The organism is Bacillus sp. FSL L8-0099, assembly GCF_038006385.1.
GTDB lineage: Bacteria > Bacillota > Bacilli > Bacillales > Bacillaceae_G > Bacillus_A > Bacillus_A toyonensis.
The window spans coordinates 3,102,643-3,160,313 of sequence record NZ_JBBOVC010000001.1 but is presented as its reverse complement, the minus strand read 5'-3'; the positions used below and the strand labels follow the sequence as shown (position 1 = coordinate 3,160,313).

Sequence of the window (57,671 nt, the reverse complement as noted above, 5' to 3'; positions counted from 1 at the left end):
AGTGTAAAGAATAACCTTGTTCAAATACATAGACTTCTTTTTGTAAGTACTGCTGTTCATAAAGGTAGCAAGCTAATGCACCGTTTGAAGTTCCAGTCGCTGCTTCTTCATTGATATCGTATAGTGGAGCAAAGTTTCTGCATATAATTCGATTGTCATTAAAAGTATATAGATGCATCCCGACAACATTATAATACTTGCTGATTTCTTTAATTTTTTCAAAATTATGTTGCATTGTATGTAATTGTGTTTCGCTTTTTATAGGAATTAAAATATCTTTTAAGCCCGTGGAGACAATTTGAATTGGGTATTTATTGTCTATATCTTTAATGTCAAAGCAGTCGATAAACTCATTTGGAGATATAACATCATAGAATATCGGTTCGTTTTGTTCCATGAATATGATGTCCTCTTTTATGGTAATAGTAAGAACACCGCTGTTCGTTTCAATCGTATAGCGATTCTTGAAAAGTTTATTTAAATGCATCAGTATCGTGAAAGAGCCAATTGTGGCATGCCCACATAAATCAACTTCTTCTTTTGGTGTAAAATACTCAATTTTATAATCAGCAATTTCAGATTCTGATATAAATGCGGTTTCCGCATAGCCCAGTTGTTTGGCTATTGCCATTTTTTGAGTAGTGGTCAATGTATTCTCCATAAATACCACTCCTGCTTTATTTCCGCCTTTATGATCCTTGCTAAATGCACTTGCAACATAAACGGATATTTTCATAAGACACCTTCTTTCCTCACTTATAGTAAATTGTAGCATGGAAAGCACTACGTATAAATGTTGTTGGATAAATTTACCATAAAGCAAGAGACAAACTATTTTTTAGCATCTGAACTCTCTGGAAATAGTTTCACTAGTCAAACATTACTTATCGTATTTGTTTGACTGGACATTAAAAACTATGGGCTTTCCAAATACTACAATCTTAAGCTCATCAACTTCTTTGTTTTGGGTATTCGCTTTTCTTAGCTTGACGGATATGTAGTGCAACTGTAGCTGTAAAATAAAGTGTGATCAAAATATGTGGGGAGTTTTTAGATTATCTTTTAACACCAACATTATAATGCTCCAATTATAATAATTCGCTTCATTGTAAGTTAGTATTTTTTTCTGCAAGTTATAAATCTAATGTCAACAAACAACTTAGATTACCAACCTTATAAGCAATATCATAATCATGAATAGTTAGGGAAAAGATAAAATAAGGTAATCAATTACATATCTTTATCCCAGGCGATTACTTGCTATCTTCTCTTTATTGAATGGGATATTTTATCCCGCTATTTGCCGGGCAGTAAGACCCCCACCTCAAAATTCAGCGGAAGCAAAGAAGTTAGGTGGGGGTCGGGCTGCCCGTAAAAGCCCGATTGGTGAGGGCTGATTAAAGTTTCACTTTATTTCATGCTTTTTGAAAGGGTGTTTTTAATGGATAAAAAAGTATCTACCATTCCTCAGCCGAAAACATATGGACCGCTGGGGAATCTCCCATTAATCGATAAAGATAAACCGACTCTATCGTTTATTAAGCTGGCGGAAGAGTATGGTCCTATTTTTCGAATTCAAACTTTAAGTGATACCATCATTGTCGTTTCTGGACATGAACTGGTAGCAGAAGTCTGTGACGAAACACGGTTCGATAAAAGTATAGATGGTGCTTTAGCAAAAGTTCGCGCCTTTGCTGGGGACGGGTTATTTACAAGTGAGACTGACGAGCCTAACTGGAAAAAAGCTCATAATATTTTGATGCCTACATTCAGCCAACGGGCAATGAAAGATTATCATGGCATGATGGTTGATATTGCTGTACAACTCGTTCAAAAATGGGCAAGACTGAATCCGAATGAAAACGTAGATGTTCCGGAGGATATGACCCGCCTTACATTGGATACAATTGGTCTATGTGGTTTTAATTACCGATTTAATAGCTTTTATCGTGAGACCTCTCATCCTTTTATCACTAGCATGAGCCGTGCTCTAGATGAAGCGATGCACCAATTACAGCGACTGGATATAGAAGACAAACTCATGTGGAGAACGAAACGTCAATTTCAGCATGATATCCAATCCATGTTTTCTTTAGTAGATAATATTATTGCTGAACGTAAAAGTAATGGAAATCAAGAAGAAAATGATTTACTTGCCCGTATGTTAAATGTGCAGGATCCGGAAACTGGTGAAAAATTAGATGATGAAAATATTCGTTTTCAAATTATCACTTTTTTAATAGCTGGGCATGAGACAACAAGTGGATTGTTATCTTTTGCAATCTATTTTTTATTAAAGAATCCGGATAAGTTGAAAAAAGCCTATGAAGAAGTAGATCGGGTATTGACAGATCCTACTCCAACATATCAACAAGTTATGAAACTTAAGTACATACGGATGATTTTAAATGAATCGCTACGTCTATGGCCTACTGCTCCAGCATTCAGTCTCTATGCAAAAGAAGATACAGTAATTGGTGGGAAATATCCAATTAAGAAAGGAGAAGATCGTATTTCTGTTCTTATTCCACAGCTACATAGGGATAAAGACGCATGGGGAGACAATGTGGAAGAATTCCAACCTGAACGATTTGAAGAGCCGGATAAGGTTCCTCATCATGCTTATAAGCCATTTGGAAATGGTCAACGAGCATGTATCGGTATGCAGTTTGCACTTCATGAAGCCACTCTCGTAATGGGAATGCTTCTTCAACATTTTGAATTAATCGATTATCAAAACTATCAGCTGGACGTAAAACAAACATTAACGCTAAAGCCCGGTGATTTTAAGATTAGGATCCTTGCCCGAAATCAAACGATCAGCCATCCTACTGTCCTTGCACCTATAGAAGAGAAGCAGAAAGACCATGAAATCAAGCAGCAAGTTCAGAAGACTCCTTCTATTATTGGAGCTGATAATCTTTCGCTGCTTGTTCTGTATGGCTCGGATACAGGGGTAGCAGAAGGTATTGCAAGAGAACTAGCAGATACAGCTAGTTTAGAAGGTGTTCAAACGGAAGTGGTAGCTCTTAACGAGCGAATTGGAAGTCTGCCAAAAGAAGGAGCAGTTCTTATTGTGACTTCTTCTTATAATGGAAAGCCGCCAAGTAATGCAGGGCAGTTTGTGCAGTGGTTGGAGGAATTAAAACCGGATGAGCTAAAAGGTGTTCAATACGCAGTTTTTGGTTGTGGAGATCACAATTGGGCTAGTACTTATCAGCGGATTCCAAGATACATTGATGAGCAAATGGCTCAAAAAGGAGCAACAAGATTTTCTAAACGCGGAGAAGCAGATGCAAGTGGTGATTTTGAGGAACAACTCGAGCAATGGAAACAAAGCATGTGGTCTGATGCGATGAGGGCATTTGGACTAGAACTTAACAAAAATATGGAAAAAGAGCGCAGTACTTTGAGTCTGCAATTTGTTAGTCGTCTTGGAGGATCTCCTCTTGCCCGAACATATGAAGCAGTTTATGCATCTATACTAGAAAATCGTGAACTCCAATCATCCAGCAGTGATAGAAGTACGCGGCATATCGAGGTATCCTTGCCAGAAGGGGCTACGTATCAAGAAGGAGACCACCTTGGAGTGCTGCCAATTAATAGCGAGAAAAATGTTAACCGAATTTTAAAACGCTTTGGATTAAATGGGAAGGATCAAGTCATACTGAGCGCAAGTGGGCGCAGTGTAAATCACATACCTTTAGACAGTCCTGTTAGTTTGTTTGACCTTATTAGTTATAGTGTCGAAGTGCAAGAAGCAGCCACTCGAGCACAAATACGAGAAATGGTGACATTCACAGCATGCCCTCCTCATAAAAAGGAATTGGAATCATTATTGGAAGAAGGAGTTTATCATGAAAGAATATTAAAGAAACGTATTTCAATGTTGGATCTGCTTGAAAAGTATGAGGCTTGTGAAATCCGATTTGAACGATTTTTAGAACTTCTTCCTGCGCTCAAACCGCGTTACTATTCTATTTCAAGCTCGCCACTCGTTGCACAGGATCGTCTGAGCATTACGATTGGTGTTGTTAATGCACCTGCATGGAGTGGGGAAGGGACATATGAAGGCGTCGCTTCTAATTATTTAGCTCAGCGTCATAATAAAGATGAAATTATCTGTTTCATTCGAACGCCACAATCAAACTTTCAATTGCCTGAAAATCCAGAAACACCAATTATCATGGTGGGGCCAGGTACTGGAATTGCACCATTCCGTGGATTCTTACAAGCGCGTCGTGTTCAAAAGCAAAAAGGTATTAACTTAGGACAAGCGCATCTATATTTTGGTTGTCGTCATCCTGAAAAAGATTATCTTTATCGTACAGAACTAGAAAATGATGAAAGAGATGGATTAATCTCTTTACACACAGCTTTTTCTCGTCTAGAGGGACATCCAAAAACATATGTACAGCATTTAATAAAACAAGATAGAATCAATTTAATTTCGTTATTAGATAATGGAGCTCATCTTTATATATGTGGTGATGGAAGTAAAATGGCTCCGGATGTAGAAGATACCCTTTGTCAAGCATATGAAGAAATTCATGAAGTTAGTGAACAAGAAGCAAGGAATTGGTTGGATCATTTGCAACATGAAGGACGATACGGGAAAGATGTTTGGACTGGAATATAAATTATCCTTAATTAGATAAGTAATATGTAACGAATGAACTTCTTTCGACTAAGTGTTACTTTACAAAATAAACGTATGGATAAAAATCCCGTATTTTTTATGGAATACGGGATTTTTCTATTTTTTAATAAGCTGGACTGATATTGTAGAAAAAAGAAAACATCTCATATGAAACTAAATTAGAGTGTTACACATAGAGTAGGGCCGTTCTATTAAAAAACTAAGTTTGATTAAATAAATGCGATAAAATCTTGTCAAAAATAATGAAATTTCAGGAAAAATAAGGTACACTAGTCAATGGTTTTGGTTTAAAATCGATTGACGTTAATGTCTATGGGGGAAAAATTGATGAACAACAATACAGTAAATGAATCAGTTGAAGAAATTCATAAAAAACGAGTAAGATCAAGAAAACGTTCTCCGAATTGGAAATTTATCGCAGCGGGTGTTGGTATAATTGCGCTTCTCGTTGGGGGAGTGAGTTATTATCAGGCAACTCACTTCAATTCGAATGTTACGATTAATGACACCAAAGTTGGTGGTATGAGTGCTGATCAGGCAATACAGAAATTAAAAACATCTGGACTAGCAAATAAAGTCTATGTCGATCAACAACAAATTTTAGATGAAAAAGAGACAAAAACAGAACTTACGGAAAAAGATTTGCCTCAAGTTAAGAAACTATTAAAAAGCCAGTGGACATTTTTCCCTTCCTCAAAGGAAAAAAATTATTCAGTGCTACCGGAAAAGGCGGATCAGTATCGTAGTGAAACGATGAAAAAACTTGTAGAAGAAAAGCTCGTTTCTATGAATAAAGAATTAAAAGCACCTGAAGATGCTATGGCGAAGCTTGAACAAGGAAAAATTGTTATTTCGAAGAGCGTTGATGGAAAACAGTATGACGTTACTAGTCTATTGAAAGATTACGACAAACAGAAATATAAAAGCGAAATTCATCTGAAGTCTACATACATACAGCCTATTAAAGAAGACGATCCAATTATCAAAAAAGAGGAGCAAGCACTACAGAATCTTCTTGGGCAGTCCGTTGAATATAAAGTACAGAATGAAGTGTATCCTTTAAAAGCGAAAGATTTAATTCAAAATGCCTCTATGTCAAAGGATATGAAAGTGACAATCGATGCGAGTGACATTAAGAAAAAGATTACTGAAATTAATAATGCTAAATCAACATTAAATAAAAATTTCAGCTTTAAAACCCATTCCGGTTCGGTTATATCAGTAAAAGGACAAGGCTACGGCTGGGCACTAGATGTTGAAAAAGAAACAAAACAAGTTCAACAAGCTTTTGAAAAGGGTGAAAAATCGCTATCTGCTTCTAATATTCACGGAAATGGTTGGGAGAAGGAAGGTATCGGTTATGAAACAACAGCGAATAACGGTATTGGAGACACGTATGCGGAAGTTTCAATTGCAGATCAACAAATTTGGATTTATAAAGATGGCAAATTAGCAGTCACAACAAATGTAGTAACTGGTAAACATAGCACGAGTGAAGATACATCACCAGGTGTGTGGTACGTTCTGTATAAACGAACACCATACACGTTGAAAGGCAGCGCAGTAGGTAAAGCTGATTATGCAGTTAAAGTAGATTACTGGGTACCATTCACAAATAGTGGTCAAGGATTCCATGATGCTGGCTGGCGAACAAACTGGGCGAATAATGCCTATTTAACAGGGGGATCAGGTGGGTGTGTTAACCTTCTTCCTAATGTTGCAAAAACTGTGTATGATAATTTGAACACGTATGATCCAGTTATCGTGTACTAGAAAATAGCAATCTTGAGTGAAGCGATGTATGTATGAAGAACTTAAATTAAAAAAAGAAGCAGAAAATCGTGAGTGATTTTCTGCTTCTTTTTTATTATGTATACTATGTACTTCTCGTGTGCGGGGGGAACTGTTATCTAGGTACATTTAAACATAACATGTGGTTATCAATTCAGAGAAAGGCATCTGATGGTATCTTTTCTTTATTTCCAAAAGGACTTGCTCAATATCATCATGAATTTTTATTGATGGCATTTATATATTTTTTTACTCATAAGAATAGAACTAGCTTAGTATTTACTGGGGGGATTAAGAATGAATAGGGATGAAACCTCATTACATCCTGATACGGGTGTTACGTCTGTCATGTTTGTTGAACGATCATTAAATGAAATTCGTTTTTGGTCTAGAATCATGAAGGAGCATTCTTTTTTTCTTCGATTGGGGTTTAGATGTGAGGATACCCAACTAATCGAAGAAGCTAATCAATTTTATCGATTGTTTGAACATATCGAACAAATAGCGTATTCATATACAAATGAAACAGATCCTGAGCAAATAAAAAGATTTAATTCAGAAGTACAACAAGCTGCAACTAATATTTGGGGATTTAAAAGAAAAATTCTAGGATTAATTCTCACGTGTAAATTGCCAGGGCAAAATAATTTCCCACTGTTAGTTGACCATACAAGTAGGGAAGCTGATTATTTTAGAAAACGTTTAATTGAATTAAATGAAGGTAAATTAGATGCCCTTCCGGATGCTATTATTAAAGAAAATGTTTTCTTTTTAAGGATTATGGCAGACCATGCTAAATTTATTGGTCATCTTCTTGATCCATCGGAAAGAAAGCTTGTAGATACAGCACGGAATTTTAGCAATGATTTTGATGAATTAATGTATCAAGCAATTGACTTAGAATCTATGAAACCACAATCTCAAACAGTTCCTCTTTTAGATCAATTTTTAGATCAAAATCGTGTGTCAGTCACATCTCTTCGGGATTTTAAGAAAACGGCACGTGATTTAATTGAGCAATGTAAAGTAAAGAGTATCATTCATCCATTATTAGCGGATCATGTATTTCGTGAAGCGGATAGATTTCTTGAAATCATTGATATGTTTGATGCTCATCTTACCAATATTAAATCACAACCTAGATATTAAAAAATAAGGAAAGATACTATTTTTCCTTAAGCTGAGAAGTTAACAATTTATTGTTAGCTTCTTTTCCTTGTGATTTTTAATATTTCCAAGCAATGTAATGAAGTATAATTAGCATATAAGCTACAAGAACAAGGCAAACAGCTTGTGAAAATAGATAAGTGATTTCCTTCTGCAAAGATGTGTCGCGGTTGTAGAAACAAAAAAGAAATGTCACTATCTGAAAGAACAATGTAGACGATCGGAATTAAAAATGTTGAATAAAATTGACAATGAATATCATTTGCATTTATTATGGAATCGTCCCATGTAATTGGATATGATTTTTGTGAAAAAAAGTCTACTTTTTTATTAATGTAATAGATTTCAATTAAAATGTCACTTTCAAGAACTATCACTAATTTTTTTATGAATTTAAACGTAGGAAAGGGTAAGTAAAAATGAACTGGAAAAAAGGCGGATTATGGATTATTATTTTTTTCATTGTAAAAGGTACGATTTCTACACTTTTACTTGTTACAGGTGCTAAATATTTTAATTTATCATATATGCAACTTTTCGTACTAGTACTGATCTTATTACTGATTTCTCTCATAAGTCGAAAATTGCTTTATAGACATAAACAAAATAAAAAGCAAAAAGAGCTAAATATATAATGAAGCCCCAGAGACCTTTGGATTTCTGGGGTTTTACTTTTGGAAATTCATCCCGCTATTTGCGGGTAGTAAAACTCCCATCATTTACAATCTAGTAATAATTCATATAACCAAGAATACTTGGGCTAACAGATTTCGTTAGAGTGCCATTATCTTTTTGTAACCGAATAGATTCATTACCGTTTCAGACTTATGTATGAATTCATAACCTAACAGTAAAAGGGGGATGATTGAAAATATGGCGATTAATGAGGAATCAATTTGTCGACAGTTTGCCAGAATTATCGGTGGACAAGAAGGATTCGCCGGTGGAAAATGTGTAGCAACAATAAATCGGGAGGAAATACGAGCAACAATCTTAGGAAAACGTTTTAGAGTAACAACTTCCTTCTCATTTGAATCAAGAGATCATAAAACTGGACGGGCATTATGTCTAGGCCGAGTAGCACTCTTGCAAAAGGAAGTTACTGAATTTGTTGCTACAATTATTAAACAAGGTATAATTGTTTCGTCTATACACAATGAATGGTTATGTGATGATCCGAATTTGATTTACGTTAATATCGAAGACGTTGATGATCCACTAAATTTTGCAAAAAAAGTTAGAAGAGCGTTATGCAAGTAACAAATTTCTTTCGTTAAATGTTTGATTTTATTAATTGGAATTTTTTGGAATAGATTTAAGTGAATGATTTTATAAAAAAGAAGGCGTTCCATATTTGGAATGTCTTTTCTTAATAATTTTGCTGCTAATGTCGGCTGTTACATTATTTTAATTGATTATATGCTGCTTATTTTGCAACAATAAGAACTGGGTGAGGTATGTTAACTTGATGGCGATAAGCTTCGATTGTGGAAAACCTCCAGATTTTTATTAGCTGGTTAGTTGAAGAAGAATTTGTTCCACAACCATTAAGTTATTATAATACAAAAAATTCTTCTCCTGTAATCCCTTCAAATCGGTCAATCTCCGCGTCTTTTGAATTCCCTGAAAGTTGCTAAACTTAAGCTAAATAACTATACCCTCTCTAGAGAAGTAATTAACATATCCTATGCAAGAAAGTTTAGGTAGCTAATAGCATATGTTTTATTGAAAGGGTGTGTTTGAATTATGGAAAGGCCGAATTGGGGAATTGGAGGATTAGTATTCGTTGGCTGCATGTTTCTTGGTGGAGGAGTGGGATCTATGTTAGGAAGTACTCAAACTGGATGGCTAATAGGAATGGGTACTGGATTTCTTGGGATGGCTTTAACGAGACTGATTAGAAAGTAATATAACGGGGATTCTTCTTCCGGTAAATAATGAAATATGTATGTAAGTAATTAATGCCATAAGAACTTTATAAATTATAGTTAGAAGCTTCTCTTTTGTATTTGTCTTTTCTGATTTTTTCCATACATAGATATGATTCTCAAGTCAGAGGATGGCACCTTAGGGTGTTTTTTATGCCCTCTAAAAATATCTTAACATATAATAGCCGAGTTTTACCTTCAGTCGCCCAGCAAGCATAAAAGGAAAAACACCTCATAAAGTGAAAGTTTAATCAGTGGGGTGTTTATCCCTCACTGATTATTAGCCCTCACCAATCGGGCTGTTACGGGCAGCCCGACCCCCACCTAACTTCTTTGTTTTCACTAAATTTTGAGGTGGGAGCGTTACTGCCCGTTACTGCGGGATAAAATAAAAATTCTGCACCATTTAAACTCTGGTAACAATACAAATGATCAAGAATAATTGAGCTAATAGATTTCGTTAGATTCCCATCGTCTTTTTTATAATAGCATAGATTCATTACCGTTTCAGACCTATGTATTCATTCATAACCTAACAGTAAAAGGGGTGATGATGAAAGGTATGGCGATTAATGAGGAATCAATTTGTCAACAGTTTGCAAGAATTATCGGCGGACAAGAAGGATTCGTCGGTGGAAAATGTGTGGCTGCCTGTAGATATCAAATTTTATAAAATGTTATAAGAACATCATAAAAAGAAAGAGGATGAAGCGCTAAAAATTACTGTGGTCATATTAAGCGGGGAGATCTACGGAACTTCTGTAGAATGGAGAAGAAATAGTCAGCAGAAATCACACCGGAGGAATGTATGGAATAGATTTTGACTTTGAAAACAATAGGTAATTCATTTGACAATTAAAATGACCTAATTTAATATATATGTCATAGCATATAAATAGTGGAACAAATACATTCACTGTGAATAATTGACTGGTATGCTATATCCTTTTGTATCTTAATTTATAGAGGTGATCCATGAACTTACATGATTTAATAGGCTATCTTGTTCATCGTACTGATGTGAAAATGACTAATTATTTTACTAAGAAATTAAAGCCTTATGGAGTTACACCAGAGCAGTGGGGAATTATTAGTGTTCTTTGTAGCCAAAGGGGCACTACTCAAAAAGAGTTAGCAGAAGCTATTGATAAAGATCAAACTACTGTCGTAAGAATGATACAGTCAATGGAGAGAAAAGGGATTGTAAAGAAGGCTTTGAATGACCAAGATAGGCGTTCACATAACCTTTTTTTAACTGAAAAAGGTGACGAGTTAAAGAAAACCATCTTGCCTGTAGTGAAAGACGCTCACCATTTCGTTACGAGTAATTTGAGCGAGGAAGAGATTAAAGTATTACAATCATTATTAAACAAATTGTATGATACACGCTATTAATACTTGTTCCTTATTAATACTATGCTATTCATAAGGAACAAACTTTGTTTTATGTATTATATATGCTATAGCATGTAATTTTGTTTGTTTAGAGGAATGAGAAGGTAGCTTTATTTTCTATGATACCTCATTCAGGCTCACTTTTTTGCCTAGTACCAGTCAAATTTATGTATTATATATGCTATGGCATGTAAATTCCATCCCTTTAATATTGAAAAGGATAATGTAAATTGAAGCGACTTCCATAGGGTCAATCTCAGGAAATAGGGTATAGGTAGTGACTAATACCTGAACAATACTGAGTTTTGATCAAATAATAAGAAAGGTGTGATTACTATTTTAATTTTCATCAATATTGTAAAAGTTTTGTTGTTTGTGTTCTTTTTAATGACAGGTACGAAAATTATATCTGGGAAAATGGCAGAGGAGTTCAAACGATTTGGTTTACCTTCGTTTTTTAATTTCTTAACTGGAGCTTTTGAGATTGTAGGAGCAATTGGAATGTTGATAGGAATTTGGATTCCAATAGTAGCTTTATTAGCAGGATTATTGTTAGGCGGTACGATGCTTGCAGCTGCATTAACTCTTATTGTATTAGCGAGAGATTCCTTTAAGAAAGCGATACCTGCACTTGTTTTGTTTGTCCTTAGTATAGGAATAAGTTGTTATCATATTTTTTAAACATAACCTGAAGCCGTTAAACTGTATGCGTTCAAGTTGCTAACATTTTGTAGTTTTTTTACAAATAGGGGGATTCTCAAATTAATACTTGAATAATAATAGCAATACGAATTTAGACATTACTATCATTCGAATCATAATCAGTAAAAGAATGGGAAGGATTTTTATACAAAGGAATTCCTGATGAATTTTATATTAAAAATAGGAGTGAGTGAAAATGGCGTATTTATTACAAGTTGATTTTCCGTTTGAAGGTCCTTTTGGTGAAGAAATGGAAGAAGCATTTTGGGATTTAGCAAATAGTATTAACGAAGAAGAAGGGTTCCACTGGAAAATATGGACTGAGAATGAAGAAACAAAAGAAGCTGGAGGCATTTATGTATTTGAGGAAAAACAAGATGCTGAAAAATACGCTGAAATGCACAAGAACAGACTTGAAGCAGTTGGTGTTAAAGATATTAGAGTAAGAATTTTTAACATCAATGAAAAGTTAACGGAACTGAATCGTGGGTATATTAAATAATTTCGACAGTCGGAGCAAGCGTAAAAGGAGGGGGATAATCCCCTCTTTTTTAAATTCTTAAATTGATGGTGAGAGGATTTGTGTATCGGTATATTGTTCCTTGGAAAAGGATGTATGAAGTGTAATATATGAGAGTTCTTATATTTGTGAAAGTGACGTAAAAGTACTTTAAAGAAATTTTATTGAAATAATTTCTTCTCCTTTAATTCTTTCAGTCTGCTTTTCCTTAACGTCTCATGCCCATCAAGCTAAGAAAACAGATGAACCCAAAAACAAAAAAATCCTTCGCAAAATTTGTGAGAGAAAAGGAGAGATAAAGGTATTTTAACCTTATCTCTCTTTTTCTATATTAATTTATTTTCAGGTAAGGAGTTGATTAGTTATTACTAGTTATAAGAACGTGAAGAAGTGTTGATTGCCGGTTGGAACTGTTGTAAAGGTTGAGGGGGGGAATCCAAGGAAATATCAGAGATGTGCATGATCATTTGGCGCAGGGTTATTAATCCATCTTCTATGAAATCGTGGAATTATATAAGCATTTATTATCCTGGAGATTTTAAAATAAAACCTACCTAATTATAGAAGTGATTTGAACGTAAGGAAATTGTAAGAAATGCATAAGAAAAAAGAAATTTTTATTATGTAGGATACAAATATAGAGAAGCACAAAAGAGGGAGGATAAATAGGATTTATTTATACGAAAACCAAACTAGTAATAAGCACATTCTAAATAAAAAAATCATTTATGGTACTAACATACATGTGAAAAAGAGAGGTTTTACCGTTTATTACGACAGTATGGTGCTTGTAAAAATAAACAATATGAAGATGATTTCTGTGTAATTAGTAAGAAATAATATACAACCGCCGATACTATATGAATAGAGGGGAAGAGTGTCTTATGAAAATATATAATTAACTCCCATTTGCAGATTTAGCACTTTTCATTGCCGGAACTCTTTATTATACCTAACACCAACCGCAATGATAAAAACAGGCTCCACTCAAAATATACTTAGTTCATTACAAATAAGTACTCAACTAGATCGTACTTCCGTCGAACAAGTAATGCGAGATACATTGCAACTTGGATACCCCCGGGGTACTCGCTAAAACTTCCCAGGGTAGAAAAACGTAGGGGTATGCAGCTGGTATATAGGATATAAGAACTAAGAACCGATGAAAACAGATTTTTACTTTCGCATTGGAAGTGTAACGACTTAAACAAATTTTTTTCTTATTTGCTTGGTGGCAATTATTGAAAGAACAGCAACTAAAACAAATATTCACTACAGTTTCTACAGGAAAGGGAGGAATCAATGGATATGGTCTAGGAATCTATGAAATTAAACTTCCTAACGTTGTCTCGATAGGGGGACATACAGGTGTTATTCCAGGATTTAATACTTTTGCTGGAGGGACACATGGAGGGAGGCATATGTTGACGGCAATTTGAACAGTATGGGTAGAGCCGAGAATCCTGGTCTTTTTAAAAGTATTTTACTTGTTGAATTTAGACAGTAGGGATAAAGGCGGAATAGTAGTTTATGTGATGTTTGTAATTGTACAAATAAAAGATGAAATCGATCATTTATCTAAGGAGGTATTTTTCTTATGGAAAATAAATTATCTGGGGTGTTAGCCGCTACCTTGGCTCTAACGATGAGCCTACCAACAGGAGCGCTAGCGTCTTCTAGCAGTAAGACTCCAGTTGTATCTAGTCAAGAAGTTGCTAGCCAAGATTTGGAGAAGATTGCTGCAGAGAACGCTGAACTACTCACGAAGTCCTATGAGACGACTAGCGTGCAGTATGCGCTGATTGATAATGGTAAACTTATTTTGTCGGGGCAGACAGGCAAGAATGACATAGAAGGGAAAGAGCCACTAACCAAAGATACTCTATACGGAATTGGTTCAACCAGTAAAGTATATACAGCTGCGGCTGTTATGAAACTAGTAGACGAAGGAAAAGTTGATTTGGATGCCCCTGTTGCCCGCTATATTCCTGAGTTCAAAATGAAAGATAAACGATATAAGCACATCACACCGCGTATGCTGTTGAATCACTCCTCGGGTTTGCAAGGTTCCACGTACAATAATGTATTTTTATTTAAAGATAACGATGCTTATGCCCATGATATCTTGTTGCAGCAATTGTCCAACCAAAACTTGAAGGCAGACCCTGGTGCGTTCTCAGTATACTGTAATGATGGCTTTACGCTGGCTGAGATCTTGGTAGAGAGAGTCAGTGGTATGAGTTTTACTGAATTTCTACATCAAAAGTTTACAGAGCCATTAAAACTGAATCATACGATAACATCGCAAGACAAATGGGAAGACGAAAAGCGGGCTGGACAGTATTCTCCGAAATACCAGGGTCAGCTTCCAAGTGAAATGGTAAATGCGATTGGTACGGGAGGAATCTCTTCTACTGCAGAAGATGTGGTGCGATTCTCACAAATATTTATGGGACAGGGAAAAGAAATTCTCTCTAATAAAGCAGTCAAGGCGATGGAACAAGAAGAATATAAAAGAGGCATGTGGCCGGAAGATAGCGAAAACGTATTCAACTATGGTCTTGGCTGGGATAGTGTGAAACTATACCCATTCAGTGAATATGGGATAAAAGCGTTGACTAAGGGTGGGGATACGGTACTGCAACATGCCACATTGGTCGTGCTTCCAGAACAGAAGATGGCAGCAGTTGTATTGTCCTCCGGCGGCTCCAGCACGACAAATCAACTGTTGGCAAACAAATTACTGTTAGCTAGGCTTAAAGAGAAAGGGACAATTAAGGATATAAAACCAGATAAATCCTTCGGCAAGCCAGTCAAGGTTAAAGTACCTCAAGACGTGGTAAAAAAAGCGGGTTTTTATGGAAATATCCAAAGCCATTTCAAAATAGAAATTACGAAGAAGGGAGAACTGTTTTTACCAACTAAACCGAAAGAAAAATATGTATATACGGCGGATGGAAGCTTTATAAATGAGAAGGGTACCTCCAAGCTTAACTTCGTTACTGAGAAGAATGGAAAAGTTTATTTGAGAGAGAGCACATATGAATTATCGCCGGGATTGGGGCAAAATGTGTTGACTCAATATTTAGCCCAAAAATTAGAAAGCAATGTGTTACCGAAGAAAACAGCAGCTGCATGGGCGAAGCGTGAGGGGAGCAAGTTCTACCTCGTTAACGAAAAATTTAATTCAATGAACTATCTAGGACTACTAATGCCTCTAAACACACAAATTACGCTCAAGGATGGGTATTGGGACGGCAAAAAAATTACAGGTCCAAATTCGGCGACGCATCAAATTCAGATTCCCGTGATAAATGGGCGGGATACGACGGAAGCTCATTTCTATACAGAGAATGGTAATGAATATATGGAGATGGCCAGCTTTTTATACGTCAGTGAATCTAACGTAAAATCCCTTGATGCAGGTCAATTATCGAAAGTTACACTGCAAGAAAATGGGCATGCCAAATGGTTTACGATTCCGCAAACGGCAGCAGGGAAAACGATGACTGTGAAGTTGCCATCAGGAAGTTCATTCGCGGTGTATGATGAGAATGGAGTATGCGTCAATTTTACCGTCGTTAGTGACAATAACAAAGTGAAACTACCAGAGAACGGAACGGTTGTATTTGCTGGCGCACCGAACTCCGAATTTACAGTTGCATTGAACTAGCTACAACTCGGGATAGACTTCAATAAAACAGTGCGACATGGAAAAGATATTTTATTTGTATCTTAAGTATTACCTTAAATAATATTACACTTAAATTCTTAGCTTAATAGCAATGGGATAGCACCACACATCCATCAACTTAAGGTATGTTTTTACACAAAATGTGTTCTTTCCATAGAGTTTTTTATAATCTTTTCTGGATTTTATAAAAGTTGGCATATCAAATAAACCCTGACGGGCTTCAATTTTTTTACTATGCTACCTGATGAGTAGAAGTGGTATACTCATATACAACACCCAAAATATCAAAGACTGTCTTTTTCTCATATCGATGAGATTTTCGTCCGTTGTGCTGTAGGAGGTTAAACAGACGAAGGAGAACCTTTGATAATTCTTGGGTGTTTTTGTGTAATGCTTGGTAAAAAAGTAAAAAATAATCCTTAATTATGTACATCGCTTTATATTCACTTAGCTCTTTCTGTTTCTTACGTAACAGGAGTTCTCGCATTTTAAACATAGTAGAAGAACATAATAGAATACTAATGAGTTGCCCATAAAGGTGACATTCTAAGCGTTCTTGTTTAATAGATTTACAACGATGAATTTGAAACCAAGATTTCCATATTTTAAATAACAGTTCAATTTGCCAACGCAGTGAATATAGATCATAAATTTTCTCTTTTGGTACCCATTCCGTAGGAATGTTTGTCATATATACCGTAATGCCTTGTAAAAGTTTTGTACGCTCTGTATATGTAATTCCTTTTTTCTTTTCGCGAATAGCTCGATCACGTAGGCGTTTCTGTTTTTGCTCCTCGGTACATCTATAAACCACAATGCGAGTAGGCAGTTTGTCTTTACTCCCCACATATACATCATGTAATTCATACACTTGGCCAGGTTGTAATTGTTTCATGATGTCTTCCAAATGAATTTGTATATATACCGGTCTCAATTGAGCGGGTTTTGTTTTAAATACGACTGTTTCGAATTCTTTTCTATATATTTTAGTTGGTAACTTAAGACGTGATAAATAATATCCTTGCTTATCTTGAATAGACTTAAAATCTTGTAGACGAAAATATCCTAAGTCACGAATATATAGTTCATTCTTTTGTGCCATGCCTGTTCGAGTCGCACTATATGCCTGATCACTTCGTTTTCCTGGTTCAATTTCCACATCAGAAAATTTTCCACTCAACAAGTCATACTCTAGTTGAATTTTCACACCAGCTGTATGACTACATCCTCCGGCACCAGGATAAGTAGTTGCGAATCGATCTGGAACTTGGAAGGTTGTAGAATCAAGGACGAGAATCCGTTCAAAATAAGAAGAAAGAGAATGAGAAATCTTAGATACTCCTCCAATTTTAGCTTGTAGAAGTGTAGTAAATACAGTGCGAAAGAAGGCTACTGAAGCCGAATTAAATCGTCGATTAAGTCCCTCCGGACTTAATAAAATTCCTGTTGAAGTTTCTAATTGACTACAAAGTTGAGTAAGAGAGGTAGTAGCGATTTGTTGATTTAACCATACACACAAAGATAAGAAATGGTGCCCGTGGCACTTGCGTTTTCGTTTCATCCCGCCTGCTTCTATAGCTAGTTGATTAAGTGTAGCGGGAGACATATATCGATATAGCTCCTCGGCAAATAAAGATAACTCTTGTTTTTGGTGCATATTCATAAAAAGCACGTCACCCTTTCTCATTAACATAAGAAAATAGTAACGTGCTTTTAACTTCAAAAATAGTCTAAATCCTTAAGTTGATGGATGTGGGATAGCACCACATGTCTATCAACCTAAGAAAATAAATCAACCCCATGTCCATCAAGCTAGTAAAAATAAATACCCCAAAAATAGTAAAATTGACATCCCCAGAGTAAAAATGTAAAAAATTATTGTTTAGGGCAGCATAAAACCTTAGTTTGATAGCGATATGGCGCTACTCATAAAAAAAGAAATAGGAGAGAATATCCTATTTCTTTTTATTAATATAATAAAATGTAATGAATAGATCCAAAGTAATGATAATAATTAGAAGTAACAAGTGTATAAGTGCATCAGTTTTTCCGTTTAGTAAAGACTTTACAAAGAAATCCCATTCTGTTTCATAGGGAGGCTCTACCCAATTTCGTTGCAGTCCTAACACCATTCCATTTATGAAATAGACAATGCTTAATAGGATTCTTCCAAGAAATAAGGCAGTTGCTTTTATAGTCCACTTCTTTATCTTTATTATATAAAGGGTTGGAAATAGTATAAGCACCCAAAAAATAAGAATGTAAACAGCATTGATCATTCTCTATACTCCTAACAAAACGATTTTTTCTTAATCTTGGTGAATTTTCAGGGTGAAAGTTAATGGTGTTCAAACCGTTTCTGCACTTTGGAAAAAAGGAGACAGAATTCCGGCTCCTTTTCCTTTTCTATCTCTCCGTCTCAAAAAACTCAATCCACTCCCCATCAGGGCCAGCGAAGAATATGTAACGTGTTCCATCTGGTAATGTTTCGATTTCTTCTCCTAGTAAAAATGTTACGCCGTGTTTTTGAATTCTTTCAATTTCATCTTCTAATGAATCCACTTTAAAGCAAATATGATGTACTTTTCCTTCTGCTGGAAGAGAAGAGTTATAACCTTCGATGAGTTCCAGTATCGTTTCCTTCGATTCTTCCACACCTAAAAAGGCGAGTTTTAAATCTGGATTCGGGTGCCCCATACGTTTAATGAACTGTAAGCCGACTACTTTTTCATAAAAAGTAATAGATGTTTCTAAGTTTGCAACCATAAGTCCAACGTGTTCTATTCTTCTAACTGGCATGTAGATTCCTTCTTTCTGAAAATTTTATATGTAAAATGATATTGAAAATTAAGAAAATAAGCAAGATAAAAACCTTACAAATTTTAGCGTGTTATATGGTATAGTGAGAAAGTATGTTTGGGGAGAAGGAAGGAGATTATACGATGAATACACCTACTCAAACTCCTTCATTATCGGCAACGATGAAAGAGTGGCATTATGCATTAGCATATGAAATTAAACATTGGAAAACGATAGGTGGTAGTAAAATTTCTATCATGAACGGTCGTTTTTTATATACAGATTATGAAAATACAGTGTATGTATTTCAGCTTATTTCGGAAGTAAGCTTACCTGAAGGTTCACCAATTCGAATTGAGTTCGATGGTGAGGAAGCGACAGGGGAAGTATTATCTGTACATGGATTAGAAATAGAACTGAAATTAAATGATTATATACAAGGTGAAATAAGAGAAGCGGTTTTATATAGTGAACCGTGGCAATTGTTAGAGCAACTGCAAGAGAGATTGAAAGAAGCACATAAAGATAAGCTAAAACGTAATCGTATAAAGCGTCTTGTTGATGGGACGAGCAGTCCGAAACATATTGAGAAGATGAAAAATCCGAAAAATGAATTGGCGTATCGTTCATTTTACAATCCGACAACGTACGTATGGGGACCGCCTGGAACAGGGAAGTCGTACAATTTATCACGTATTATTTCGGCTCATTACCAAAAAGGAAAATCGGTACTTGTGTTAGCTCATAGTAATGCGGCAGTGGACGTATTAATGAGTGAAGTAACGAAGCAAATTGAAAAGAAAAAGAAATGGACGCCTGGCGAAATTGTTCGTTACGGTTATAGTCAACATGAACATATACGAAATCATGAAACGTTACTTGCGTCGAAGTTAGTTGAAACGACGAACGGATCATGGGGTGAGGAAAGACTCTACTTAGAAGAAACACGCCAAGAACTTCGTGAAAAAATTTTATCGTATAAAGCAACATCTGCTGATAAGAAGCGTATACAAGAGATTGAAAGTGATCTTCGAAAGCAAAAAGCGAAAATTAAAGAAGTAGAAAAAGAATATATTGAAAATGCGAAAGTAATTGGTGCGACTTTATCAAAATGTGCAATTGATTCACTTATTTATGAGCGTACATTTGATTTAGTTGTCGTAGATGAAGTGAGTATGGCGTTCGTTCCGCAAATCGCATTAGCTGCTTCACTTGGAAAACGTATCGTCGTTTGTGGGGACTTTTTACAGTTACCTCCGATTGCGATGGCGAACCATGAACTCGTTCGCAAATGGCTCGGCGAAGATATGTTTTATCATGCCGGCATTGTTGATTCTGTAAATAAATCAGAAGCACATCCCAACCTTTTTATGTTGCAGGAACAAAGACGTATGCATGCGGACATATCGAAGTTTACGAATTCATTTATTTATAAAAATAGAGTATACGATCATCCGTCTGTTTCAGAGCGTAAAGAACTTGCACAGTTACAACCGTTCGCAAATGAGGCAAGTGTTTTATTTGATACGAGCTTAATGGGAGCTTTTTCGTTAAAGGACGCTGCTTCTGGTTCTCGATTTAACATTATGTCTGGTTTAGTAGCGATGCAAATGATGTTAATCGGACTGTTAGATGGTGTTCAATCGATCGGTGTGGTTACGCCTTACAGGGCGCAGTCACGCTTTTTATCAACATGTATCAGGGAAATGTTGCAGAGAACGAAATATCAAAACATACCAGTATTAGCGGCGACAGTTCATAAGTTTCAAGGTTCTGAAAGAGATATGATGATCTTTGATACAGTTGATAGTTATCCGCAAGAACGACCTGGTGTGTTATTCTTTGACCATAAAAACCATCGCCTCGTCAATGTAGCAGTAACGAGAGCGAGAGGGAAGTTCATTCAATTATCAGATTGCCATTATATGCGTAAAAATCTTTCGAGAAAACAAGCGTTATCACAATTAACAGCTCATATAGAACGTCACGGGGATGTGTATGATCGCACGACATCCAGACAAGTATGGGAGCGGAAAATATCGAAACGATTACGCTGGTTTATGGAAATGAATCTGGAGGAAACGAAAGGGCTATTAAAAGATATTTTAGCCGCAAAACGAAAAATCATTATTTCACTTCCAAGTACGAAGCAAGTAGATAAACGAGTATGGCGAGCGTTAATGCGTACAAATGCACAAATAACGGTTTATAGTGATGGACCAGTTCCATTAAAAAACGTAAAGTTACAAAGACAAAATAAAGCATTCCCATTTGTATTAATCGATGATGAAATCTTTTGGGCAGGGGCACCACTCACATCTCAAATGATGTTTGAAGGTAGTACGGAATTTCCGTACATATGTGCAAGACTACAAGCACCTGAGACAATTGGTGTATTAAAAGGATTTTTAGATATTCGGTAAATTCGGATAGGAATTCCTTGACTTTTGCTTGGAATGAACTTAGAATGAAAATAATTTAATACAATTTTATGAAAATTCTTATCGCGAGAGGTTGAGGGACTGGCCCTATGACACCTCGGCAGCGGATTCTTTACGAATACTGTGCCAATTCCAGCAAGGTAACTTGAAAGATAAGAAAGAAGCTCATTTTGACTGTATATACAGAAGCCTCTTTCTATCTTTTAGAAAGAGGCTTTTTTACGTGAAAATAAAAGGAGGAAGAAAAATGGGAGCGACAGGAGTAACGTCACAAAGAAAAACAATTGAAGAGAGCATAGAAAGAAATAAGGAAAAGTACATAAAAACAAGTCATGATATTCATGCGAATCCAGAGATTGGTAATCAAGAATTTTATGCATCAAGAACGTTAAGTTTATTACTAGGTAGTGCTGGTTTTCAGCTGCAGCATAATATAGCTGGGCATGAAACAGGTTTTATCGCACGAAAAAGTTCAGGAAAACAAGGACCAGTTATCGCATTTTTAGCGGAATATGATGCTTTACCAGGACTCGGTCACGCGTGTGGTCACAATTTAATTGGCACAATTAGCGTTGCAGCAGCAATCGCATTATCAGAAACGCTTGAAGAAATCGGCGGAGAAGTTGTCGTGTTTGGAACACCAGCAGAAGAGGGCGGGCCTAATGGTAGCGCAAAGTCGAGTTATGTAAAAGCTGGGTTATTTAAAAACATTGATGCGGCGCTTATGATTCATCCGAGCGGAAAGACAGCGACGACGAGCCCTTCACTAGCAGTCGATCCACTTGATTTTCATTTTTACGGAAAAACAGCTCATGCCGCAGCTTCACCTGAAGAAGGGATTAACGCATTAGATGCGGTGATTCAGCTTTACAACAGTATTAATGCACTTCGCCAACAACTTCCCTCAGACGTGAAAATTCATGGCATCATTACAGAAGGCGGAAAAGCACCTAACATTATTCCTGACTACGCCGCAGCAAGGTTCTTCATCCGTGCAGCTACGCGAAAAAGATGTGCGGAAGTAACAGAAAAAGTAAGAAATATAGCACAAGGAGCAGCGTTAGCAACAGGTGCAAAAGTAAAAATTCATCAATTCCAAAATGAAATCGATGAACTACTCGTAACAAAAACATATAACGACATCGTAGCGGAAGAACTAGAACTACTAGGTGAAGAGGTAAATCGTAAAGAAAGAATCGGCATCGGCTCAACCGACGCCGGAAACGTCAGCCAAGTCGTACCGACCATTCACCCGTACATTAAAATAGGTCCAGATGACTTAATTGCGCATACGAATGAATTTAGAGAAGCAGCACATTCAGAACTAGGAGATAAAGCGTTAATTACATCGGCAAAAGCATTAGCAAATACGGCGTATCGATTAATTACGGAAGAAGGGTTGTTAGAGAAGGTGAAGGAAGAGTTTAGAGAGGCGCAGAGGAATCAAGGATAAGGGGATTAAGGTGCTCTTTTCGAATAGCAATCTAATTAATAAGTAGAGATATAAAAAAAGAACATTGAAATATCAATGTTCTTTTTTGTTTACTAATCATTGATTTTGTTGGTTTTTCTCATAAAGGAAAAACTTTTACTGTTAGCGGGAGATAATACGTATCCCTTTATCAGAACGACAATTTCTCCTCAAACTCACTCTTTAAAACAATTAAAGGAGATGATAATCCAAATTGCATTAACGAGTCTAAAAATGTAGCGAGAGAATCCATCGAATCGCTCATGACCTTCATCATATAATTAAATTCCCCGCTAATTCGATATAAATCTGTTACTTCAGGAGTGGCATTACAATATTGGATAAAATCAGAGCATTGGCTCGTTTTAAACATGATGAATGCTTGAATGTTTTTATTAATTTTGGAAGGCTCAAATTTTGTTCGGTAAGCTGCGATAACTCCTTGATCTTCAAGTTTATTAATACGCTCCTTTACAGCAGGTTGCGTCATGGATATAATCCGTCCTATTTCTGAAACAGAAATTCTTGCATTTTCATACAACAAGTTCATAATTTTATGGTCGATTTCATCCAATTTTACTGCGTTTTGCATTGTGTAGCCTCCTTATTTTATTTTTTAAGTGAATCACAAATTATAACTATAATATCATAAGTGAACGAACTAAATTACCTATAAATCTATATTTAAAATGATTGGTGTTTGCATGAAAATATAAGTATAGGTTTTTATCAAACGGAAATTTAGGAAGGATGGAAAAAATGAAGAATCTTGATGGGAAAGTAGCGTTAGTAACAGGAGCGAGTCGCGGCATTGGCCTTGCCATTGCAATGAGATTGGCGAAAGATGGTGCATTAGTTGCGATTCACTACGGCCGAAATAAAACAGCTGCAGATGAAACGATTAGTGAGATTGAATCCAATGGAGGAAAAGCGTTCATAATTGAAGCTGAGCTCAATTCAATGGATGGTGTCAAAAAGCTAGTAGAACAATTAAAAAATGAATTACAAATAAGAGTTGGTACATCAGAGATTGATATTTTAGTAAACAATGCAGGGATAGGTACACAAGGAACGATTGAAAATACGACAGAAGAAGTTTTTGATGAAATTATGGCCGTAAATATTAAGGCGCCATTCTTTTTAATTCAGCAAACATTACCGTTACTACGAGCAGAGGGGCGCGTTATTAACATTTCATCAGCTGAAGTAAGACTTGGTTTTACAGGATCCATTGCATACGGTTTAAGTAAAGGTGCACTAAATACGATGACACTTCCTCTAGCTAAACAACTTGGAGAAAGAGGTATAACAGTGAATACAATTATGCCTGGATATACGAAGACTGATATGAATGTGAAATTGCTAGATAATCCGGAAATACGAAATTTTGCTACGAATTCATCTGTGTTTGGACGAATAGGACAAGTTGAAGATATTGCAGATGCAGTAGCATTCCTTGCTTCTTCTGATAGCCGCTGGGTAACGGGGCAGATTATAGATGTTTCTGGAGGGTTTTGTTTATAGGGGCACTACTCCATACCCATCAAGCTAATCAAGTAAATTACTAGATATGAAACAATCCTTGTTTCAGTCTGAACAAGTTATCAAAGGAACAGTAGAGTCTATTTGTGGCGCTTAGTGCGCTCTTTTTTCGCATTATTTTTGTACCAATCATTACAATAATGAATAAGGAGTGTTTTTATGCCATCGATTATTTATTAGCTTTAGTAATCTTTTGTATGACTACATCAGAATTTATGGTTGCAGGTATGATGAATGAACTTGATCTTGCATTCCAAGTTTCTGTATCATCTATTGGGTATTTAATTTCAGCTTATGCAGGAGCAATGGTAATAGGAGGCCCCATTTTAACTGCAATCCTCTTACGGATGCGCAGCAAACAAGCATTATTGTTTTTAATGTTCGTATTTTTAATTGGTCAATTGCTTGGAGCTATTGCTTGGAACTATAATATTATGATGATTTCACGTATTATAACTGGTATTGCTTCAGCTTTTGGAGTTGCAATTTCCTTTTCTGCAACATTGGTTCACTCTGATTCAAGGGGAAAAGCCGCATCAATTGTACTTGCAGGTTTAATGTTCGCAACTGTATTAGGTTTACCTATAACAACCGTTATTTCGCAATATTTTGGCTGGCGTATTAGTTTTGGGGCAGTTTCGGTTCTTGTGCTAGTATCAGGGATTATGATTCAACGGTTGTTACCATCATCTTCAAATAAAGAGCAATTAAATTGGAAAGACGAACTTCTGCGATTTAAGAATATTCATCTTTGGGCAGCGTACGTAACAAGTATGTTCATTATTGGCGGTACGTTTGCAGCATTTAGTTATTTCACTCCGATTTTTACAAATGTCACAGGCTTTTCAAGTGCAAGTACGCCATCCTTTCCTATGATTCTACAGAAAGAATAGCGTATTTTTTCATTTTAAGGAAATTTAGTTTTACTAACTGTACCACACATCCATCAACTTAAAGGACTATTTTTGAACTTGATTTTTATGAAATATGCACCCGGAAATTTATAGTAATAATTCTAATGTTACCTCACTAGTTAGTAGGATATTTTTTCTTAATATATGCATACTAAACATACTATAAAAGGTACATAGAAAGTGAGGGAATCATGGCTAAATTTTTGAGGCGTTTAAAATATAGAGATAATCCTAAGTCATTTCCAATACGAGACAATACTCATTTTCAGAAAAAAATATTGAAGATCCCCTCTTAGACGCTGATTTAACCAAAAACATAGCTAATATTCAGAATATATTTCGTCAAGCACCTGATTTAGTAATTCGGCGGTTTCAAATAACAGTAGATGGATTAGAAGCGGCTTTAGTATATTTGTCTGGATTAACAGATAAAGAATTGATTCAGAATCATGTTCTAAGTCCTTTGATGAATAGTGATTTTAATACCAATACAGAACTTCCAATTCCATTAGGACAAATTAAGATTATTAATACATTGAGTCAGATTGAAAATGCTATTTTTGGGGGGAGATAGTGTTTTATTAATTCACAGTCGAACAACAGCACATCAATTGGATACAAAAGGATGGCCACAAAGAAGTGTTGAAGACGCTCATAACGAAATAGCTCTAAAAGGTGCGCATCAAGCATTCATAGAAACGGGAAGTCAAAATATTGCAATGATTCGAAGATATATTCCTCATCGTGAATTAACGATAAAAGAAATAGTAATTGGTGTTCGAAGCAAAACCAAAATTTCTATTTTATATTTGAAAGATGTAGCTTCTGAAGATGTGCTGAAGGAATTAGAAACACGAATTCAAAATATTACAATCGACGCTGTTGCTAGTAATGGCGAACTTATAGAATTCATTGAAGATCACCCTTATTCACCGTTTCCGCAATTTATATTAACTGAAAGACCCGATTTGGCAGTATCTCACATTTTACAGGGCAGATTTGTAACTGTAATGGATCATTCGCCTAATGTGTTAATTACTCCAACAAATTTTATTTCCTTTTTTCAAGGAGTGGATGATTACGGTACAAGGTGGTTAATTGCTTCGTCCATTCGGGTGCTTCGTTTTATCGCCTTTATGATTGCTTTATTTTTGCCTGCGAGTTATGTTGCGTTTATCTCCTTTAATTTTGAGGTTATTCCTGTAGAACTGTATTTATCTATTGCAGAATCGAGAACGCGCGTTCCTTTTTCTCCAGTTATGGAAGCATTACTCATGGAAATAACATTGGAAACGATGAGAGAAGGGGCTTTAAGGATACCTACTCCAATCGGTCAGACAGTTGGAGTTGTAGGTGGTATTGTTATTGGACAGGCGGCTGTTCAAGCGGGAATTGTAAGCAACATTATGATTATTGTTGTTGCTGTTACCGCCATCTCTTCTTTTGTTATACCTAACTATGATATGGGAGCGGCAGTAAGACTTTTACGCTTTCCATTGATGCTAGCAGCTGCCTTATTTGGAATTGTTGGAATTGTTATCGGGTGGATGACTTTAATTGGACATCTATGCAGTCTTAAATCGCTAGGTACTTCTTACGGAACCCCATTAGCACCGTTTCGCTTTGCAGATATGAAAGATGCTTTTGTGCGCTTTCCTTTATGGACAATAAGAAGGCGCCCTAAGGGGAATGGAACCATTCAATCTATTCGACAAGGAAAGAATCATAATAAAAGGTGAAATTATGGAAAAGTATGCCAATAATAAACTCACTCTTATGCAGTATATTATTTTAATCAATGGGGTGCAGGTGGGCACAGGCGTTTTATCGCTTCCACGTGTGGTTGCAGAAAAAGCTGGAACGGACGGATGGATAGCTATATTGATTGGTTGGATATTCTCCACAATATCAGGAATATTTATAGTGAAAATTGCTGCAAGATATCCTGGAGACACGATTTATGACATTCTTATACGATTGTTTGGAAAAATAGTAGGGAAAGCTTTCGTTATTATTTACATGATGTACTTCGCTTTTTATTCTTGTATCGTTCTTGTAAACGCTATGCTTTACCTTAAGGGATGGCTTCTCCCGAAAACACCTGACTATATCGTTATCTTTTTATTTTCGATTCCTACCTATTTTGTTGCACGTAACGGTCTTAGCATTCTAGGACGATACTCCGAACTTTTTTTTATATGGCGCTTTGGATTCCAATATTTTTTTTAATCCCTCTTAAAGGGCACGGAAGTTGGATGCCCTTCTTTCCGATCTTAAAAGAAGGGTTGAAACCTATTTTAACGGCTGTACCAAGCACTGTTTTTGCCTATTTAGGCTTTGATATTGCTTTCTTTTTATACCCATTTTTACAAAAAAAACAGTATGCAGTCCATGGAATGGTTATAGCAAACACCTTAACGATGTTATTTTATTTATTTGCTACTATTGTTTGCTTTGCCTATTTCAGCCCTGATAGCATTACGCAATATAATCAACCGGTACTAAATTTACTGAAAGTAATTGAATTTCGTTTTTTAGAACGTTTTGACATGATTTTGTTGGCTGTTTACTTAACCGTTGTTTCCACATCATGGATTCCTGCCTTATACTGTTCTGTATTTTGTTCAAGCCAATTACTTGGAAAACAAGATCACAGCTCTCATGTAGTTGTTCTCTTATTGCTTATTATCGGATTCATATTTTGGACTCATCCTAGTCGGAATGAAGCCGAAATTTGGCAACAGGTATTATCCAATGCTGGATTAGGATTAACCTATATATCACCTATTATTTTATGGCTATATTGCTGTCTATATGAGAAGTTTCGCAAGGGGAGGATACATTGATATTGAATAGAAAAGTACTATGTTTAATGTTGTTATCGGTGTTCATGATGACTGGATGATTTGATCAAACAAATGTTGAAGATGTTTCCCTTACTCTTATTCTCGGTATCGATTTAGATCGTAATGATAATTTATTAGTGTATATATCAAGTCCTGTTTTCAATAAAGAAGCAAAAATAAAGGAAGAAACTGCTGGTGTGAAATCTGCTACGGTTCGAAAATCTAGAGACCAATTTGATGCTACTGTTATGGCGCTTACCGCGGGAAGTAAAACACAGATTTTTTTAATTGGAAAAAGGCTACTGAAACAAAAAAACTGGGAAAAGTACCTCGATCCATTTTACCGAGATCCCAAAAATACAGTTACCGCAAGGGTTATCGCTGTAGATGGACCTGTTTCGGATGTCATCTTCCATAGCCCAAAAGATAAACCGCGGCTTCCTATATATTTAACGAAACTAGTTGATACCGCAGCTTTAAGAAACATCACAGTAAAAACAACGCTTCAAGAATTACATGAGCAAAGAGTAGACAAAGGGGTAACAGCAAATATTACTGAGATGAAAAAAAAGAATAAAATATGGGTGACAGGTACAGCGTTATTAGATGAAAAGGGAAGGTATAAATTAACGCTAAAACCTGATGAAAACAAACTATTACGCATTTTGCAACAAAGAACTACAGGTGAATTTTCATTTACAATGCCAATTAAAATAAAGGCGGATAGCCAAGATAAAGATTGGATAGGTTTTACTGCCTATAATGTTGAAGTAAAGACAAAGACAAGATATGATGAGCATTTTATATTTAATGTAGATGTAAAGATGAGAATTGGTATTACAGAACGACTTTTTTCCTTTAATACAAGAAAGGACGCAACAAAATTACAAAAGGCAATTGAAACCAAGCTTGAAGCTGATTTCAAGCAATTAATACAAAAAATACAAACCGCCAAAATTGATCCTATTGGGCTTGGAGAATATGCAAGAACTTACACATATCCAGAATGGAAAAAAGTCCAAAATAAATGGAATAATGAATTAGCAAAGGGTGATGTAAACGTCAAGGTTAACATTAAAATTGGCGGAATGGGAACGATTAAGTAACATGAATTCAACTGTGATTCGTACTAAGGTTGCAAGTACTGTCTACTTTAGAAGGAGAAATATCTTTAATAGGAGTACCGCCACATCGCTATCAACCTAAAATTTTATAGTATCCCCAGAACGCAATGTTGTGTTAGCTTGTAACAAAAACGCTCATTTTTTCGTTTTGGGGGTATTTGCATTTCTTAGCTTGATGGTGATGTGACGGTACCACAATCGTAATTTATATGAAAAGAACTCCTCAACAGATGAAGAGTTCTTTTTTATTTTCACATTCATTTTTCATCTTTCATTGATTAATAGACATTCCAACAAATACCTCTAAAAAGAACATAAATTCGTAAATGATCAGAACAAACTTTCAAAAGATCCTTACACAATCTATTACCATGCGTACTACTCAATAGGAAAAAATGCCTGCCACTCCCTGAGAAATGTCGAATCTGCAAAATTCATTCAACATTTCCAGGATAATGACAATGGATTATTTTTATAATTCTATTTTCTGGTCACCACGTTTCTCTAGGTTTTTAGCAGTTTTACTTTGGGCAACATCTTTTTGGTCTTTAAAGGTTCCCATGAGAAAATCATAGGCTGGATTCGTAACACCATACCAGTAATTTTCATTTTTGAAGTGATGCCATAAATGAACTTTTTTCATCCATCGCCCCCATGGTGATATTGGTTGAAGGGGGCGATGCGCGATATAATGCTTCCACTCATAAAATAATAAAAAGAGCATAATACCTGCAATAAATGCGTTTGTCATGACAAAGCTGGATGAAAGAAAATAAAAAATCGCTCCTGAAATTGCAATGTTTGGCACACTATACCATAAGGGTAAAAATAATAAATGTAATTCATTCGGATTTGTATGATGGTCATAATGTAGGCGCTTAAGCGTTTTTAATAAAAATGCATTCTTTGGTGGCTTTAGATGAAAAATAAACCTGTGAGTAGCGTACTCAGCTAAGGAATACATAATCATTCCAAAAATAAAAGCACCCCAAATTCCGATAGAGGTTAAATGTAAAATCATAAATCCAAAGCTAGTGAGGAAAAGACAGCTCATAATCAAAATATCAGGATAGGAAAAATATTCTTTAAAATATTTTAGTTTCATTTATCACGCCTCCAGCTTTCTTTATTTTTTTCTATCTTTCCAAAGAGCCAAGCTTTTCTCCAATGTTGTCTTACACAATCTTTCTGCTTCAATCGCATCTCCCTTTAATGCAGCTTTTAATAAATCGTGATAATAGTTGAAGGATAACTCACGATGATCTTTTACAGAAAAATACCTTTTTGCCATATCTATATAAATGGAATCAAAGCTATTTAAAATGAGTAGAAAGATTGGATTGGCAGCAAGCCCAGCACACCTTTTTTGCAAATCCCAATCAAATGCTGCATAGCTTTCTGCACTATTTTCAAGTTGCTCAAGATTAGCAAGGAGAGCAACCACTTTAGGTTGATTAAACGTAACAGCATTACGAATATAAGTCGGAGTCAACGAACTTCTAAATTCTAATAAATACATAATAAATTCATCTGTAATGGTATGATGATTCTCAACAATATTAATAAGTGTCGTTAGATTACCATTGCTCCAATAATCATTAATGATCGATGGCATTCCTTTTCTCCCTGTTATCCATCCACTTCTTCCTAAACGTTGAAGCGCCTCACGAATAGTTGGGCGACCAACACCAAATTCTTTCGCAAGCTCTCTTTCCGGCGGTAAAGTGCTTCCTATAGAATAAACACCGGCCAATATGGATTTAATTAATTCGTTCACAATTTTATCTGAGGTGCGTTCCTTTTCTTTCAAGTCATCGTCTCCTTTATTTTATGGTAATACATGTTCAAGACATTGGTAATACCAAAATTATATAATGAATTTGAATTTTCTGTCAATGATAAAGGAGTGAATTTTTATAATTAGGATTGTCGAACTTTCTATATATTTCTATGAAAAGAATAGTTTATTTTCATTGCTTTCGCGCTCAATTTCTTTAATTTTAAGAAAATTTATTTATCAATCCGCTATTTTAGAAAAAGGAAAAAACCATCACTATAGAACCAGGAGAAGATCCATTTTATTTATGATTAATGACAATGACAAGATAGAAAATTATGAACTGGAAGGTGTAAAGTTCACCTTTGCTAAGATGACTGGAAGGAATATAAAGGGGATGAAAATGATTGTTCCTGCAAAAGGAAAGGACAATGCCTATCAAGTTGTAATTATTGAGGATGTTTTAAATAAAGCTGAATTAGAAAAGATTATACTTTCCATGCTAAATCAAAAAATAGGGTTCTTAAGATAAGTATCTTAAGAACCCTATTTTTTGAAAAGAACTTCTAAATTGGACTGAGGAAATTTAGGATTCCTAAAATAACTAAGATCTAATTAACCATAGAAGTATAAAATTCCCATTTTGGGCGTACTTCAGAATATTAGCTTGATAGCGATGGGGGAGCACCCCATCACCATCAAGCTAATACTTTCATATCCCTCTAAATTAAAATTTTCTTTCTCTACAGATAGCTATTCTGAGAAGCCGCTCATTTTTTCGTTTTGGGGGCATTTCTTTTTCTTAAGTTGATGGGCATGTATGGTGACTTCTATTAGACGATAGTGAATTAACAATTTCGGGGTTCAGTTCAACTTTATTCAAAATAAGATTTTTTTGCAGTAAAATCAATGTTAGTGGAAATTTTTTATCAAATTTTTTTCTAAATTAACATAAATACTTGCAATGTTTAAATTAGTACTATATAGTTCTAGTTATGACAAAGGTAAAATTAATGAATCAAAAACGTGTGATTGAAGTAGCTGCAACATTATTTTTAGAAAAAGGGTTTGCTTATACAAGTATGGATGAATTAGTACGTGTAAGCAAAGTTTCAAAGTCTAATGTGTATTATCACTTTTCTAATAAGGAAGTATTATTAGAAGGGGTCGTTGATTATTGGATTGAAATGTATCAATCTGCAATTGATGACGTACTTTCTCAGAACCAATTTTTAGTTGAAGATCGTATCCAACTGTTTTTAAAGCAATTATCACAAGGAGTTCAATCGAGAGAGTATAAGGGGAGCTGTCCATTTATTACTCTTTATATTCAAAGTCCTAAACAGGCCACGCAAATAAAAGAAAAAATAGGTCTTTTTTTTACAGGATTACAAAAGAAAGTTTCTCTATTACTTAAACAAGGGGTAGAGAATGGAGAATTCAGAAATACGATTCATATTGATGAGGTTGCATCACTGTTTATTACAAATCTTGAAGGAGCGTTATTTATTTCAGAAACATTGAAAGATGCAACTGTAATCACGAAAACAGCAGATCATTTTTTAAAATTGCTTCGATAAAAGAAGCATTTTTTTTACATCAAATTAGTACTGAGTAGTACTAAAAAGGGGGATTTTATATGAGAACAGTATTTTTAACTGGTGGAACAGGCTTTATTGGAAAGCAATTAGTAAAAGAATTAGCCAAAGAGGATGTTAAAATTCTTCTTTTAGTAAGGTCGAAAAGTAAAGCAATACGCATTTTTCAAGAAAGAGGCATCTTAAAAAAGGCAGTTATGCACTTTATTGAAGGTGATTTGACGAAAATAGATTTAGGTCTAAGTGCTGAAGATAAGGAGAGGGTATTGAAAACGGATGTGATTATTCACGCAGGAGGCCCCATGGATATTCAAGCGACAAGTAAAGAGGCAGCTTCCGTATTTTTAAATGGCGCCAAACATATTAGTGAATTAGCTAAAAGTATTCATCAATTGAAGGGCTTGCAACAATTTATTCATGTTGTAGGTTATATGAGCCCCTTTGATGATAAAAATAGCAAGATTGCAATTGATGTGTTTAAAGAAGGAAACAATTATTTGAAAATAAAAAATCCATATGAGAGAACAAAATTTTTAGCAGATCTTTATATCCGTCACCAGGCATCAGCAGTAGGTTATCCGCTTTCTGTAATTAATCCGCCAACTGTAGTCGGTAGTAGTAAAACAGGGAGTACAGAGCAGATAGCAGGATTAGGTTTGCTTGTGATGAGCATGCGAAGAGGGCTCATGCCAGTGATTCCTGGGGATAAGGGATATAGGTTACCACTTATTTCAAACGATGAGCTTGCGAAGTTTATTGTGCAGGTTTTCAGATTGGAACAACCGACTATTCAAACATATACACTTGTTGAAGACAAACAGCACGATCAGAACATTGCTGAATTATTAAGTATTATGTCGGAAAGTATGAATATGAGGGCACCAAAAATCTCTGTCCCAATGCCACTTATGAAAGCAATTATGAATAGTGGAGTAAGTAAAATAACAAAAATTCCTTCTGATGGACTGAATTTTATTACAAAACGAAAATTTTCAAATGTTTCAGCGAAAAAAATTATGGGAGGAGATTGGTTTAAGAAGAAGAGTGTAATGAAATTTTTCCCTGCCGTAGTAGCTGATCTGGATTATCGAATGATGTATCAAAATGGCCAGCATAATCATTTATTTAAACGAACATTATGCGATAACAATACCCTTTACCAATTACAAGGAGAGGGTAAACCGTTTATTTTATTACATGGTTTATTGAGTGATGGAGAGGATTTATTTCCTTTAGCACATGAGCTTCATGAAAAAACTGGTCAACCTGTATGGATCTTGGATCTTCCAGGTTTGGGACGTTCTCCTTTTAAACAAGAGAAAAATCTTCTAGGTATCTATTTGAATGTAGTGAAAAAGTTATTGGAGAAAGCTACTAATGGTGCACATCTAATTGGCCATTCATTCGGTGCGTTTATTCTTCTGGAAGCATTGGTACAAGAGTACATAGATAAGAAGTATGCAATCACTTTACTTCAGCCACCTGTTGCTAAAAAAAATGCTAAATCGCTAAATGTTCCTCAATTTATGAACAAATGGACATTAAAATTGGCAACTACTAATTTGATAGGGCGTTATTTATTAAGTAATGGTTTGTTTGAAAGTATGGAGAGCATCCCTGAACATTATATCGAAAAAATAAGTAACAGTTTTACTTCTCCTAGAATTTTAAATACTACGGTTCAGCTTAATAGTTTACTACTGAAAAACAATCAAGGTGATTTCAGTGAAGTAACAAAGTATAATCTTCACATTATTTGGGGGGATTATGACAGAGGCTATTCTGCTCCATCGCATCTTGGTAAGGTTGATTTTGTTCCATATGGCCATCATTTTCCTCTTAGCCACCCGAGTGAAACGGCAACATTAGTAATAAAAAATAGTAATACTAGCAGATGAGAGTGTGGGATAAATAAAAAGTGTGTAGTAAGATTGTTGTGTCTTTGAAATAAAATCGTACTGTTTGGGGTCCCATCCCATCACCATCAAGTTAAAATTTTATAATGCTCCAAAACGAAAAATTTGAGTCTTTTATAGCAATGAAGTTCATTTTATCGTTTTGGGGCAACCTGATCTGTTAGGTTGATGGACATGGAGTACTGCCAACAAGACGCGAATTTTGCACGCTAAGCAAAAAAAACAATAAGCTGTCCACATGGACAGCTTATTTACATAATTCTCGTTATTGGAAGTTGATTAAAATTAGTTTATTTGTCTTATAAGTTAAATCGAGAACAATTAGATCCCAAAATATTTCATTTCTTTTTGTATGTTATTTAAGGCAAATCTCTTTCGTTTTTTAAAGAAGTTCTTTGGTTCGTTTGAAGATAATCTCCAAAGAAGTCGTGTATCCTGAGATTGTTAGAGTAAGGGCTTGAACAAATTCCCAACCATCCTCAGCATGTTCGATAATAATACGCTTATAATCTTCTTTGGGTTGCCCTTTCCATCCATCAATTTCGACTTTCACAAATTTGTAATCATACATATTCTTCCACCCCTTTTTTCTTAATTGTACCATTTAGAAGAAGCGATGTATTGTACTTTTTTGACTGTATACTCTATACATATGCAGTTAACATAACGAATCATTATCGGTAGCAAGTTTTTCATAGAATCCTTATTTTTACCAAATTCTTTGTCTCTATGTCTATCTATCTCTTATACAAGATTTTATACATCATTGATATAGCGGGGATTCTAGGGATCTTCGCTATTCTTTTTTGCATAAAATCTTGTATAGAAAAGTAGTTAGACTAGTGTGTTTTACTTCGGTTCATTTCAAAATATAATTGAAAATTCATCTTTAAATTAAAAAAAGAAGGTGTTACCTTTATATATTAATAACTTCGAAATATTGTATAACAGAAAATTTTTATGCATTATGATTAGCATTGTTTATTGTGCTAACGAATCAGGATAGTGTGGCGACCGACTAAATAGTTGCTTATCCTCAATTATTAGAAGGGAAGTTCTATCATTTCGCGAATTGATTAGACATAGACGAGTGCTATAATTTTCTATATCTACATAAAGAGGTGACTACGCATGAATCAAAGACCGTCAGAAGAAGAATACGCCGGGGGCTCCGGCGAATATATCCGTTTGGTGCCGGACGGTAACATCATCGACATTCTGCTCGCCCAGGAAAAGCAAATGACCGAGCTCCTGGCATCGTTGACCGAAAGCCAGGCCGCATATCGGTATGCGGAAGGAAAATGGACGCTGAAAGAAGTCGTGGGCCACATTGCAGACGCGGAACGCGTCATGACCTACCGCCTGCTCCGGTTCGCAAGAGGGGACCAGACGTCTCTGACCGGTTTCGATCAGGAATTGTTCATGCCTCCTTTCGGAAGCTGGACAACCGCGCAATTGGCCGAAGACTACCGGGCCGTACGGCAATCAACGATCACATTGCTGCGCGGGCTACCGGCGGAGGCGTGGACCCGCAAGGGCACAGCCAACAACCTAAGCATTACGGCGCGCGCCCTCGCGTACGGAATCGCAGGACACGAACTTCATCACATGGGGGTCATCCGAAACCGGTACTTGAGTTAATCATCAGCTGAGACCTCTGGAATGGAACAAACACCTCTCATACAACCTTAGATACCGTTCTTATTGGGGTCCCGCCCCACAACCATCAACTTAAGGAGTTAGACTATTTTTGAAATTAAAAGCACGTTACTATTCTCTTATGTTAATGAGAAAGGGTGACGTGCTTTTTATGAATATGCACCAAAAACAAGAGTTATATCGATTTTTTTCATTTGGGGGTATTTGTTTTTCTTAGCTTGATAGTGATGGGGCACTACTCTATAATGGTCAAATTAAAATTAAAAACAGTTATAAAGACTCCATTCCTCCGAAATATTGTAACTATTAAGTTGTAAAAAGAACCGTAGTTTTTCACTTTTGAAAAAGCTATGGTCTTTTTAATTATAGCAAAGATATGATGCGAGGGAGGTTTTTATAAATCAAAAAAATTTGATTAATTAGTTGCATAAAGAACTAAACAGTGTATATACTATAAACATCAAAAAAAGTTGATGAAGGGAGAGTGAACTAAAGTGGCACAAGATTTTCAGCTCTATGAGAAAAAATTTAAAGCGTTGGCAGATCAAAAACGTTTAGAAATCATGTATGAGCTTTGTCAGCGAGGCCAGACGTGTGTATGTGATTTAACTGAAGTTTTTGAAATGACACAATCTAAGTTGTCCTATCATTTAAAGATTTTATTAGATGCAGGTTTAATTGTAAAAGAAACAAAAGGTACGTGGAGTTATTATGATTTAAATGATGCGGAAGTAAATAATTTATTATCAGAAGAATTGTGTTGTATCTTTAGAAAAACAGGCAAAGGTAGCTGCTGTTAAAATTTTAATTTATTAATCAAAAAAAATTGATTAATGATATATAAAGAGGAGGAATAAGGTATGAGATATGTTCACGTTGGTATAAACGTTACGAATTTAGAGAAGTCTATTGAATTTTATGAAAAGGTATTTGGTGTTTCACCAGTTAAGGTGAAAACGGATTATGCAAAATTTTTATTAGAGACGCCAGGGCTTAATTTTACGCTGAACGTACGAGATGAGGTGAAGGGAAATCAGGTAAATCACTTTGGTTTCCAAGTGGATACAGCTGAAGAAATCACATTACATAAAGAAAGATTAGAAAAAGAAGGTTTCTTTGCGCGTGATGAGATGGATACAACTTGTTGCTATGCGGTTCAAGATAAGTTTTGGCTAACAGACCCTGATGGAAATGAGTGGGAATTCTTTTATACGAAAGCAGATAGTGATGTTCACAAAATAGAAGAGTCATCTTGTTGCACGACTTCAAATGAGGTAGCTAAAAATTCTTGTTGTTAGTAGGAGATGGAAAATAAAATGAAACGTTTATCTTTTCTAGACCGATATTTAACACTATGGATTTTTCTAGCGATGGCTGTTGGGATTGGTTTAGGGTTTGTGTTTCCTAGTGTAGTAGACGGACTGAATACATTACAAGTTGGAACGACGTCTATTCCACTTGCTGTTGGTTTAATTGTAATGATGTATCCACCATTAGCGAAAGTTCGCTATGAGGAAATGGGCCGAGTATTTAAAGATGTTAAAGTGTTAGTTCTATCTTTAGTACAAAACTGGATTATTGGTCCGGTACTTATGTTTGTTTTAGCAATTATTTTTCTTCCTGATAAACCAGAATACATGGTTGGTCTCATTATGATTGGGTTAGCACGTTGTATTGCAATGGTCATTGTTTGGAACGATCTTGCCGATGGAGATAAAGAGTATGCGGCAGGTTTAGTTGCTTTTAATTCGGTATTTCAAATGTTATTCTTCTCAGTTTATGCATACGTGTTTGTAACCGTAATTCCAGAATGGTTAGGAATTGAAGGTGCTATTGTCGATATTACAATGATTGAAGTAGCAAAATCGGTATTTATCTATTTGGGAATTCCTTTTATAGCAGGTATGTTGACACGCTTTGTACTAGTTAAGCTAAAAGGAAGACAGTGGTATGAAAAGGTATTTATACCTAAGATTAGTCCACTTACACTACTCGCATTACTATTTACAATCATCGTTATGTTCTCTTTAAAAGGGGAAATGATTGTTAGCGTACCACTAGATGTAGTAAGAATAGCAATTCCATTACTCATTTATTTTATTGTAATGTTTTTTGTTTCTTTCTTTATGGGAAGAAAAATTGGTGCAAATTATCCAGTGACTACAACATTAGCATTTACAGCAGGTAGTAATAACTTTGAATTAGCGATTGCTGTAGCAGTTGGTGTGTTTGGTATTCATTCGGGCGCAGCATTCGCAGCTGTTATCGGTCCTTTAGTTGAAGTACCTGTAATGATTGCACTTGTAAACGTTGCTTTTTGGTTTAAGCGTAAATATTTTAATGACCAACCAGTCTAAATTAAAAAATAAAGGTGGAAAATACCATGGAAAACAAAAAGACAATCTATTTCTTATGTACAGGAAATTCATGCCGAAGCCAAATGGCAGAAGCATGGGGAAAGAAATATTTAGGAGATAAGTGGAATGTGTATTCTGCAGGAATCGAAGCACATGGAGTAAATCCAAACGCAATTAAAGCAATGAATGAAGTAAATATAGACATAACAAATCAAACATCAGATATAATTGATGCAAACATTTTAAATAGTGCTGATTTAGTCGTTACGCTTTGTAGTCATGCAGATGCTGTATGCCCATCTACTCCGCCGCATGTGAATCGTGTTCACTGGGGATTTGATGATCCAGCAGGAAAAGAATGGTCTGAATTTCAACGTGTTCGCGATGAAATTGGAGAACGTATAAAGCGATTTTCTGAAACAGGGGAGTAAATAAAGAAAAGAGTCAATCTTCTATTGTGTTGGAGATTGGCTCTTTTCTTTATTATATATTTCATTAGTTTAAAACAACTATTAAAAAGAATATAGAATATTCTGTCATGGTGGTAAAGTTAGAATAAAGTGGTTTCATAAAGGTGGTTTAACTTATGATTTCTGAATTAAGCAAGAATGATTTTTATAAATGTAGTAGTTTAATAAATGAACAAGGCCAAGTAGAAGTCAAAGCTGTAATTGCAGGGATGAATCCTGGTCGTATATTTGTAGATAACATATCTTCTCCTAATTCGGGTCTTATTTGGTTAGGCAATAATGATGGCTTCTTTTTTATAGGAAGTGCAGAAAATGAAAAGTTTAATAATGAAATTAATAGTTTTATTGATAATGTGATAGAGCCTGAGGCGAGAAAGGTTGGACTAAATTGTTTTGAAGCAATTGGTAATCATTCAAAGTGGAACAAAACAATTGAAAGAATATTTCAGCACCGTAACTTAAAGAGTTGGAATCAAAGAGTTGGAATCAAAGAGTGTATACGCAAAAAAAAGAAGATTATGAAGATCATTATGGACCTAAAATTGAAGAAGGATATACAGTGCTAAAAATGAGTAAAGCTCTCTATGAAAATAAAGGAAACATATTGAAGAATATTGAATTTTTACAATCAAAAATTTTAGAGTTTTGGTCTTCACCGGATCGTTTTTTCAATGAGGGAATCGGTTATTGCATTGTCTATGATTATCTAATTGTGAGTGTTTGTTTTTCAGGGTTTGTATTTGAAAATATACACTGCATAGATATTGAAACAATAGAAGGGCACCAAGGGAAAAAATTAGCTCAAAAGATAGCTCATAGTTTTGTGAAAGATTGTTTAGAGAATAACATTACTCCATATTGGGACTGTATGGAATTGAACAAGCCTTCTGTCGCAGTTGTGGAAAATGTAGGGTTTACAAATGTATGTAACTATGTAGGATATTATTTTCTATTTGATGAATAATTTGTTGATGCGATGAAACGATAGGCATGAGTTAGTTCTATAAGTTTATGAGCCGCAAATGCGGCTTTTTTATTTGTGTCGTAATTAGTTTTAGGATTCTTTTTTGAAAAACTGAATGATTTTTTTAGAATTATCCTCACGTAGATCATAACCTTCGCCGTGCGTTTCATCGCTCGCTTTTGCTATTACGATGTCACCATCAGACTCTATCCAAACAAAGAATTCTTGTATAGAATTATCTTGATAAGTAACCTTCATTTTTGAATGTATATAGTTTTTGGCCTCTTGATCTAGAAGGAGTGTTTTTTTCTCTGCGCTTTCCATACTTGTAAAAATTTTTTTCATATTTTCTTTATTTACTACTGGATTACTACTTTTTGAATTCACAGGACTAATCTCAAGTTTTCTCACTTCTTTTTGTTCAAACATAACGTTTTCATATACAATTTCTTTTTCTTTCACTGCTGTGGATGCTTCTTTATTGGAAGCTTTCGTTTCATTTGAATTACTTGTACATCCAATTAATAAGGTGATACTTAATGCTCCAATTATACCGAATGTTAAGGTCTTCAATAATATGCCTCCCATCTACTATTTTCTATAATTCTATTTCCTATTTGAAATATCCTAGCTATGCTTAATTAAGTGAAATAAATTTTGCTATGGGGAATAGGATGAATTGCTTGTACCCTAATTTTTTGTATGGAAGGAGAGAACGGGGTGAAACACATAATTAGGAATGTATTAATAAATTATTTTAAAGAAATCGACTCATTAGTACTCGAAGAAGAATTACATAATAATAGTTGGAATACAGATTTACACTATAAAATTAAGGTGAATGGAAAGCGATATTCCGCAAGGTTTATAAATAGCAAACGAACAATCAATCCAGCTTTTGGAACGTTATCGAATGAACAATTGAAAGAGCAAGTACGCTTTACATATTATTTACGTGAGCATGGAATTCCTTTTATGAAAATTAACAAGAATAGGTCAGGGGATTCATTTACAGTAGTCACTTGGAATGATGAACAGTACCGATTTGTATTGGCAAATTGGATTGAAGGAGAGCATCTTACACACGGCACAGAATCTATTGCAGAATCGTTTGGAAAGACGGCAAGAAAGATTCATGATATTTCTAGTACATTTCAAAGCTCGATTTTTCAAAAGAAATCTCATTTGGATGGGTATGCCCAGTTTAAAAGTATGTTAGAAAGTAAGGCAAGCGCATGTAAAGACGTACGGGAGTATATAAATCTAGCTAAATATCATATAGAGTGCGCATATACGAGTGAATTAGAGTTTATCGTACAAACAGACTTAAATCCTTTGAATGTTTTATGGGACTCAAATCAACAGGTAAAAGGAATTGTAGATTTTGAATCAATTGGATATGTAGATCGCATTGAAGGACTAGCCTTTTTAATAAAATGGTATTCTCGAACAGAAGGAATACAGTCACATGAAGTGTGTTCAAGTGTTACTAGTTCATTTTTAGAAGGATATAAGGCTCATAATATTTTAACACCAAATGATTATGAGAGACTTTCTTCATTGTTATGGTTATCCGGTAGTTTGAATTGGAATTTTGTAAAGAAAACGCTAAGTGTATTAGATGATGCGAGGCGGTTAGAGGAGCATTTGAAAGTTTATAGAGTAAGGGGAGAGAGGTTGTCTTCATTATTAATTTGTAGATAACCTTTCTTCTCCTTTGGGATTTATAAAACAAAACATATGAGGTGTTCTAAAAATGAAAATACAAATTGTATTGTTTGATGGTTTTGGAGAGCTTGTCTCCTTTGCACCTTTTGAAGTATTAAACAGAGCCATAGAAGAAGGAGCTCCGCTTACGGTTGAACTCGTATCAAGTGAACGAAAGCAAGAAGTTACTACTTCGTTTGGAGTTACAGTTAAAGTACATGATTTTTTACGGATGGATAATCGTCCAGATTTGTTAATTGTACCTGGTGGTGGCTGGAATCATAAAGCTGAACATGGGGCACGAAAACAAGCAGAGCTTGGTACTTTAACCAAAATGATTAGGGCGATGCACAATGAAGGAACGATTGTTGCTGGCGTTTGTACAGGAGGGATGCTACTAGCTGAATCCGGTATGTTGAATGATAAAAAGGCAACAATGCATCATTTGGCGCAGAGTGAAATTAATAAATATGGAGCAGAACTTCTTCCTTACAGAATTGTGGATCAGGGCGATATGATTACTGCAAGAGGGGTCACTTCAGGAGTTGATTTGGGACTTTGGATCACGGAAAGATTCGCAAATCCTAAAATTGCAGCTGCCGTTGAATATAGAATGGAATATGAGCGGCGAGGCGTTGTTTGGAAGTAATTTGACTTCTTTTTTATCCTATTTTAAATGGTAGTAAGACTCCCACCTCAAAATTCAGCGAATGGGAGGGAGGGCTGCCCGTAAAAGCCCAATGGATATGTACTAATAATCAGTGGGGATGACAAAACTCATACTGATTAAAGTTTCATTTTATAACTTTTTACTTTATTAATAGTAGATTTGTTAGAAAGGATAATCATTAATTGATATAATGAATGGATGTGAAGCAGGAAATAGATAGAAAGATACTGCTAGTAATTTATACTTAAAATGTTGGGAGATTGAACAGAGTTATGGGGACAGAAAAAGAAATTAGTTCCGCTAAATTAATATGGAAGATGACGCGCCCGCATACATTAACGGCGACGTTTTCTCCTGTAATTTTAGGGACGGTGGCATCACTTTATGTTGCCGAAATTGATTGGCTTTTATTTATTGCGATGATGGTTGCATGTTTAGCATTGCAAATCGCAACGAACTTATTTAATGAGTACTATGATTTCAAACGTGGATTAGATACAGCTGATTCTGTTGGAATTGGTGGTGGAATTGTTCGTCATGGATTGAAACCAAAAAATGTTTTAACAGTTGCGCTTTTATTGTATGTAGTAGCAGCATTAATTGGCATTTATATTTGTATGAATAGTAGCTGGTGGTTAGTCGTCATCGGTTTAATTGGAATGGCGGTTGGCTATTTATATACAGGTGGTCCATTACCTATTGCGTACACTCCGTTTGGAGAATTAGTTTCTGGGTTATTAATGGGGACATGCTTTGTACTCATTGCTTTCTTTATTCAAACGAATACTGTAACAGTTGAAAGTATATTGATTTCCATTCCAATTGGAATTTTAGTCGGTGCAATCAACATGTCCAATAACATCCGAGATATCGAAGAAGATATTAAAGGTGGAAGAAAGACATTAGTAATCCTCCTTGGGAGAGAAAAAGCAATAGTAACACTAGCGGTAGCCTTTTTCATTGCTTATTTATGGATCGCTATAATTGTATTGATGGGTTATATAAGCCCTTGGGCATTAGTGATGTTCTTAGGCTTGAGAAAGCCAATTTCTGCAATTCAAAGTTTCCAAAAAGGAGCAAAAGATCCCGGTTATATGCGCATCGCCATGAAATCAACAGCGATGACAAATACGATTTTTGGCTTCTTATTATCAGCAGGATTATTAATTAGTTATCTGTTTTAGATAAAAAATCTTGTTAATTAACTTAACCCCAATTTCTCAATTTTTATATAGAGAGAGATTGGGGTTTTTATTTTGACTTTGTTTCATGTTGAAAACAGTTTCATTCGAAATGCAAATACCAATAAATTGCAACTTCATCACTTGTCTTATCCAAACCTGTATAAACAAGAAAATCAAACCCACCAATTACAAATCCACATTTTTCATAAAATTTACATGCTGCGACATTATTATTTTGCGTTTCAAGCATGATACCTGGCATATTGCCTTCTTTTGTCCACTTCTTTGCTTGAGCAACTAATCTTTTACCAACCCCGAGTGTACGATATTTTTTATCCACCGTTATATCTTCTATGTAAGCATAGTTATTCCAATTCTTTTTCAATACTATGAATCCAATGATTTGGTTATGTAACAGTGCTATGTAAATTATTTGATGGGGCTTATTTATATATTCATTGTACGCCAGTTCTTCATGATCATTTTGTAAATAACTTTTTTCATAACTCGGAACGTCTTCTACTGTATATTCTATGCGTCTATTTACTTTTGAAAGAGAAAGCATTAACCGAGCATTCACTATAAAACTGTCATCAATCTCCGGAAAATTATCTAAATCATTTGTTTCTAACTCTCTAATTAAAAGGTTCATCGTGATACCTCCAAATTATATTATTTCTTCTGGTTCTTTATGTAATTCAAATTCATTCCAATTACAAAATTATAATAGAATTTCATTAGTAAGGCTATCATTACAAGTTCTTCCTGAAATCATTAAATTTTATAAAGAGAAAGGGTATGAATTTAGGGTATACAATGATGAGGGGCATTTTCGTTTTAACTTTCAGAAAAATCAACATCTATAGTATAAGCTTATTTCTTTTAAAAGTGTTTTTATTACTAAATCAATAACTAAGACAAAAGTCGATTTACTATTTTATAAAGAAATCGGCCCTTTCGTTTATGTATTACGTTACAAGAGATTTCTTATTTTCTCCGGAATGTTTTTTAGAAATCTGTGCAACAGAGCCTTTTTAGTAGGAGTAACTTGTTGAGGATAATTGAAAAATACTATATTAAAATTACACTATAATATTAAAGAATTCCTGACTACAATTCCTATAAATTCTTCTCAATAATTGAAAATAAAATCAATCCAGATTATTATATTGTTATTGTAATTATAAATGTAATTACATTTTATTGAAGGAGGATACATAGATGAAAAACTCAAAAGGCTCTATTGAATCAGAGATAAGCAAAGCAATTACTCATTGGGAAAAGGACTACCTAGGACGCGGGTCTATATCCGTTAAGACAGATATATTACGGGATATGATTATCGTAAATTTACAAGGTATTTTAACGCCAGCTGAATATACTGTTTGCGAAACAAAAGAAGGTATGCTAACTATAAAGAAAAATCGTTCGGAGCTAGTTGAATCTGGAATTGAAGATCTTAAAGAGATTATACTGGAATTAACTGGAGAAAAAGTGAAGAGTTTTCATACAGATATAAGCTCCCGTACAGGTGAACGAGTAATGATTTTTAAATTGTTTCATAATCTTGAGGAAAAGTTTTAAAAATTAAAACCACCGTAGTGTTAGTGGGAGATAATTAAGAAACCTAAAAGTTTTGCACTTTATTTATATTTATTAACATGATAATAATTAAAAACTTGAAATTATTTACGTATAATGAATTTTGATTGAAATAACGCTTGAAAAAATGGATAAATAAATTGACAACCTGCTTAATATAGTTTATCTTATAATTGTTTTAAAAAATTAATAGATGCTTATTTTAACTGTTTGCTATAATTAAGGCTTTAGCATTTTTTTAATATGTAATATTGACTAAATGAAAAAGTTTCTTAATTGAAAGATAGCGCATAACATAAATTGATATATTGATTGCATAATCTAGGAGATCAGAGATATACTGTTATTTTTAATAGGAGTAATACATACATTACTATCCTCTATAAAATGGGAGCTCTTCAAAAAACTTTATTGAAGTTAGTTGAAGTGAAACCGACAATCTCCATAATTCAATGATGATATAAAATCATTGAATTATGGAAGTTGTCGGTTTTTTTTATGGAAAAAACGATGTACTAAAAAGAGTGAATAAAAATTGAAATTAAAAAACTATCGTAATTAAAAGGATTTTTTATAGGTTATTTTCGTTTGGAAGGGAGTATTTTACATGTTAATTTCGCTAAGTTCATCAACACTGTTAACTTTATTTTTTATGGCACTTAGTGCTTCTTGGCTAAGTGGATTATTGTTTTTAAATGCAAGGATACCTTTACGTTTTGTTCATATCCATATTGGTATCGCTGCTGTGCCTTCATTGGTTTCTTTACTCGCACTTGTTAATAACAATGGAGATAGAGCTGTGGGGCCTTGGCATCTAGATACTTTAGCTTGGTTAATGGCTTTCTTTGTTCTTACAATTGGTTTAATCATTCAGCGTTTTTCTGTACGTTACTTAATGGGAGATCGCTCATATCGAAAATACTTTGCACTTTTTACATTTACTACAGGTGTATCTTCGGTTGCATGGGTAAGTGATGATCTTCGCTTCATGATTATTTGTTGGGGCGCAACTCTTATAGGATTGGTTCTACTCATAGGGCTAAATAAAGGGTGGAAAGTAGTTAGTGAAGCAACTAAAATCTCTGGCTATTTATTTACAATAAGTTGGATTGCTTTGCTATCAGCTATCATTTGGCTGTTTCAAATAACTGGACAGTGGCAGTTAACATCAGTTTTAGCGAATGAAAATGTAGTGCAACATGGAACATTGGAAAGAACAGCAATCAATTTATTAATTATATTGGCTGTGATGATTCCAGCAGCACAATGGCCTTTTCAAAGGTGGTTAATTGAGTCTGCTGTTGCTCCAACTCCTGTTTCTGCTATTATGCATGCGGGTTTAGTAAATGCTGGCGGTATCATGTTAACTAGATTTTCACCTCTTTTTCATGATGATATTGCACAAATCATTTTACTAATTTTCTCTAGTATTTCTGTCTTAATAGGTACAGGAATTAGTTTAGTCCAAGTTGATTATAAACGTCAGCTAGTAGGTTCAACTATTGCGCAAATGGGATTTATGCTTATTCAATGTGCATTAGGCGCCTATTTAGCGGCTGTTATTCATTTAATTTTACATGGTTTGTTTAAAGCTACACTGTTTTTACAAGCTGGTTCTTCAGTAGAACGTTTTGGGGTAGTGAAGCAGTCTAATGAAAAGATGTCCAATTTATGGATTATAGTCGGGCGTGTTTTAGGATTATTTATAGCAATTACTTTCTGGTTTATGACTTCTGGAGAGGGGTATCAACTAGTTAGTGCGTTAATATTAGGGTGGTCACTATACTTTTCATGGAAACAGCTTGTTGTTTTTGGAGAGGGAAGAATGGGACGAATTGCTGGCTTAATTGTTTTGATTGGATTCTCTCTCATTTACTTTACTGTTCATAATTCTCTTTATAAATGGTTGCATACTGATATTTATCAAAGTGTTCAATCTTCAGCTTCAGCCGTTATCTTTGTTATATGTATTTTACTATTTAGTAGTGTTATTAGTACTTTCGTTACTCGTCATCAATCTTCTACTTTATTCGCTGTACTTTATCTTTGGTTAGTTCGAGTAGGTGAGGCGAGACGAAAGTCAGTAGAAAGTCACCCAAGCTATCTGAAACATTATGTATCAAAGGGAGGTAATTCGTGATGAGCATACCATCAATATTAAAGAAAGATACAAACATTGATATGCAAGAAAATACTATAAATGATTTAGTTGCATCTGCTAGCCGAGTGATTGCACCACTTTGGCCTATCTCTACGTTTGCAGCTCACCACCCTTGGATGGGACTTGAAAAGCAATCATTTGAACAAGTCGCGAATTGGTTAAAAGAAGGTCGTAATGTGGATATTTATCCTAGTGCCTCCATGATTCATTCGGCAAAAGCGAAAGGTGAGATTGAGGAATCTTTTTTACAAATGAGTTTGTCTCGTTGGCTGGATTCACAATCTTTTCATATCCCGCGAGAGAAAGCAGAGCGATTTTGCCAAGCCGCTTTAAAGTTAGAAAAATTACCTTCTAGTCTATTATCATCGCCAGAAGTAAATAAATTGGCAGAAGAAATGAGTTATATAAATACAGCAAGTATGAAAGCCTCTGTTATGCAGCCAATAAGTTCGCTTATAGAGAATCAAAATAGTGAAAACCTATCTGATGTTCTTAATTATCATATCATTAAATGGTGTAAATTATATCTTGATGACTCCGGATCAAGTTGGACGATGCCAAATCGAGAGAAAGGTTTTTATCGTGCATGGCACCACCTTATTAAATTTGATCCAGCGCTCAGTAAAAATGAGCGTAAAGTTGTAAAAGATTGGCCACAAGATGCCGAAGTAGCTTTAGCGAGAGCATTATCTGAACTAGGAATTTCTGAATCTAATATACAAGCTTACCTTGAAGGGCACTTACTTTCTTTGCCTGGGTGGGCAGGAATGATACGATGGCGCTCACAACAATCAATTCAGGAACAGGAACTTCTCATAGAATATTTAGCAGTTCGAATTTCTATGGAGCTGGCTATTGCAAAACCTTATTTACCTTTAAAAAATCAAAAGGTTGAGAAAAAAGTTTCGATCGTCCCACTTATAGCTTCTTGGATCTATTGGGGGAATATTTCAATAGAGGAATGGTTACAAATGTCTGCTGCTGAACAAAGTGAATTATTAGTATTCGCTTATCGTTTTGATGAAAATATTCGCAGGAAACTTTGGCTCGAAGCTTGGGAACAGACGCATGCAGAGCAATTAAGGGAGAAGATTGCTTCTAAACAATGTGCAACTAATGATAAAAAGCGTGTATTAGCTCAATTAGCATTCTGTATTGATGTACGTTCAGAACCGTTTCGTCGCCACCTTGAAAAATTAGGTCCGTTTGAAACATTTGGAATAGCTGGTTTCTTTGGATTACCAATTGCAACTAGTGAACTAGGTAGTAATAACAACCATCCTTCTTTGCCAGTTATACTCAAACCGAAACATCAAATAAAAGAGCTCACAAATGAAAATGAACTTAAATCTTATGAGCAACGTAAGAGGATAGGTAGTTCGGTGCGTTATACATTTAAAACGATGAAACAGAACGTACTAACAAGTATGGCGCTACCTGAGTTAAGTGGTCCATTACTTGGTCTACAGATGGTGACAAGAAGCTTTGTCCCAAGAGGAGTTGGTGGTTTCATTCGTAACCTTCGTAAAACTATGTTACAAAAACCTGATACAACATTCTCGCTTAATCATGTTCGTGACACAAAAGGTGAGATACCTATCGGTTTTACGAAAGAAGAAAAAGTGAACTATGTGCGTCAAGCTTTAAAAATGGTGGGACTGACAGAAAAATTTGCTCCTTTAGTTGTAATGTGCGGACACAGTAGTCAAAGTACGAACAACCCTTATGCTGCAGCACTTGAGTGTGGTGCTTGTGGCGGAGCAGCAGGAGGATTCAATGCAAGAGTTTTTGCTACTTTATGCAATCTGCCAGAAGTGCGAGAGGCGTTGTTTGCTGAAGGTATTAAAATTCCTGAGGATACCATTTTTGCAGCAGCTGAACATAAAACAACAGTGGACGAATTGGAATGGATTTACGTCCCAGAACTTTCGGAAACTGCGCAAGAAGCATTTGATTGTATCGAGTCGATTATGCCAAATGTGAGCCAGCATGCAAATAGAGAGCGTTTAACGCAATTACCAAATTTTAAAACGAAAATAAAAAATGCGAGTAAAGAGGCACGTCGATTTGCAGAAGATTGGAGTGAAATACGTCCAGAATGGGGATTAGCTCGTAATGCATCTTTTATTATCGGGCAACGAAAATTAACTCAGGATTGTGACTTAGAAGGTAGGGCTTTCCTCCATAATTATGATTGGAAACAGGATGAAAGTGGCGATATATTAGCTAACATTATTGCAGGACCAGGAACAGTAGCTCAGTGGATAAATCTACAATATTACGCTTCAACTGTAGCTCCTCATTATTATGGTAGTGGAAACAAAACAACACAAACTGTAACGGCAGGTCTCGGTGTTATGCAGGGAAATGCAAGTGATTTGTTGCCAGGCTTACCTTGGCAATCCGTTATGCAGTCAGATAGTGAGACGTATCACTCACCACTTCGTTTACTAATTGTAATTCAAGCGCCTATTAAATATATAGAACGTTTGCTAAATAATGATTTCACATTTCGAGAAAAAGTTCAAAATGGATGGGTTAGACTTGCAAGTGTTGATCCAGAGGGACGCTGGAAAAACTGGTAACAATCATGTAATGCATAATCAACTATTGTTACTAGCTTAAAAGTTTCATAAATACAATAATGAAGAAGGAGTGCTCCATATGAATTCAAAGAATAAAAAAGTTTTATTGTTAACAGACATTGAAAACGGAATAGAGCCTATTATCCAACAAGTAACTAACAGTCAACAAGAAAACATATTGACTATACACAGCTACGATTCTGTAATTGTACATCCTTATGGAGATATAATGAGATCTGTTATTATTGCTATTTATCAAGAAAACGTTGAAGAAATTTTTGTTGTCGGAATAGAGGATAAAGAAGCTTCTTCAGTTAATCTACAAACTCAACATGATTTCATAAAAGATAATATAGAATTAGACTATCTCTTTAAAAATTGCATGCCTGAATTTTCAAGTGGTAGCCTGAATGCATGGCTAAGTGGACAAGAAAATGTTAGTGAAAATATTAAGAAGAGTATAGGTATGATTCGTCATCATCCGTTAGTACCTTCTGATATTAAAGTTCATGGTTACATGATTGATAGAACAGGTGGAAAAGAAACGGTTGCAAAAGTTTCTGCTAATAAAGTAGTTGAATACATTAACTAATCTATTAGGGACAAATAAATTCTTAGGTATAAATTACTGTTATATAATAAAATTTAATATGTTTTAAGAATCAGAAAGGATAGCCATGCAAAATAAAATTATCGTTATGTTTCAAAAAGATTTTCGCTTATATGATAACCCAGCTTTATTTGAAGCTGCTCAGTCCGGTGAGGTTGTTCCGGTATATGTACATGACGAAACTTTTTCAATGGGAAGTGCGTCAAAGTGGTGGTTACACCATGCAATAATAGATGTAAAGAAGCAACTTGAGACATTAGGCTCTACTTTAATAATTCGCAAAGGAAATACACAGGAAGAAATATTTTCTCTCATAGAACAGTTAGGTATAACGGCTGTATATTGGAATGTTTGTTATGATCCGGACAGATTACAATCTAATCAAAAAATGAAAATGATGTTAGAAGATAAAGGTATTATCTGTAAGGAATTTAATTCGCATTTATTATTAGAACCGTGGATTATTAAAAAGAAAGATAACACTGAATATAAGGTGTTTACGCCTTTTTACAATGCATTTCAAAAGCAGATAATACCTAAACCTATTAGTAAAGTGCAGAGTATAAAGTGGGGAAACTCTTTACCAGCAAGCTTATCTGTTTCAGAATTACACTTGCTGCCTACTATACCGTGGACATCTCATATTGAATCAATATGGGAGCCTACAGAAGAAGGGGCATACAAAACATGTAAGAAATTTTTCTCTAGCAAATTAGCCTCTTATAGTGAAGGAAGAGATTTTCCAAATCAAAATGCTCATTCGATGTTGGCACCTTATCTTTCATTTGGTCAAATATCAGTGAGGTTGATGTATCATTACTTAATAAATAAAAGTACCGAAAGACAATGTAGTCTTTTTGAAAAACAAGTGAATAGCTTTATACGTCAATTAATTTGGCGAGAGTTTTCTTATTATTTACTATATCATTATCCGTTTACAGTATATAAACCTCTTAATAAGAGCTTTGAACATTTTCCGTGGAATAATGAAGGTGAGTTATTAACAGTATGGCAGAAAGGTGAAACTGGTTATCCGTTTATTGATGCGGGAATGCGGGAACTGTGGCAAACAGGTTTTATGCATAATCGAGCAAGAATGGCTGTAGCTTCTTTTCTTGTAAAGCATTTATTAATCCCATGGCAAGAAGGAGCAAAATGGTTTATGGATACACTATTAGATGCTGATATTGCAAATAATACAATGGGGTGGCAATGGGTTGCTGGAAGTGGAGCGGATGCATCACCATACTTTCGTATTTTTAACCCGATTACACAAGGAGAAAAGTTTGATAAAAATGGGGAGTATATAAGAAGATGGGTGCCAGAATTAAGAGATATACCGAATAAATATATACATAAGCCGTGGGAAGCACCTGAGCATATTTTACAAAAGGCCAATATACAGCTTGGTCATACATATCCTTTGCCAGTTGTTGATCATAAGGCAGCGCGGGAGAGAGCACTTTGTGCATATAAAAGTATGAAAGAATTTATATAAAATACACGAGTCAATATGAATTTGATATGTAAAGGGTATAATGAAAAGTATAAGAATGTCTATTTGTGTATTAAAGTTGTATTCATTGAAAGAACATACGAATCATATAGAGTTTCTAAAACCTTCTAGTAAAAAAGGAGAATGTTTATGAAAAAATCTAGTATTATAGTGTTCTTACTAACATATGGTTTGTTTTATGTTTCTAGTGTTTTATTCCCTATTGATCGTACTTGGTATAATGCGTTAGAAAAGCCGTCTTGGACACCTCCTGGTATGACAATCGGAATGATATGGGCTGTATTATTTGGACTTATTGCATTATCAGTTGCAATTATTTACAACAACTATGGATTCAAGCCAAAAACATTTTGGTTTTTATTCTTTTTAAATTATATATTCAATCAAGCGTTCAGCTACTTTCAATTTAGCCAAAAGAATTTGTTTTTAGCAACAGTAGATTGTTTACTAGTCGCTATTACTACGTTACTTCTCATTATGTTTTCTTCCAATTTATCTAAAGTATCGGCATGGTTGCTAATCCCATATTTTTTATGGGCTGCATTTGCTACATATTTATCTTGGACAATTTATAGTATAAATTAAAGACTTAAATGAAAACTTGAGCATAATAAAAATGCTCGAGTTTTTATGTTTATCCCGCATTAACGGGCAGTAAGACCTCCACCTCAAAATTCAGCGAAAGCAAAGAAGTTAGGTGGGGATCGGGCTGCCCGTAAAAGCCCGATTGGTGAGGGCTGATAATCAGTGGGGGATGAATAAAACCCCCACTGATTAAATTTTCACTTTATTAATGATAATCTAAAGTATAGAATATACACATATTAGGGAGGTCATATATGTGAAGAAATGGATAAAAATTGTTCTGTACTCTGTATTAGGTATTTTAATTATCGGAAGTATTACTTTTTTGACTTGGTCTCAGTTTACTTATAAACCAACGAAAGAGGCTTTGTCTCTAGTAGATAATAAAAAAGATGAAGAGAATATAGTTTTTGGAGAGAAAGATGCTAAAATAGGAGTTATTTTTTATCAAGGAGCTAAAGTAGAAGCTGAAGCTTATAGTTATTTAGGAGAAGCTCTTGCAAAAGATGGGCATTTTGTAGTAATGCCTAAGTTACCATTAAATTTAGCGATACTTGGAATCAATGCAGTAGACAGTGTAATGGAACAGTATCCTGAAGTTCAGAAATGGTATGTTGCAGGGCATTCAATGGGCGGAGCTATGATTTCTAAATATGCTTTTCAGCATGAAGAAAAGGTAGACGGAATCATTTTCTTAGGTTCTTATCCCGCAGATGATTTCTCTACCAAATCGATTCCAATGTTATCTATTTATGGAGAAGTAGATGCTTTAGCAACTGTAGAAAAAATAGAGAACAATAAAAAGTTAATGTCAAAGAATACAACTATGCACATGATAAAAGGGGGGAATCATGCTAATTTCGGCATGTATGGCGAGCAAAAAGGTGATAATGCTAGCTTAATTACGTCAAAAGCACAACAAGATGAAACAGTTAAAGTAATGGAAGAATGGTTGTTAAAACAATGATAGACGGGAGAGGTAATAAAGAGCCAACTCATACGAGTGGGCTCTTTTATTTAACTTCTATCTCCAATTTCCCTCTTAGTTTCTCCGGAATGTCCTTTTCAGAAATAACGTCGTAAGAATAGACATACTTGCCTTTCACATGAACCTTTAAGTACGTTTTTCTTATAAAATCATTAGGAGTGTTTGTTCCTACTGTATATTCTATCTCATTCCCGGATTCATCAATACCTTTTAGTGAGTATATAGCTCTTCCTTTATGATGGTAATCTGGAACACCATACCCTTTCGCAACGGCATATACATGTTTTTCTTCAGCAAGTGGATTAAATCGGTCCAAATCCCCGCGTAATATGAACGGTAGTAAGTATATAAGGAGGCCTATTCCTAATATGCAAAGTAAAAATTTCTTCATGATTGTTTCTCCTTTTGTTAATTTACTTATTTTTAAGTATAGGAAAAAATTCTTATGAATATAGAGGGAAATTCCTTAATGTTTTCTTAATAAAGTTTAACCGTGTGAAAAAAGACTAACTTGAGCATTAAGCTTACGGAATGAATAACCAAATAACCTGTTTTCTTTATTTTTTGATGGTAGGTTATTTGGTTTTTTATTTTTCTTTTGATTTAATTACCGAAAAAAGTATCTTGTACTCCTTTTGTAACTTTTTCTATATAGAAATTTTCTATAAAATAAAGGGCTTGCCTTCCAAATAAATCGTTATTTGTAACACTTTTATCAAAGCAAAGTTCTCGTGACATCACTTTGATATTCAAAAACATTAATAACCTATTGTATGAAATTTTTCGAAAATTTAGGTTTAACATCTTTAAAATAGGTGTATTACATATTACATAACAACTAAATAAAAAAATAAAAATCTAAAGGAGGAAAAATACCATGCATAAGAATGAACGAAAACCGGTGGTTCATGAATTTGAAAATGAACAGGAAGTAGTTATGAAAGTAAAAGAGCTAGAATTGCAAGGGATTCGCCAAGATGATATTTACGTCTTAACACATGAAAAACATCTAACAAAAAAGATTGCGGATGATACAAACACAAATACGATTGGAGTAAAAGAACAAGGATTGGGCATAAGTATTATTAACTTTTTCTCCCAAAAAGGGGACGAACTCCGAAATCAAATGGAGGAAATAGGGTTGTCGAAGGAGGAAGTTAACTTATATGAAGAAAAACTAGATCAAGGGAGAATTTTACTCCTAGTAACAGCTGAAACACCAACGGCGAGTGATAGGCAGCCGCAAAACTATCATTCTCTCTAATAGATTGGCAACATCTGATAAATAGGTAAGGTAATTATTTTAGGTTGTAGCATTGAAAAAAATAAAAGTAGAGAAGGATGAGGAAAATGAAACATACGATATTTAAATATGCTGTGATTGGGATTACGACCGGAGTCATGGTCTCCCTATTAAAAAAAGAAAACCGGAAAGCTATACAAACAACAGGAAAAAGCGTAAAAGACAAACTACAAGAAGGAAACATAAAGGAAACATTAGAGAAGGTAACTGAGACAAGTAAAAAATTCTCTGTAACTGCAGCTAATGTTGCAAAACAAACATTACCACAACTGCTTACAGCCACACCGGTTGTCATTTCTACCATTAAAGATTTAACAGAAAACGAAAATAACAAAAAGAAAAAAGATGAAAAGGATTACGAAATAAATGAAAATAGTAAGGACATAGATGGAGAAAAAACGAAAAATGAAAAGAAATATATGAAAGAAGGGAAAGAAGAGAGTGCTTAGATTTAATTCTAAAAAGAGAAAGTGAGGAAAAAAGTATGAGATCTCTGTATGCGATTGATGTAGGAATTGGTTTTACCAAGCGGGCATATCGACAGGATGTAGATTCTGAGGTGACGATTAAGAGTGAAGCTTCCACACTAGCCCCTGTACCTAATCATGCTGAAAGTGAAGATTTAACAAAGGTAAGTTTTATAGACTTAGACTTTGCATACTACATGGGAAATGAAGCACATCAATCTGACGCATCATTTCTTCCTCCATTTGACGAAGAAATAGAAAATTATTATGAAAGCGAACGGTTTAAACAACAAATATTTGGTTGCATTGCAAAGGATTATAAAGAAAATGTCGTGTTACCTTTAGTTGTTACCGGGCTTCCCGTTACTTGTTTTGGTAGTCAGCATGAGCAATTACAACGTGCACTAAAAAAAGAAACTTCCGTGCAAATTGATGGGAAATTTATTAATATTACGGTGGAAAATGCTTTGATTCTTCAGCAACCAGTCGCTTTACATGCCTATTTCTTAAAAGAGGGAATCATTCAGGAACGAGATCGTATCTTAATTATTGATGGTGGATTTCGTACATTAGAAATGACAGATATGAAACAGAATGTCATTTTAAATCATTATGAGACAGAACTAGGATGTAGCAAGCCTTTGAAAAATATTAAGAATATCATGCAGAATCATGGGGGTGAAAGTAATCACTTGCATATTAACGACATGCCAAAAATATTAGAAAAAAGATATGAATGTCGAGAAGAAAATCCTCAGACAAAACAGGTTCATACTTTGATTCAAAAAGAGTTGGATGCACACTTCCAAGACGTCATGCGTGTATTACAAGAACAATTTAAGTTAGAACAGTACGATACTATTATTTGGACAGGAGGAATAGTAGATCTCCACAAAAAACGAATTGAAAAAATGCAAGGTGAAATTTCTTCTTTCCGTATGGTAGACGCTTCGAAAGAGGCTGCACTTCATGGATACTATATTATTGGAAGTCAAGTATTTGAGGACATCACCAATCAATCTGCATATGAATCTAAATTATAATAACGACCGAAATGGAGTTCGTTGAATGGACGTGCCAAATTATGTTGCTTCTTTTCCACATATAATAAATTCTTTATAAGAAAAGATAAAAAGTGCTTGTATAGAGGAAATGTTTAAAATTGAGAATAAAAATAGCTAATATATAGGGGGTCTTCCTTTTAACAGAATAAGACCTCCTATGCCATTTATTTTGTAATTTAGTTGATCAAAAAACTTTTCCTCCAAGACATGAATACCTACATACAAATTTCATATTACGGATATGATTCGATCAAACATAAAACTATTTAGAAAGGAAGAATAATATGGAATGCCTAAAAATGCCGAAATGGAGTTGGTATCATGTGAAAACTAGTGAGCTTGAAAATCTTTCTTCTATAATCCTTCGTGATGTAACATCTCATTTCTCTCAATTTGTAAAGAAAATAAGTTCTCCCTGTGAAAATGGATTATATGTTTATACGTTATCACCAAGTCAAACTTGTGTATATGGTTCGTTTTTATATGATCAAGATAAAAAGGACGCCAAAATTCAAAACTTTCTTCATTATTTCGTAGCTCATGGAATACTGATAACGGTCCAAGAAAAAGAGGAAGAGGATTTTCAAAAATTAATACATAATTCCTCTTTTAGTGTAAAAAATTGTAATAGTTCCGCTGAAGGATTATGTGCTATCTTATCAATGTTTATATCTCACTACTTACGAAAGGTTGACTATTTCGAAAACAATTTCAGAAATGTATTATGGGATTTTTATCATCATAATAACATAGCAGTTTTAGAAAAAATTTATCATATTCGTCATGAATTATTTATGAACACACACGTGTTTCGCTTAATACAAGAAGTGTTACAAGGCCTGAAAGAAGCTTGGTTAGAAAACCTAACAAACACCCTTTGTTATAAACAAACACACGTAAAATTAGAGCGTGGATTACAACTCGTTAAAGAGTACCAAGAAGAATTAGACACGATGATTCATTTACAAGAAGTTGTTTCTTCTCATCGTGGGAATGAAATTATGAAAGCTCTTACTGTATTAACTGCTGTGAGTACGCCTTTGACAGCCTTAGGAGCATTGTGGGGGATGAATTTTAAATACATGCCTGAACTAGAATGGAAATATAGCTATTTAATCGCTCTCTTATTTATTATTTTCACAACAGGATGTATGTATTTGTATATGCGAGTCAAAGGATGGACAGGTGATTTATTACGAGTAAAGAAAAAGAAATCTTTCTTTAAATCTAATTAATCCTGTTTATAAAAATATGATAGATATTAATCTAGATATATGGTTAGTAATATTTATTAATAGGTGGAGTGCCATATCCGCATCAAGTTAAATTTTTGATGTCTCCGCAATGATAAAAATGGTGAAAATTCATATGAAAAATTAGGGCTCTCCTACACGAAGGAGGGCTCTAATCTTTGTTTAAAAACTATATCATATACATGGGCAGACTCATCATCTGAAATTTGTCCGGATTCAATTTAGAATATAACAAAAGAGA

At 34.9% G+C, this 57,671-nt stretch carries 50 protein-coding genes, 7 pseudogenes and 1 riboswitch (1 of these 58 running past the window's edge); of the genes and pseudogenes, 45 read left to right on the top strand and 12 right to left on the bottom strand.

Features of this window, described 5'->3' with window-relative positions:
- Nucleotides 1-736 carry the 5' portion of a PhzF family phenazine biosynthesis protein gene (locus MHH42_RS15945; RefSeq protein ID WP_070173461.1) on the bottom strand. 122 nt of this gene lie to the left of the window's left edge, so only the first 736 of its 858 coding nucleotides appear in the window; it begins with the start codon at nucleotides 734-736; the stop codon falls past the left edge of the window.
- 705 nt (nucleotides 737-1,441) lie between these two features.
- Here MHH42_RS15945 and cypD point away from each other — a divergent pair.
- From cypD to MHH42_RS15880, 13 genes and pseudogenes are all read left to right on the top strand, one after another.
- Nucleotides 1,442-4,639 carry a bifunctional P-450/NADPH--P450 reductase gene (cypD, locus tag MHH42_RS15940; protein ID WP_097895774.1) on the top strand — a complete coding sequence of 1,066 codons (3,198 nt, stop codon included), beginning with the start codon at nucleotides 1,442-1,444 and terminating at the stop codon, nucleotides 4,637-4,639.
- 348 nt (nucleotides 4,640-4,987) lie between these two features.
- Nucleotides 4,988-6,433 (top strand): L,D-transpeptidase family protein, encoded by a 1,446-nt coding sequence (locus tag MHH42_RS15935; RefSeq protein WP_070173459.1) that lies wholly within the window; start codon nucleotides 4,988-4,990, stop codon nucleotides 6,431-6,433.
- A 315-nt stretch (nucleotides 6,434-6,748) separates the two neighbouring features.
- A complete protein-coding gene (locus MHH42_RS15930; RefSeq protein ID WP_001078037.1) occupies nucleotides 6,749-7,600 on the top strand; it encodes a DUF2935 domain-containing protein in 852 nt (283 codons plus the stop codon).
- Nucleotides 7,601-7,708: 108 nt separating this feature from the next.
- A pseudogene (locus tag MHH42_RS15925) lies at nucleotides 7,709-7,828 on the top strand (RNA-guided endonuclease TnpB family protein); the annotation flags it as partial.
- A gap of 209 nt (nucleotides 7,829-8,037) precedes the next feature.
- Nucleotides 8,038-8,253 carry a hypothetical protein gene (locus MHH42_RS15920; RefSeq protein ID WP_001104095.1) on the top strand — a complete coding sequence of 72 codons (216 nt, stop codon included), beginning with the start codon at nucleotides 8,038-8,040 and terminating at the stop codon, nucleotides 8,251-8,253.
- Nucleotides 8,254-8,491: 238 nt separating this feature from the next.
- The gene (locus MHH42_RS15915; RefSeq protein WP_016108756.1) at nucleotides 8,492-8,878 is read left to right on the top strand and encodes a DUF1259 domain-containing protein; all 387 of its coding nucleotides are present in this window, start codon (nucleotides 8,492-8,494) and stop codon (nucleotides 8,876-8,878) included.
- 486 nt (nucleotides 8,879-9,364) lie between these two features.
- A complete protein-coding gene (locus MHH42_RS15910; RefSeq protein WP_000441014.1) occupies nucleotides 9,365-9,526 on the top strand; it encodes a hypothetical protein in 162 nt (53 codons plus the stop codon).
- A 543-nt stretch (nucleotides 9,527-10,069) separates the two neighbouring features.
- Nucleotides 10,070-10,195, top strand: a pseudogene (locus tag MHH42_RS15905) (DUF1259 domain-containing protein); the annotation flags it as partial.
- A gap of 326 nt (nucleotides 10,196-10,521) precedes the next feature.
- Nucleotides 10,522-10,941: a MarR family winged helix-turn-helix transcriptional regulator gene (locus tag MHH42_RS15900; RefSeq protein ID WP_001048561.1), complete on the top strand. Its 420-nt coding sequence runs from the start codon at nucleotides 10,522-10,524 to the stop codon at nucleotides 10,939-10,941.
- 330 nt (nucleotides 10,942-11,271) lie between these two features.
- A complete protein-coding gene (locus tag MHH42_RS15895) occupies nucleotides 11,272-11,622 on the top strand; it encodes a DoxX family protein (RefSeq protein WP_044810070.1) in 351 nt (116 codons plus the stop codon).
- A gap of 217 nt (nucleotides 11,623-11,839) precedes the next feature.
- Nucleotides 11,840-12,145, top strand: coding sequence for a monooxygenase (locus tag MHH42_RS15890; protein ID WP_000323747.1), 306 nt, complete (start codon nucleotides 11,840-11,842; stop codon nucleotides 12,143-12,145).
- A gap of 947 nt (nucleotides 12,146-13,092) precedes the next feature.
- Nucleotides 13,093-13,670 (top strand): annotated as a pseudogene (locus tag MHH42_RS15885) (serine hydrolase).
- A 90-nt stretch (nucleotides 13,671-13,760) separates the two neighbouring features.
- Nucleotides 13,761-15,836: a serine hydrolase domain-containing protein gene (locus MHH42_RS15880; protein WP_070173457.1), complete on the top strand. Its 2,076-nt coding sequence runs from the start codon at nucleotides 13,761-13,763 to the stop codon at nucleotides 15,834-15,836.
- Between the two features lie 253 nt (nucleotides 15,837-16,089).
- On the opposite strand, the gene MHH42_RS15875 is transcribed toward MHH42_RS15880, so the two are convergent.
- The 3 genes from MHH42_RS15875 to MHH42_RS15865 form a co-directional block, all read right to left on the bottom strand.
- Nucleotides 16,090-17,520: an IS4 family transposase gene (locus MHH42_RS15875; RefSeq protein ID WP_199692109.1), complete on the bottom strand. Its 1,431-nt coding sequence runs from the start codon at nucleotides 17,518-17,520 to the stop codon at nucleotides 16,090-16,092.
- 292 nt (nucleotides 17,521-17,812) lie between these two features.
- A complete protein-coding gene (locus MHH42_RS15870) occupies nucleotides 17,813-18,136 on the bottom strand; it encodes a hypothetical protein (RefSeq protein ID WP_000606340.1) in 324 nt (107 codons plus the stop codon).
- Nucleotides 18,137-18,263: 127 nt separating this feature from the next.
- Nucleotides 18,264-18,656: a VOC family protein gene (locus MHH42_RS15865; protein WP_340893588.1), complete on the bottom strand. Its 393-nt coding sequence runs from the start codon at nucleotides 18,654-18,656 to the stop codon at nucleotides 18,264-18,266.
- A gap of 113 nt (nucleotides 18,657-18,769) precedes the next feature.
- Between MHH42_RS15865 and MHH42_RS15860 the strand changes: the two genes are divergently transcribed.
- Entirely contained in the window at nucleotides 18,770-21,079 is a 2,310-nt protein-coding gene (locus MHH42_RS15860; protein ID WP_070173456.1) for an AAA domain-containing protein, read from the top strand.
- A 75-nt stretch (nucleotides 21,080-21,154) separates the two neighbouring features.
- Nucleotides 21,155-21,256, top strand: a riboswitch (SAM riboswitch).
- A gap of 88 nt (nucleotides 21,257-21,344) precedes the next feature.
- Nucleotides 21,345-22,550 carry a M20 family metallopeptidase gene (locus MHH42_RS15855; RefSeq protein WP_070173455.1) on the top strand — a complete coding sequence of 402 codons (1,206 nt, stop codon included), beginning with the start codon at nucleotides 21,345-21,347 and terminating at the stop codon, nucleotides 22,548-22,550.
- A 169-nt stretch (nucleotides 22,551-22,719) separates the two neighbouring features.
- Here the strand turns inward: MHH42_RS15855 and MHH42_RS15850 are convergent, their stop codons facing one another.
- A complete protein-coding gene (locus tag MHH42_RS15850) occupies nucleotides 22,720-23,160 on the bottom strand; it encodes an Lrp/AsnC family transcriptional regulator (RefSeq protein WP_016108751.1) in 441 nt (146 codons plus the stop codon).
- Nucleotides 23,161-23,327: 167 nt separating this feature from the next.
- On the opposite strand from MHH42_RS15850, the gene MHH42_RS15845 reads away from it, so the two are divergent.
- The 5 genes and pseudogenes from MHH42_RS15845 (at nucleotide 23,328) to MHH42_RS15825 (ending at nucleotide 28,976) form a co-directional block, all read left to right on the top strand.
- Nucleotides 23,328-24,092, top strand: coding sequence for an SDR family oxidoreductase (locus MHH42_RS15845; protein ID WP_340893587.1), 765 nt, complete (start codon nucleotides 23,328-23,330; stop codon nucleotides 24,090-24,092).
- Nucleotides 24,093-24,250: 158 nt separating this feature from the next.
- A complete protein-coding gene (locus MHH42_RS15840; protein WP_081339599.1) occupies nucleotides 24,251-25,003 on the top strand; it encodes an MFS transporter in 753 nt (250 codons plus the stop codon).
- Between the two features lie 212 nt (nucleotides 25,004-25,215).
- A pseudogene (locus tag MHH42_RS15835) lies at nucleotides 25,216-26,763 on the top strand (spore germination protein).
- 4 nt (nucleotides 26,764-26,767) lie between these two features.
- Nucleotides 26,768-27,870, top strand: a pseudogene (locus MHH42_RS15830) (GerAB/ArcD/ProY family transporter).
- A 2-nt stretch (nucleotides 27,871-27,872) separates the two neighbouring features.
- Nucleotides 27,873-28,976 (top strand): annotated as a pseudogene (locus MHH42_RS15825) (Ger(x)C family spore germination protein).
- Nucleotides 28,977-29,466: 490 nt separating this feature from the next.
- On the opposite strand, the gene MHH42_RS15820 reads toward MHH42_RS15825, so the two are convergent.
- The gene (locus tag MHH42_RS15820) at nucleotides 29,467-30,099 is read right to left on the bottom strand and encodes a sterol desaturase family protein (RefSeq protein ID WP_000770118.1); all 633 of its coding nucleotides are present in this window, start codon (nucleotides 30,097-30,099) and stop codon (nucleotides 29,467-29,469) included.
- 21 nt (nucleotides 30,100-30,120) lie between these two features.
- A complete protein-coding gene (locus MHH42_RS15815) occupies nucleotides 30,121-30,804 on the bottom strand; it encodes a GntR family transcriptional regulator (protein WP_016108745.1) in 684 nt (227 codons plus the stop codon).
- Nucleotides 30,805-31,078: 274 nt separating this feature from the next.
- Between MHH42_RS15815 and MHH42_RS15810 the strand changes: the two genes are divergently transcribed.
- The 3 genes from MHH42_RS15810 to MHH42_RS15800 all read left to right on the top strand — a co-directional run bounded on the left by MHH42_RS15810 (nucleotide 31,079) and on the right by MHH42_RS15800 (nucleotide 34,267).
- Nucleotides 31,079-31,303, top strand: coding sequence for a hypothetical protein (locus MHH42_RS15810; RefSeq protein WP_000606437.1), 225 nt, complete (start codon nucleotides 31,079-31,081; stop codon nucleotides 31,301-31,303).
- A 481-nt stretch (nucleotides 31,304-31,784) separates the two neighbouring features.
- Nucleotides 31,785-32,351: a TetR/AcrR family transcriptional regulator gene (locus MHH42_RS15805; protein WP_001072318.1), complete on the top strand. Its 567-nt coding sequence runs from the start codon at nucleotides 31,785-31,787 to the stop codon at nucleotides 32,349-32,351.
- Nucleotides 32,352-32,410: 59 nt separating this feature from the next.
- Nucleotides 32,411-34,267 carry an alpha/beta fold hydrolase gene (locus MHH42_RS15800; RefSeq protein ID WP_098146796.1) on the top strand — a complete coding sequence of 619 codons (1,857 nt, stop codon included), beginning with the start codon at nucleotides 32,411-32,413 and terminating at the stop codon, nucleotides 34,265-34,267.
- A 400-nt stretch (nucleotides 34,268-34,667) separates the two neighbouring features.
- Here MHH42_RS15800 and MHH42_RS15795 read toward each other — a convergent pair whose 3' ends face one another.
- Entirely contained in the window at nucleotides 34,668-34,856 is a 189-nt protein-coding gene (locus MHH42_RS15795; protein ID WP_016089115.1) for a DUF4177 domain-containing protein, read from the bottom strand.
- Nucleotides 34,857-35,416: 560 nt separating this feature from the next.
- Here MHH42_RS15795 and MHH42_RS15790 point away from each other — a divergent pair.
- The 7 genes from MHH42_RS15790 to MHH42_RS15760 all read left to right on the top strand — a co-directional run bounded on the left by MHH42_RS15790 (nucleotide 35,417) and on the right by MHH42_RS15760 (nucleotide 39,735).
- Entirely contained in the window at nucleotides 35,417-35,926 is a 510-nt protein-coding gene (locus MHH42_RS15790; protein WP_016108741.1) for a DinB family protein, read from the top strand.
- 512 nt (nucleotides 35,927-36,438) lie between these two features.
- The gene (arsR, locus tag MHH42_RS15785; RefSeq protein WP_000046018.1) at nucleotides 36,439-36,744 is read left to right on the top strand and encodes an arsenical resistance operon transcriptional regulator ArsR; all 306 of its coding nucleotides are present in this window, start codon (nucleotides 36,439-36,441) and stop codon (nucleotides 36,742-36,744) included.
- Nucleotides 36,745-36,804: 60 nt separating this feature from the next.
- Nucleotides 36,805-37,242, top strand: coding sequence for an ArsI/CadI family heavy metal resistance metalloenzyme (locus MHH42_RS15780; RefSeq protein WP_001271012.1), 438 nt, complete (start codon nucleotides 36,805-36,807; stop codon nucleotides 37,240-37,242).
- Between the two features lie 18 nt (nucleotides 37,243-37,260).
- A complete protein-coding gene (gene arsB, locus MHH42_RS15775; RefSeq protein WP_000826571.1) occupies nucleotides 37,261-38,301 on the top strand; it encodes an ACR3 family arsenite efflux transporter in 1,041 nt (346 codons plus the stop codon).
- Nucleotides 38,302-38,327: 26 nt separating this feature from the next.
- Complete coding sequence (arsC, locus tag MHH42_RS15770; protein WP_000428336.1) at nucleotides 38,328-38,732, top strand: arsenate reductase (thioredoxin); 405 nt, start codon at nucleotides 38,328-38,330, stop codon at nucleotides 38,730-38,732.
- Between the two features lie 155 nt (nucleotides 38,733-38,887).
- Nucleotides 38,888-39,337 carry a GNAT family N-acetyltransferase gene (locus MHH42_RS15765; RefSeq protein WP_340893586.1) on the top strand — a complete coding sequence of 150 codons (450 nt, stop codon included), beginning with the start codon at nucleotides 38,888-38,890 and terminating at the stop codon, nucleotides 39,335-39,337.
- A complete protein-coding gene (locus MHH42_RS15760; protein ID WP_340893585.1) occupies nucleotides 39,265-39,735 on the top strand; it encodes a GNAT family N-acetyltransferase in 471 nt (156 codons plus the stop codon). The genes MHH42_RS15765 and MHH42_RS15760 overlap by 73 nt, the downstream gene beginning before the upstream one ends.
- Before the next feature lie 90 nt (nucleotides 39,736-39,825).
- Here the strand turns inward: MHH42_RS15760 and MHH42_RS15755 are convergent, their stop codons facing one another.
- The gene (locus tag MHH42_RS15755; RefSeq protein WP_016108737.1) at nucleotides 39,826-40,308 is read right to left on the bottom strand and encodes a hypothetical protein; all 483 of its coding nucleotides are present in this window, start codon (nucleotides 40,306-40,308) and stop codon (nucleotides 39,826-39,828) included.
- Nucleotides 40,309-40,437: 129 nt separating this feature from the next.
- Here MHH42_RS15755 and MHH42_RS15750 point away from each other — a divergent pair, with 129 nt between their 5' ends.
- The 3 genes from MHH42_RS15750 (at nucleotide 40,438) to menA (ending at nucleotide 43,296) form a co-directional block, all read left to right on the top strand.
- Nucleotides 40,438-41,439, top strand: coding sequence for a phosphotransferase enzyme family protein (locus MHH42_RS15750; RefSeq protein WP_131202362.1), 1,002 nt, complete (start codon nucleotides 40,438-40,440; stop codon nucleotides 41,437-41,439).
- 52 nt (nucleotides 41,440-41,491) lie between these two features.
- Nucleotides 41,492-42,091 carry a DJ-1/PfpI family protein gene (locus MHH42_RS15745; RefSeq protein ID WP_070173446.1) on the top strand — a complete coding sequence of 200 codons (600 nt, stop codon included), beginning with the start codon at nucleotides 41,492-41,494 and terminating at the stop codon, nucleotides 42,089-42,091.
- Nucleotides 42,092-42,384: 293 nt separating this feature from the next.
- Nucleotides 42,385-43,296: a 1,4-dihydroxy-2-naphthoate polyprenyltransferase gene (menA, locus tag MHH42_RS15740; RefSeq protein WP_016108734.1), complete on the top strand. Its 912-nt coding sequence runs from the start codon at nucleotides 42,385-42,387 to the stop codon at nucleotides 43,294-43,296.
- A gap of 100 nt (nucleotides 43,297-43,396) precedes the next feature.
- On the opposite strand, the gene satA is transcribed toward menA, so the two are convergent.
- Nucleotides 43,397-43,948: a streptothricin N-acetyltransferase SatA gene (satA, locus tag MHH42_RS15735; RefSeq protein ID WP_097838251.1), complete on the bottom strand. Its 552-nt coding sequence runs from the start codon at nucleotides 43,946-43,948 to the stop codon at nucleotides 43,397-43,399.
- A gap of 97 nt (nucleotides 43,949-44,045) precedes the next feature.
- Between satA and MHH42_RS15730 the strand changes: the two are divergent.
- From MHH42_RS15730 to MHH42_RS15695, 8 genes and pseudogenes are all read left to right on the top strand, one after another.
- Nucleotides 44,046-44,162, top strand: a pseudogene (locus MHH42_RS15730) (polysaccharide deacetylase family protein); the annotation flags it as partial.
- A gap of 355 nt (nucleotides 44,163-44,517) precedes the next feature.
- Complete coding sequence (locus tag MHH42_RS15725; protein WP_000798167.1) at nucleotides 44,518-44,880, top strand: DUF2294 domain-containing protein; 363 nt, start codon at nucleotides 44,518-44,520, stop codon at nucleotides 44,878-44,880.
- A gap of 625 nt (nucleotides 44,881-45,505) precedes the next feature.
- Nucleotides 45,506-47,038: an NADH dehydrogenase subunit 5 gene (locus MHH42_RS15720; RefSeq protein WP_097838250.1), complete on the top strand. Its 1,533-nt coding sequence runs from the start codon at nucleotides 45,506-45,508 to the stop codon at nucleotides 47,036-47,038.
- Nucleotides 47,038-49,644, top strand: a complete 2,607-nt coding sequence (locus tag MHH42_RS15715; RefSeq protein ID WP_097838249.1) for a DUF2309 domain-containing protein — start codon at nucleotides 47,038-47,040, stop codon at nucleotides 49,642-49,644. Before MHH42_RS15720 ends, MHH42_RS15715 begins: the two co-directional genes overlap by 1 nt.
- Nucleotides 49,645-49,723: 79 nt before the next feature.
- The gene (locus MHH42_RS15710; RefSeq protein WP_097838248.1) at nucleotides 49,724-50,236 is read left to right on the top strand and encodes a carbonic anhydrase; all 513 of its coding nucleotides are present in this window, start codon (nucleotides 49,724-49,726) and stop codon (nucleotides 50,234-50,236) included.
- Nucleotides 50,237-50,321: 85 nt separating this feature from the next.
- The gene (locus MHH42_RS15705) at nucleotides 50,322-51,752 is read left to right on the top strand and encodes a cryptochrome/photolyase family protein (RefSeq protein WP_070173442.1); all 1,431 of its coding nucleotides are present in this window, start codon (nucleotides 50,322-50,324) and stop codon (nucleotides 51,750-51,752) included.
- 147 nt (nucleotides 51,753-51,899) lie between these two features.
- Complete coding sequence (locus MHH42_RS15700) at nucleotides 51,900-52,355, top strand: TspO/MBR family protein (RefSeq protein WP_000749758.1); 456 nt, start codon at nucleotides 51,900-51,902, stop codon at nucleotides 52,353-52,355.
- 256 nt (nucleotides 52,356-52,611) lie between these two features.
- Nucleotides 52,612-53,322: an alpha/beta hydrolase gene (locus MHH42_RS15695; protein ID WP_000758850.1), complete on the top strand. Its 711-nt coding sequence runs from the start codon at nucleotides 52,612-52,614 to the stop codon at nucleotides 53,320-53,322.
- 46 nt (nucleotides 53,323-53,368) lie between these two features.
- Here MHH42_RS15695 and MHH42_RS15690 read toward each other — a convergent pair whose 3' ends face one another.
- Nucleotides 53,369-53,734 carry a YxeA family protein gene (locus tag MHH42_RS15690; RefSeq protein WP_000714081.1) on the bottom strand — a complete coding sequence of 122 codons (366 nt, stop codon included), beginning with the start codon at nucleotides 53,732-53,734 and terminating at the stop codon, nucleotides 53,369-53,371.
- 212 nt (nucleotides 53,735-53,946) lie between these two features.
- Nucleotides 53,947-54,102, bottom strand: a complete 156-nt coding sequence (locus MHH42_RS15685; protein ID WP_002093610.1) for a hypothetical protein — start codon at nucleotides 54,100-54,102, stop codon at nucleotides 53,947-53,949.
- A gap of 118 nt (nucleotides 54,103-54,220) precedes the next feature.
- Between MHH42_RS15685 and MHH42_RS15680 the strand changes: the two genes are divergently transcribed.
- The 4 genes from MHH42_RS15680 to MHH42_RS15665 all read left to right on the top strand — a co-directional run bounded on the left by MHH42_RS15680 (nucleotide 54,221) and on the right by MHH42_RS15665 (nucleotide 57,412).
- Entirely contained in the window at nucleotides 54,221-54,607 is a 387-nt protein-coding gene (locus MHH42_RS15680; protein ID WP_000549418.1) for a general stress protein, read from the top strand.
- Between the two features lie 86 nt (nucleotides 54,608-54,693).
- Nucleotides 54,694-55,095 carry a hypothetical protein gene (locus MHH42_RS15675; RefSeq protein WP_000683231.1) on the top strand — a complete coding sequence of 134 codons (402 nt, stop codon included), beginning with the start codon at nucleotides 54,694-54,696 and terminating at the stop codon, nucleotides 55,093-55,095.
- Nucleotides 55,096-55,130: 35 nt separating this feature from the next.
- The gene (locus MHH42_RS15670) at nucleotides 55,131-56,156 is read left to right on the top strand and encodes a ParM/StbA family protein (RefSeq protein ID WP_001257274.1); all 1,026 of its coding nucleotides are present in this window, start codon (nucleotides 55,131-55,133) and stop codon (nucleotides 56,154-56,156) included.
- 305 nt (nucleotides 56,157-56,461) lie between these two features.
- Nucleotides 56,462-57,412 (top strand): magnesium transporter CorA family protein, encoded by a 951-nt coding sequence (locus tag MHH42_RS15665; protein WP_340893580.1) that lies wholly within the window; start codon nucleotides 56,462-56,464, stop codon nucleotides 57,410-57,412.
- Nucleotides 57,413-57,671 lie beyond the last annotated feature (259 nt).

What these genes read in the sequence shown, in the direction of transcription:
- cypD (WP_097895774.1), top strand. Translation starts at nt 1,442, where the DNA reads ATGGATAAAAAAGTATCTACCATTCCTCAGCCGAAAACATATGGACCG.
- MHH42_RS15935 (WP_070173459.1), top strand. Translation starts at nt 4,988, where the DNA reads ATGAACAACAATACAGTAAATGAATCAGTTGAAGAAATTCATAAAAAA.
- MHH42_RS15930 (WP_001078037.1), top strand. Translation starts at nt 6,749, where the DNA reads ATGAATAGGGATGAAACCTCATTACATCCTGATACGGGTGTTACGTCT.
- MHH42_RS15920 (WP_001104095.1), top strand. Translation starts at nt 8,038, where the DNA reads ATGAACTGGAAAAAAGGCGGATTATGGATTATTATTTTTTTCATTGTA.
- MHH42_RS15915 (WP_016108756.1), top strand. Translation starts at nt 8,492, where the DNA reads ATGGCGATTAATGAGGAATCAATTTGTCGACAGTTTGCCAGAATTATC.
- MHH42_RS15910 (WP_000441014.1), top strand. Translation starts at nt 9,365, where the DNA reads ATGGAAAGGCCGAATTGGGGAATTGGAGGATTAGTATTCGTTGGCTGC.
- MHH42_RS15900 (WP_001048561.1), top strand. Translation starts at nt 10,522, where the DNA reads ATGAACTTACATGATTTAATAGGCTATCTTGTTCATCGTACTGATGTG.
- MHH42_RS15890 (WP_000323747.1), top strand. Translation starts at nt 11,840, where the DNA reads ATGGCGTATTTATTACAAGTTGATTTTCCGTTTGAAGGTCCTTTTGGT.
- MHH42_RS15880 (WP_070173457.1), top strand. Translation starts at nt 13,761, where the DNA reads ATGGAAAATAAATTATCTGGGGTGTTAGCCGCTACCTTGGCTCTAACG.
- MHH42_RS15875 (WP_199692109.1), bottom strand. Translation starts at nt 17,520, where the DNA reads ATGAATATGCACCAAAAACAAGAGTTATCTTTATTTGCCGAGGAGCTA.
- MHH42_RS15870 (WP_000606340.1), bottom strand. Translation starts at nt 18,136, where the DNA reads ATGATCAATGCTGTTTACATTCTTATTTTTTGGGTGCTTATACTATTT.
- MHH42_RS15865 (WP_340893588.1), bottom strand. Translation starts at nt 18,656, where the DNA reads ATGCCAGTTAGAAGAATAGAACACGTTGGACTTATGGTTGCAAACTTA.
- MHH42_RS15860 (WP_070173456.1), top strand. Translation starts at nt 18,770, where the DNA reads ATGTTTGGGGAGAAGGAAGGAGATTATACGATGAATACACCTACTCAA.
- MHH42_RS15855 (WP_070173455.1), top strand. Translation starts at nt 21,345, where the DNA reads ATGGGAGCGACAGGAGTAACGTCACAAAGAAAAACAATTGAAGAGAGC.
- MHH42_RS15850 (WP_016108751.1), bottom strand. Translation starts at nt 23,160, where the DNA reads ATGCAAAACGCAGTAAAATTGGATGAAATCGACCATAAAATTATGAAC.
- MHH42_RS15845 (WP_340893587.1), top strand. Translation starts at nt 23,328, where the DNA reads ATGAAGAATCTTGATGGGAAAGTAGCGTTAGTAACAGGAGCGAGTCGC.
- MHH42_RS15840 (WP_081339599.1), top strand. Translation starts at nt 24,251, where the DNA reads ATGAATAAGGAGTGTTTTTATGCCATCGATTATTTATTAGCTTTAGTA.
- MHH42_RS15820 (WP_000770118.1), bottom strand. Translation starts at nt 30,099, where the DNA reads ATGAAACTAAAATATTTTAAAGAATATTTTTCCTATCCTGATATTTTG.
- MHH42_RS15810 (WP_000606437.1), top strand. Translation starts at nt 31,079, where the DNA reads ATGATTAATGACAATGACAAGATAGAAAATTATGAACTGGAAGGTGTA.
- MHH42_RS15805 (WP_001072318.1), top strand. Translation starts at nt 31,785, where the DNA reads ATGAATCAAAAACGTGTGATTGAAGTAGCTGCAACATTATTTTTAGAA.
- MHH42_RS15800 (WP_098146796.1), top strand. Translation starts at nt 32,411, where the DNA reads ATGAGAACAGTATTTTTAACTGGTGGAACAGGCTTTATTGGAAAGCAA.
- MHH42_RS15795 (WP_016089115.1), bottom strand. Translation starts at nt 34,856, where the DNA reads ATGTATGATTACAAATTTGTGAAAGTCGAAATTGATGGATGGAAAGGG.
- MHH42_RS15790 (WP_016108741.1), top strand. Translation starts at nt 35,417, where the DNA reads ATGAATCAAAGACCGTCAGAAGAAGAATACGCCGGGGGCTCCGGCGAA.
- MHH42_RS15780 (WP_001271012.1), top strand. Translation starts at nt 36,805, where the DNA reads ATGAGATATGTTCACGTTGGTATAAACGTTACGAATTTAGAGAAGTCT.
- arsB (WP_000826571.1), top strand. Translation starts at nt 37,261, where the DNA reads ATGAAACGTTTATCTTTTCTAGACCGATATTTAACACTATGGATTTTT.
- arsC (WP_000428336.1), top strand. Translation starts at nt 38,328, where the DNA reads ATGGAAAACAAAAAGACAATCTATTTCTTATGTACAGGAAATTCATGC.
- MHH42_RS15765 (WP_340893586.1), top strand. Translation starts at nt 38,888, where the DNA reads ATGATTTCTGAATTAAGCAAGAATGATTTTTATAAATGTAGTAGTTTA.
- MHH42_RS15750 (WP_131202362.1), top strand. Translation starts at nt 40,438, where the DNA reads ATGGAAGGAGAGAACGGGGTGAAACACATAATTAGGAATGTATTAATA.
- MHH42_RS15745 (WP_070173446.1), top strand. Translation starts at nt 41,492, where the DNA reads ATGAAAATACAAATTGTATTGTTTGATGGTTTTGGAGAGCTTGTCTCC.
- menA (WP_016108734.1), top strand. Translation starts at nt 42,385, where the DNA reads ATGGGGACAGAAAAAGAAATTAGTTCCGCTAAATTAATATGGAAGATG.
- satA (WP_097838251.1), bottom strand. Translation starts at nt 43,948, where the DNA reads ATGAACCTTTTAATTAGAGAGTTAGAAACAAATGATTTAGATAATTTT.
- MHH42_RS15725 (WP_000798167.1), top strand. Translation starts at nt 44,518, where the DNA reads ATGAAAAACTCAAAAGGCTCTATTGAATCAGAGATAAGCAAAGCAATT.
- MHH42_RS15720 (WP_097838250.1), top strand. Translation starts at nt 45,506, where the DNA reads ATGTTAATTTCGCTAAGTTCATCAACACTGTTAACTTTATTTTTTATG.
- MHH42_RS15715 (WP_097838249.1), top strand. Translation starts at nt 47,038, where the DNA reads ATGAGCATACCATCAATATTAAAGAAAGATACAAACATTGATATGCAA.
- MHH42_RS15710 (WP_097838248.1), top strand. Translation starts at nt 49,724, where the DNA reads ATGAATTCAAAGAATAAAAAAGTTTTATTGTTAACAGACATTGAAAAC.
- MHH42_RS15705 (WP_070173442.1), top strand. Translation starts at nt 50,322, where the DNA reads ATGCAAAATAAAATTATCGTTATGTTTCAAAAAGATTTTCGCTTATAT.
- MHH42_RS15700 (WP_000749758.1), top strand. Translation starts at nt 51,900, where the DNA reads ATGAAAAAATCTAGTATTATAGTGTTCTTACTAACATATGGTTTGTTT.
- MHH42_RS15690 (WP_000714081.1), bottom strand. Translation starts at nt 53,734, where the DNA reads ATGAAGAAATTTTTACTTTGCATATTAGGAATAGGCCTCCTTATATAC.
- MHH42_RS15685 (WP_002093610.1), bottom strand. Translation starts at nt 54,102, where the DNA reads ATGTTTTTGAATATCAAAGTGATGTCACGAGAACTTTGCTTTGATAAA.
- MHH42_RS15680 (WP_000549418.1), top strand. Translation starts at nt 54,221, where the DNA reads ATGCATAAGAATGAACGAAAACCGGTGGTTCATGAATTTGAAAATGAA.
- MHH42_RS15675 (WP_000683231.1), top strand. Translation starts at nt 54,694, where the DNA reads ATGAAACATACGATATTTAAATATGCTGTGATTGGGATTACGACCGGA.
- MHH42_RS15670 (WP_001257274.1), top strand. Translation starts at nt 55,131, where the DNA reads ATGAGATCTCTGTATGCGATTGATGTAGGAATTGGTTTTACCAAGCGG.
- MHH42_RS15665 (WP_340893580.1), top strand. Translation starts at nt 56,462, where the DNA reads ATGGAATGCCTAAAAATGCCGAAATGGAGTTGGTATCATGTGAAAACT.